At 63.1% G+C, this 56,331-nt stretch carries 51 protein-coding genes, 1 tRNA gene and 1 pseudogene (1 of these 53 only partly in view); 22 read left to right on the top strand and 31 right to left on the bottom strand.

Annotated elements, in window-relative coordinates; all coding sequences use genetic code 11:
• Positions 1-590 carry the 3' portion of a PA0069 family radical SAM protein gene (locus AB5Y89_RS19215; RefSeq protein ID WP_368224294.1) on the top strand. 466 nt of this gene lie to the left of the window's left edge, so only the last 590 of its 1,056 coding nucleotides appear in the window; the start codon falls outside the window, past its left edge; it ends in the stop codon at positions 588-590.
• Positions 591-596: 6 nt separating this feature from the next.
• Here AB5Y89_RS19215 and AB5Y89_RS19210 read toward each other — a convergent pair whose 3' ends face one another.
• Positions 597-770, bottom strand: a complete 174-nt coding sequence (locus AB5Y89_RS19210; RefSeq protein WP_368224293.1) for a hypothetical protein — start codon at positions 768-770, stop codon at positions 597-599.
• Positions 771-1,073: 303 nt separating this feature from the next.
• Positions 1,074-3,821 (bottom strand): DNA topoisomerase (ATP-hydrolyzing) subunit A, encoded by a 2,748-nt coding sequence (gene gyrA / locus AB5Y89_RS19205; RefSeq protein WP_368224292.1) that lies wholly within the window; start codon positions 3,819-3,821, stop codon positions 1,074-1,076.
• A 199-nt stretch (positions 3,822-4,020) separates the two neighbouring features.
• Between gyrA and ubiG the strand changes: the two genes are divergently transcribed.
• The 5 genes from ubiG (at position 4,021) to yfaE (ending at position 9,861) form a co-directional block, all read left to right on the top strand.
• Positions 4,021-4,737, top strand: coding sequence for a bifunctional 2-polyprenyl-6-hydroxyphenol methylase/3-demethylubiquinol 3-O-methyltransferase UbiG (gene ubiG, locus AB5Y89_RS19200; RefSeq protein WP_041211453.1), 717 nt, complete (start codon positions 4,021-4,023; stop codon positions 4,735-4,737).
• Positions 4,737-5,423 carry an HAD family hydrolase gene (locus AB5Y89_RS19195; RefSeq protein WP_029314563.1) on the top strand — a complete coding sequence of 229 codons (687 nt, stop codon included), beginning with the start codon at positions 4,737-4,739 and terminating at the stop codon, positions 5,421-5,423. The genes ubiG and AB5Y89_RS19195 overlap by 1 nt, the downstream gene beginning before the upstream one ends.
• A 588-nt stretch (positions 5,424-6,011) precedes the next feature.
• Complete coding sequence (nrdA, locus tag AB5Y89_RS19190) at positions 6,012-8,279, top strand: class 1a ribonucleoside-diphosphate reductase subunit alpha (protein WP_039040757.1); 2,268 nt, start codon at positions 6,012-6,014, stop codon at positions 8,277-8,279.
• Between the two features lie 79 nt (positions 8,280-8,358).
• Positions 8,359-9,492 (top strand): class Ia ribonucleoside-diphosphate reductase subunit beta, encoded by a 1,134-nt coding sequence (gene nrdB, locus AB5Y89_RS19185; RefSeq protein ID WP_010674816.1) that lies wholly within the window; start codon positions 8,359-8,361, stop codon positions 9,490-9,492.
• A gap of 69 nt (positions 9,493-9,561) precedes the next feature.
• Complete coding sequence (yfaE, locus tag AB5Y89_RS19180) at positions 9,562-9,861, top strand: class I ribonucleotide reductase maintenance protein YfaE (RefSeq protein ID WP_272952346.1); 300 nt, start codon at positions 9,562-9,564, stop codon at positions 9,859-9,861.
• 133 nt (positions 9,862-9,994) lie between these two features.
• Here the strand turns inward: yfaE and mltA are convergent, their stop codons facing one another.
• Entirely contained in the window at positions 9,995-11,146 is a 1,152-nt protein-coding gene (mltA, locus tag AB5Y89_RS19175; protein WP_029314565.1) for a murein transglycosylase A, read from the bottom strand.
• 150 nt (positions 11,147-11,296) lie between these two features.
• On the opposite strand from mltA, the gene AB5Y89_RS19170 reads away from it, so the two are divergent.
• Positions 11,297-11,548 (top strand): DUF1289 domain-containing protein, encoded by a 252-nt coding sequence (locus tag AB5Y89_RS19170; RefSeq protein WP_039040754.1) that lies wholly within the window; start codon positions 11,297-11,299, stop codon positions 11,546-11,548.
• Positions 11,549-11,630: 82 nt separating this feature from the next.
• On the opposite strand, the gene fruA is transcribed toward AB5Y89_RS19170, so the two are convergent.
• Genes fruA through fruB form a run of 3 tightly spaced genes read right to left on the bottom strand, consistent with a single transcriptional unit; the run spans position 11,631 to position 15,441 of the window.
• The gene (gene fruA, locus AB5Y89_RS19165) at positions 11,631-13,355 is read right to left on the bottom strand and encodes a PTS fructose transporter subunit IIBC (RefSeq protein ID WP_368224291.1); all 1,725 of its coding nucleotides are present in this window, start codon (positions 13,353-13,355) and stop codon (positions 11,631-11,633) included.
• A complete protein-coding gene (pfkB, locus tag AB5Y89_RS19160) occupies positions 13,352-14,341 on the bottom strand; it encodes a 1-phosphofructokinase (protein WP_041215117.1) in 990 nt (329 codons plus the stop codon). The genes fruA and pfkB overlap by 4 nt, the downstream gene beginning before the upstream one ends.
• The gene (fruB, locus tag AB5Y89_RS19155; protein ID WP_368224290.1) at positions 14,341-15,441 is read right to left on the bottom strand and encodes a fused PTS fructose transporter subunit IIA/HPr protein; all 1,101 of its coding nucleotides are present in this window, start codon (positions 15,439-15,441) and stop codon (positions 14,341-14,343) included. Before fruB ends, pfkB begins: the two co-directional genes overlap by 1 nt.
• 307 nt (positions 15,442-15,748) lie before the next feature.
• Here fruB and cra point away from each other — a divergent pair, with 307 nt between their 5' ends.
• The 4 genes from cra to AB5Y89_RS19135 all read left to right on the top strand — a co-directional run bounded on the left by cra (position 15,749) and on the right by AB5Y89_RS19135 (position 19,573).
• On the top strand, positions 15,749-16,735 hold the full coding sequence (cra, locus tag AB5Y89_RS19150) for a catabolite repressor/activator (protein WP_368224289.1): 987 nt from the start codon (positions 15,749-15,751) through the stop codon (positions 16,733-16,735).
• 307 nt (positions 16,736-17,042) lie between these two features.
• Positions 17,043-18,236 (top strand): aromatic amino acid transport family protein, encoded by a 1,194-nt coding sequence (locus AB5Y89_RS19145; RefSeq protein ID WP_041211460.1) that lies wholly within the window; start codon positions 17,043-17,045, stop codon positions 18,234-18,236.
• Positions 18,237-18,479: 243 nt separating this feature from the next.
• The gene (locus tag AB5Y89_RS19140) at positions 18,480-18,884 is read left to right on the top strand and encodes an antitoxin Xre-like helix-turn-helix domain-containing protein (protein WP_316287549.1); all 405 of its coding nucleotides are present in this window, start codon (positions 18,480-18,482) and stop codon (positions 18,882-18,884) included.
• Positions 18,884-19,573, top strand: coding sequence for an RES family NAD+ phosphorylase (locus tag AB5Y89_RS19135; protein WP_042017126.1), 690 nt, complete (start codon positions 18,884-18,886; stop codon positions 19,571-19,573). The genes AB5Y89_RS19140 and AB5Y89_RS19135 overlap by 1 nt, the downstream gene beginning before the upstream one ends.
• 85 nt (positions 19,574-19,658) lie before the next feature.
• Here the strand turns inward: AB5Y89_RS19135 and AB5Y89_RS19130 are convergent, their stop codons facing one another.
• Entirely contained in the window at positions 19,659-21,059 is a 1,401-nt protein-coding gene (locus AB5Y89_RS19130) for a DEAD/DEAH box helicase (RefSeq protein ID WP_368224288.1), read from the bottom strand.
• A 338-nt stretch (positions 21,060-21,397) separates the two neighbouring features.
• Here AB5Y89_RS19130 and AB5Y89_RS19125 point away from each other — a divergent pair, with 338 nt between their 5' ends.
• Complete coding sequence (locus AB5Y89_RS19125; protein WP_368224339.1) at positions 21,398-22,183, top strand: substrate-binding periplasmic protein; 786 nt, start codon at positions 21,398-21,400, stop codon at positions 22,181-22,183.
• Positions 22,184-22,270: 87 nt separating this feature from the next.
• Here the strand turns inward: AB5Y89_RS19125 and aroC are convergent, their stop codons facing one another.
• Together aroC and prmB are read right to left on the bottom strand one after the other, a co-directional pair.
• A complete protein-coding gene (aroC, locus tag AB5Y89_RS19120; protein ID WP_128314264.1) occupies positions 22,271-23,359 on the bottom strand; it encodes a chorismate synthase in 1,089 nt (362 codons plus the stop codon).
• Between the two features lie 16 nt (positions 23,360-23,375).
• Positions 23,376-24,311 carry a 50S ribosomal protein L3 N(5)-glutamine methyltransferase gene (gene prmB, locus AB5Y89_RS19115; protein ID WP_041211581.1) on the bottom strand — a complete coding sequence of 312 codons (936 nt, stop codon included), beginning with the start codon at positions 24,309-24,311 and terminating at the stop codon, positions 23,376-23,378.
• A 65-nt stretch (positions 24,312-24,376) separates the two neighbouring features.
• Here prmB and smrB point away from each other — a divergent pair, with 65 nt between their 5' ends.
• The gene (gene smrB / locus AB5Y89_RS19110; protein ID WP_045524915.1) at positions 24,377-24,901 is read left to right on the top strand and encodes an endonuclease SmrB; all 525 of its coding nucleotides are present in this window, start codon (positions 24,377-24,379) and stop codon (positions 24,899-24,901) included.
• A 91-nt stretch (positions 24,902-24,992) separates the two neighbouring features.
• Here the strand turns inward: smrB and AB5Y89_RS19105 are convergent, their stop codons facing one another.
• The 6 genes from AB5Y89_RS19105 to AB5Y89_RS19080 all read right to left on the bottom strand — a co-directional run bounded on the left by AB5Y89_RS19105 (position 24,993) and on the right by AB5Y89_RS19080 (position 29,628).
• The gene (locus AB5Y89_RS19105) at positions 24,993-25,403 is read right to left on the bottom strand and encodes an SRPBCC domain-containing protein (RefSeq protein ID WP_368224287.1); all 411 of its coding nucleotides are present in this window, start codon (positions 25,401-25,403) and stop codon (positions 24,993-24,995) included.
• Positions 25,404-25,449: 46 nt separating this feature from the next.
• Positions 25,450-25,677, bottom strand: a complete 228-nt coding sequence (locus AB5Y89_RS19100) for a DUF4287 domain-containing protein (protein ID WP_042863908.1) — start codon at positions 25,675-25,677, stop codon at positions 25,450-25,452.
• Between the two features lie 29 nt (positions 25,678-25,706).
• Positions 25,707-26,105, bottom strand: coding sequence for a GFA family protein (locus AB5Y89_RS19095; protein WP_330143615.1), 399 nt, complete (start codon positions 26,103-26,105; stop codon positions 25,707-25,709).
• Positions 26,106-26,312: 207 nt separating this feature from the next.
• Entirely contained in the window at positions 26,313-26,678 is a 366-nt protein-coding gene (locus tag AB5Y89_RS19090; protein ID WP_319899883.1) for a VOC family protein, read from the bottom strand.
• A 122-nt stretch (positions 26,679-26,800) separates the two neighbouring features.
• Complete coding sequence (locus AB5Y89_RS19085) at positions 26,801-28,246, bottom strand: chitinase (protein WP_368224286.1); 1,446 nt, start codon at positions 28,244-28,246, stop codon at positions 26,801-26,803.
• Between the two features lie 188 nt (positions 28,247-28,434).
• Positions 28,435-29,628 (bottom strand): methyltransferase, encoded by a 1,194-nt coding sequence (locus tag AB5Y89_RS19080; protein ID WP_368224285.1) that lies wholly within the window; start codon positions 29,626-29,628, stop codon positions 28,435-28,437.
• A 179-nt stretch (positions 29,629-29,807) separates the two neighbouring features.
• On the opposite strand from AB5Y89_RS19080, the gene AB5Y89_RS19075 reads away from it, so the two are divergent.
• The 4 genes from AB5Y89_RS19075 (at position 29,808) to AB5Y89_RS19060 (ending at position 32,580) form a co-directional block, all read left to right on the top strand.
• Positions 29,808-30,386 (top strand): alkylphosphonate utilization protein, encoded by a 579-nt coding sequence (locus tag AB5Y89_RS19075; RefSeq protein ID WP_039040739.1) that lies wholly within the window; start codon positions 29,808-29,810, stop codon positions 30,384-30,386.
• A gap of 519 nt (positions 30,387-30,905) precedes the next feature.
• Positions 30,906-31,541, top strand: a complete 636-nt coding sequence (locus tag AB5Y89_RS19070) for a LysE family translocator (protein WP_323956078.1) — start codon at positions 30,906-30,908, stop codon at positions 31,539-31,541.
• Between the two features lie 123 nt (positions 31,542-31,664).
• Positions 31,665-31,868, top strand: a complete 204-nt coding sequence (locus AB5Y89_RS19065; RefSeq protein ID WP_039040737.1) for a hypothetical protein — start codon at positions 31,665-31,667, stop codon at positions 31,866-31,868.
• 121 nt (positions 31,869-31,989) lie between these two features.
• Positions 31,990-32,580: a hypothetical protein gene (locus AB5Y89_RS19060; protein ID WP_263308929.1), complete on the top strand. Its 591-nt coding sequence runs from the start codon at positions 31,990-31,992 to the stop codon at positions 32,578-32,580.
• Between the two features lie 66 nt (positions 32,581-32,646).
• On the opposite strand, the gene AB5Y89_RS19055 is transcribed toward AB5Y89_RS19060, so the two are convergent.
• From AB5Y89_RS19055 to xapA, 5 genes are all read right to left on the bottom strand, one after another.
• Positions 32,647-33,138, bottom strand: a complete 492-nt coding sequence (locus AB5Y89_RS19055; RefSeq protein WP_263308928.1) for a histidine phosphatase family protein — start codon at positions 33,136-33,138, stop codon at positions 32,647-32,649.
• A 38-nt stretch (positions 33,139-33,176) separates the two neighbouring features.
• Positions 33,177-34,091, bottom strand: a complete 915-nt coding sequence (locus AB5Y89_RS19050) for a DMT family transporter (RefSeq protein WP_368224284.1) — start codon at positions 34,089-34,091, stop codon at positions 33,177-33,179.
• A 47-nt stretch (positions 34,092-34,138) separates the two neighbouring features.
• Entirely contained in the window at positions 34,139-34,945 is an 807-nt protein-coding gene (deoC, locus tag AB5Y89_RS19045) for a deoxyribose-phosphate aldolase (RefSeq protein WP_368224283.1), read from the bottom strand.
• A 62-nt stretch (positions 34,946-35,007) separates the two neighbouring features.
• On the bottom strand, positions 35,008-36,267 hold the full coding sequence (locus AB5Y89_RS19040; RefSeq protein ID WP_368224282.1) for a NupC/NupG family nucleoside CNT transporter: 1,260 nt from the start codon (positions 36,265-36,267) through the stop codon (positions 35,008-35,010).
• 25 nt (positions 36,268-36,292) lie between these two features.
• Positions 36,293-37,120 (bottom strand): xanthosine phosphorylase, encoded by an 828-nt coding sequence (xapA, locus tag AB5Y89_RS19035; protein WP_139737410.1) that lies wholly within the window; start codon positions 37,118-37,120, stop codon positions 36,293-36,295.
• A 308-nt stretch (positions 37,121-37,428) separates the two neighbouring features.
• Between xapA and AB5Y89_RS19030 the strand changes: the two genes are divergently transcribed.
• Entirely contained in the window at positions 37,429-38,367 is a 939-nt protein-coding gene (locus AB5Y89_RS19030; protein ID WP_041215100.1) for a LysR family transcriptional regulator, read from the top strand.
• 45 nt (positions 38,368-38,412) lie between these two features.
• Here the strand turns inward: AB5Y89_RS19030 and AB5Y89_RS19025 are convergent.
• The 8 genes and pseudogenes from AB5Y89_RS19025 to cmoM all read right to left on the bottom strand — a co-directional run bounded on the left by AB5Y89_RS19025 (position 38,413) and on the right by cmoM (position 48,185).
• Positions 38,413-38,717, bottom strand: a pseudogene (locus AB5Y89_RS19025) (putative quinol monooxygenase).
• 265 nt (positions 38,718-38,982) lie between these two features.
• Complete coding sequence (locus AB5Y89_RS19020; protein ID WP_049636016.1) at positions 38,983-39,468, bottom strand: GNAT family N-acetyltransferase; 486 nt, start codon at positions 39,466-39,468, stop codon at positions 38,983-38,985.
• Positions 39,469-39,485: 17 nt separating this feature from the next.
• The gene (locus AB5Y89_RS19015; RefSeq protein WP_039040728.1) at positions 39,486-39,959 is read right to left on the bottom strand and encodes a cupin domain-containing protein; all 474 of its coding nucleotides are present in this window, start codon (positions 39,957-39,959) and stop codon (positions 39,486-39,488) included.
• Between the two features lie 288 nt (positions 39,960-40,247).
• Complete coding sequence (locus AB5Y89_RS19010; protein ID WP_042017161.1) at positions 40,248-40,634, bottom strand: septal ring lytic transglycosylase RlpA family protein; 387 nt, start codon at positions 40,632-40,634, stop codon at positions 40,248-40,250.
• 149 nt (positions 40,635-40,783) lie between these two features.
• Positions 40,784-45,211 (bottom strand): chromosome partition protein MukB, encoded by a 4,428-nt coding sequence (gene mukB, locus AB5Y89_RS19005; RefSeq protein ID WP_368224281.1) that lies wholly within the window; start codon positions 45,209-45,211, stop codon positions 40,784-40,786.
• A gap of 45 nt (positions 45,212-45,256) precedes the next feature.
• On the bottom strand, positions 45,257-45,994 hold the full coding sequence (mukE, locus tag AB5Y89_RS19000) for a chromosome partition protein MukE (protein ID WP_029314572.1): 738 nt from the start codon (positions 45,992-45,994) through the stop codon (positions 45,257-45,259).
• Positions 45,975-47,294, bottom strand: a complete 1,320-nt coding sequence (gene mukF / locus AB5Y89_RS18995; RefSeq protein ID WP_039040724.1) for a chromosome partition protein MukF — start codon at positions 47,292-47,294, stop codon at positions 45,975-45,977. Before mukF ends, mukE begins: the two co-directional genes overlap by 20 nt.
• A 114-nt stretch (positions 47,295-47,408) precedes the next feature.
• Complete coding sequence (gene cmoM, locus AB5Y89_RS18990; protein WP_010674849.1) at positions 47,409-48,185, bottom strand: tRNA uridine 5-oxyacetic acid(34) methyltransferase CmoM; 777 nt, start codon at positions 48,183-48,185, stop codon at positions 47,409-47,411.
• 128 nt (positions 48,186-48,313) lie between these two features.
• On the opposite strand from cmoM, the gene elyC reads away from it, so the two are divergent.
• The 4 genes from elyC to AB5Y89_RS18970 all read left to right on the top strand — a co-directional run bounded on the left by elyC (position 48,314) and on the right by AB5Y89_RS18970 (position 53,670).
• Positions 48,314-49,099 carry an envelope biogenesis factor ElyC gene (elyC, locus tag AB5Y89_RS18985; protein WP_042863923.1) on the top strand — a complete coding sequence of 262 codons (786 nt, stop codon included), beginning with the start codon at positions 48,314-48,316 and terminating at the stop codon, positions 49,097-49,099.
• A gap of 135 nt (positions 49,100-49,234) precedes the next feature.
• Positions 49,235-49,990, top strand: a complete 756-nt coding sequence (gene tpiA / locus AB5Y89_RS18980) for a triose-phosphate isomerase (RefSeq protein WP_029314576.1) — start codon at positions 49,235-49,237, stop codon at positions 49,988-49,990.
• Positions 49,991-50,133: 143 nt separating this feature from the next.
• Entirely contained in the window at positions 50,134-51,105 is a 972-nt protein-coding gene (gene pfkA / locus AB5Y89_RS18975) for a 6-phosphofructokinase (protein WP_010674852.1), read from the top strand.
• Positions 51,106-52,413: 1,308 nt separating this feature from the next.
• Positions 52,414-53,670 carry an amidohydrolase gene (locus AB5Y89_RS18970; protein WP_201985422.1) on the top strand — a complete coding sequence of 419 codons (1,257 nt, stop codon included), beginning with the start codon at positions 52,414-52,416 and terminating at the stop codon, positions 53,668-53,670.
• 71 nt (positions 53,671-53,741) lie between these two features.
• Here the strand turns inward: AB5Y89_RS18970 and yjjG are convergent, their stop codons facing one another.
• The 3 genes from yjjG to AB5Y89_RS18955 form a co-directional block, all read right to left on the bottom strand.
• A complete protein-coding gene (gene yjjG / locus AB5Y89_RS18965; protein ID WP_010674855.1) occupies positions 53,742-54,422 on the bottom strand; it encodes a pyrimidine 5'-nucleotidase in 681 nt (226 codons plus the stop codon).
• 33 nt (positions 54,423-54,455) lie between these two features.
• Positions 54,456-55,940: a leucyl aminopeptidase family protein gene (locus AB5Y89_RS18960; protein ID WP_368224280.1), complete on the bottom strand. Its 1,485-nt coding sequence runs from the start codon at positions 55,938-55,940 to the stop codon at positions 54,456-54,458.
• Between the two features lie 144 nt (positions 55,941-56,084).
• Positions 56,085-56,161, bottom strand: a tRNA-Met gene (locus tag AB5Y89_RS18955).
• Between the last annotated feature and the right edge of the window lie 170 nt (positions 56,162-56,331).

The following is a 56,331-nucleotide window of genomic DNA, read 5'->3' as shown; positions in this document are numbered from 1 at the left end:
ATCCGGTAGGACTCATCACCAAGAGCGCCATGATCCTGCGCGACCTCGATCTGCTGACAGAGCTGGCCCGGGAAGGGCTATGCCAGGTGATGGTGTCGGTCACCACCCTCAATGAGACGCTGAGGCGGCAGCTGGAGCCCAGGGCCAGCACGGGGGTTGGGCGGATCAAGGTGATCGAACGACTGGCCAAGGCCGGTGTGCCGGTCGGCGTGCTCGCCGCCCCCATGATCCCCAGGCTCAACGAGCCTGAACTGGAACAGATCATCAAGGCCGCCGTCGACGCCGGGGCGGGCTGTGCGGATTACATCTTGCTGCGATTGCCCCACGAGCTCACCACCCTCTTTTGCGACTGGCTCTATACGCACTATCCCGGCCAGAAAGAGGCGATCCTCAACCAGCTGCGGGCAAGCCGGGGTGGCGCACTCAACAGCGCCACCTTTGGTAGCCGCATGCGAGGTGAAGGACATTTTGCCGACCTGCTCGCCCAGCGCTTTCGCCTGATCAGCAGGCGGCTGCAACTGGGCAAGCGCCATATTGCACTCAATACAGCCGACTTCATCCGCCCCGGCGAGCAGCTGCGTCTGTTCTGAGCGCCGTCAGCCCCGTGGTCTCGGCGGGCAGCTCCCCGCTGGGTGGTGCTGTGCAATCAGCTCCACAGGCAGGCAGGATGGCTCGTGCGCCACCTCCTCCTCATCCACCCTAAGGCGCGCCTTCTCCTGCCCTCCCCACATCCGGCTCCACCAGATCTCCCACATTACCCAGCTCGTCATAACAGTGCTCCTGGCAAGCGATGCCTGCCTCTGTGGTGGCCTCATTCAACGCAGGCAGCATGGCTGACCGTCATGACAGGGCCATGACAGCCGAGTGAAGGAATCGTGTTGATGCGATGGGGCCAACCCTGCATATCAGGAAGATGACGCCGTGGCAGGCAGGGCTGCATGCACGGCAGACGGAGCCTGGCAGCAGAAAAGAGGGCGCCAGGGCAAGCACAAGGACGGGGAGAGCCTGCGGTGAGGCGGACAAAAAAAGAGCGACCATCAAGGTCGCTCTTTTGCACCGGACAAAGGGGACGATTACTCGTCGCCCGCCTCCCCGGTATCGACGGTGCCAGCGTCCGCTGCGGTATCGGTGCCTTCAGACACCTCCCCTTCAACAGCCAGGGCCTCGGTTTCCTCTTCGTCGCTCTCGGCAACGCGCTGCAGGCCGACCACGGTCTCGTCTTCACCGGTACGGATCAGACGCACACCGCCGGTGTTACGGCCGATGACGCTCACCTCGGACACCCGGGTACGAACCAGGGTACCGCCGTTGGTGATCAGCATGATCTGGTCGGTATCTTCGACCTGGATCGCATCGATCACCTTGCCGTTGCGCTCATCCACCTTGATGGAGATGACGCCCTGGGTACCACGGCTCTTGGTCGGGTACTCGTCCAGCGCGGTGCGCTTGCCGTAACCGTTCTCGGTGGCGGTGAGGATGGCACCATCACCACGGGGCACGATGAGGGAGACCACCTTGTCACCGGCGCCCAGCTTGATGCCGCGCACGCCAGCAGCGGTACGACCCATGGGACGTACGCCCTTGAAGGTGCCCTTGCTTTCGGTGCCTTCGCCGTTGTCGCTGCCGTCATCGTCGTTGCCGGCGTCGTCATCGGTGTCGACCTCGTCAGTGGCATCGGCATCGGCGCGACCGCTGCCTTCCGCGAAGCGAACCACCTTGCCCGCATCGGAGAAGAGCATGATCTCGTTGCTGCCGTCGGTGATGTCCACCCCGATCAGCTCATCACCCTCTTTGAGGTTGATGGCACGGATACCGGAGGAGAGCGGACGGCTGAAGTCAGACAGGCTGGTCTTCTTCACGGTGCCGTTGGCGGTGGCGAAGAAGACATACTTGTCGGCGTCATATTCCTTCACCGGCAGGATGGCGGTGATGCGCTCACCCTCATCCAGCGGCAGCAGGTTGATGATCGGACGACCGCGGGCGCCACGGGACGCTTCCGGCAGCTGATACACCTTGAGCCAGTAGACCTTGCCACGGGTGGAGAAGCACAGAATGGTGTCGTGGGTGTTGGCCACCAGCAGACGCTCCACAAAGTCCTCTTCCTTGATCCGGGTGGCCGACTTGCCACGACCACCGCGGCGCTGGGCCTCGTAGTCGGAGAGCGGCTGATACTTCACATAGCCCTGGTGAGACAAGGTAACAACCACGTCTTCCGGGGTGATCAGATCTTCGATGTTGATCTCGGCGCTGGACATGCTGATCTCGGTGCGACGCTCGTCGCCGTACTGCTCGCGCACGGCCAGCAGCTCGTCACGGATCACTTCCATCAGGCGTTCCGGGCTTGCCAGGATGTGTAGCAGCTCGGCGATGAGATCCAGCAGAGATTGGTACTCTTCCAGGATCTTCTCGTGCTCGAGGCCGGTCAGCTTGTGCAGACGCAAGTCAAGGATGGCCTGGGCCTGGATCTCGGTCAGGAAGTACTGCCCTTCACGGATGCCGAACTCGGGCTCCAGCCACTCGGGCCGCGCCGCGTCGTCGCCGGCTTTCTCCAGCATGGCGGCCACGTTGCCGAGTTCCCAGCCCTTGGCTACCAGGGCGGCTTTCGCATCCGCCGGGGTCGCACTATGGCGAATGAGCTCGATGATGGGGTCGATGTTGGCCAATGCCACCGCCAACCCTTCCAGAATGTGCGCCCGATCCCGCGCCTTGCGCAGCTCGAACACGGTCCGGCGGGTCACCACTTCACGGCGGTGCAGCAGGAACGCATCCAGGATCTCTTTGAGGTTCATCACCTTGGGCTGGTTGTTGTCCAGCGCCACCATGTTGATGCCGAACGTGGTCTGCATCTGGGTGTGCTTGTAGAGATTGTTCAGCACAATCTCGCCGGACTCGCCGCGCTTGATCTCGATGACGATGCGCATGCCGTCCTTGTCGGACTCATCGCGCAGGGCGCTGATGCCCTCGATCTTCTTCTCTTTGACCAGCTCGGCGATCTTCTCGATCAGGCGAGCCTTGTTCACCTGATAGGGGATCTCGTGAACGATGATGGTCTCGCGACTGGTCTTCTCGTCCACCTCCACTTCAGCCTTGGCCCGCACATAGACGGAGCCGCGACCGGTACGGTACGCCTGCACGATGCCGGAACGACCGTTGATAATACCGCCGGTGGGGAAATCCGGGCCGGTGACATGGGCCATCAGCTCGTCAATGGTGAGGTCGCCGTTTTCGATCAGCGCCAGGCAGCCGTTGACAATCTCGGTGAGGTTGTGAGGCGGGATGTTGGTCGCCATGCCCACCGCGATACCGGAGGAGCCGTTGACCAGCAAGGTGGGGACCTTGGTGGGCATGACAGCCGGGATCATCTCGGTACCGTCGTAGTTCGGCACCCAGTCCACGGTCTCTTTGTCCAGATCGGCCAGCAGCTCGTGGGAGATGCGCGCCATCCGCACTTCGGTGTAACGCATGGCCGCGGCGTTGTCGCCGTCCACCGAACCGAAGTTGCCCTGACCGTCGACCAGCATGTAGCGCATGGAGAAATCCTGCGCCATCCGGACGATGGTGTCATACACGGCGCTGTCGCCATGCGGGTGATATTTACCGATTACGTCACCGACCACACGGGCCGATTTTTTATAGGGCTTGTTCCAGTCGTTCCCCAGCTCGTTCATTGCATACAGAACGCGGCGGTGAACCGGTTTCAAGCCATCACGCACATCCGGCAGAGCTCGTCCTACGATCACGCTCATGGCGTAATCCAGATAGGAACTCTTGAGCTCTTCTTCGATGTTGACCGGCGTGATCTCTCTGGCCAGATCGCTCATAGAAAGCCTTAATCCCTAATTAGTTGTTCTTTGGCTTAAACAGCGCGACATGGTAACACACTGAGCCAAATACATTAAGCCACAAATCCGATGAGCACATCGGGCTGGTGCGACGAGGTCGGTCCGTTATAATGCGCGCCAGGACAATAGATTGCGCGCGCCCAGCACGCTGCGCGCCTTGCCACAGGATCATCAAAACATGAATAGTGATGCCAATGTCGATCTGACAGAAATCGCCAAATTTGAAGCCATCGCCTCCCGCTGGTGGGACATGGAGGGCGAATTCAAGCCGCTGCATCAAATCAACCCGGTGCGCCTTGACTGGATCACCGACAAGAGCGGCGGCCTGTTTGGCAAGCGCGTGCTCGACATCGGCTGCGGTGGCGGCATCCTCTCCGAGAGCATGGCCCGCCGGGGTGCCCGCGTCACCGGCATCGACATGGGCAAGGAACCCCTCGGCGTCGCCCGCCTGCACGCGCTGGAACAAGGTGTGGAGCTCGAGTACCGCCAGATCACCGCCGAAGCCCACGCCGATGAAGCGCCTGGCCAGTATGACGTGGTCACCTGCATGGAGATGCTGGAGCACGTGCCGGACCCGGCCTCGGTGCTGCGCGCCATCGCCACCCTGGTACGGCCGGGGGGCAAGGTGTTCGTCTCCACCATCAACCGCAACCCCAAAGCCTATCTGATGATGATCCTCGGGGCCGAGTACCTGATGAAGATGGTCCCCAAGGGCACTCACGATCACAAGAAGTTCATCACCCCCGCCGAACTCTGTCGCATGGGGGAAGCGGCGGGCCTGCTGGTGCGGGACATGAGCGGCGTTCACTACGCCCCGCTCTCCAACAGCTTCAAGCTCGGCAAGAATGTCGACGTCAACTACATGGTGGCGTTCGAGCGCCCGGAGCAAGGCTGATGAGCACACCTCACCCGATGCCCCTTGGCTGCGTGCTGTTTGATCTGGACGGCACCCTGCTCGACACCGCCCCAGACCTTGGCGCCGCCGTCAATCACGTGCTGATAAGCGAAGGCTTTGCCCCGCTCTCTGACGACATCATCCGTCAGACCACCTCCCACGGGGCCCTCGGGCTGCTCAGGGCCGGTCTTGGGGACGAGCTGCTCGAGGAGCTGGGGGCCACCCGCCTTCGCACCGCCCTGCTCGACTACTACGCCGCCAACCTCTGCGTCGGCACCCGCCCCTATGAAGGCATGGTGGATCTCATCGAGTGGCTCGACGAGAAAAAGCTGCCCTGGGGCATTGTCACCAACAAGCCGGGTTTTCTCACCGAACCGCTCCTGGCAGCCCTGCCTGAACTCGCCAGTTGCGGCGTGACCGTGAGCGCCGACACCCTGCCGGTGCGCAAGCCCGACCCCGCCCCCATGTTCTTTGCCTGCGAGCGCCTCGGCATCGCGGCCAGCCAGTGTCTCTATGTGGGGGATCACGTGCGCGACATCGAGGCTGGCCGCAATGCCGGCATGCGTACCGCGGTGGCTGGCTGGGGTTATCTCAATGATGACGAGGATCCGGCCCTCTGGGGCGCCGATCTTCACTTTGATACCGTGCAGGCCCTGCACCACTGGCTGCGCTACGAGCTGAGCTGACACGTTCATTGCCCATGAGCGACAAGGCATCCGGATAGAGGTGGATCTGCGGGGCAACTTTGATGTTGTCCCGATGGCCATGTGGGCATCGGCCCCGGCGCGCAGCTCCCCCCGCAGCACACCAGAGGGATCCCGGACGATCCCTCTTTTTACAGGCTTGGCAACCCCCCGAACGGCGTAACAGGACACCTTTTGACCCTGACTGCACAAGGGATGAGCAGGCCGGATTTGCTAGTAAAAACACCCTGCTTTCGCAAGCAAAAAAAGTTATTTTAATTTTCCATCTTCGATCGCCGGACTTGCATTTGACGGATCGGACGCATGAAAACCCGTTCGCTGTGAGCGTCCACTAACTCCCGTCCCGACACCCACAATTTATCCACAGCTAATGCGTTATCCACAGATTGCATTACCGCATCGACCTCACTATCTTGTAGTTCGCATTAAAAATAACACTACATCTTGTGATTCATCGCACAATCCCTGCCCAGTTTCCCTCGACAGACGGAGCCGGGTTGCGCCATTGTGCGATGGCTTTTCGGGAATCAACCGATACCGGCAGGTATCAATGAAAGGGGTCATCAGCCAATGAACTTGTTTGTGACGAAGCGTAACGGACACAAAGAACCCATCGATCTGGATAAAATTCACCGTGTGCTCGACTGGGCTGCCGAGAAGCTCGACAACGTGTCGGTCTCCCAGGTGGAGCTCAAGTCCCACATCCAGTTCTATGACGGTATCCGTACCGCCGACATCCACGAGACCATCATCAAGGCTGCTGCTGACCTCATCTCCGAGCAAAGCCCGGACTACCAGTACATGGCTGCCCGTCTGGCCATCTTCCACCTGCGCAAGAAGGCCTACGGCCAGTTCGAGCCGCCCCACCTGTATCAGCACGTCGCCAGACTGGTGGACATGGGCAAGTACGACAAGCACCTGCTGGAAGACTACACCCAGGCGGAATTTGAGGAGCTGAACGGCTACCTCGATCACTGGCGCGACATGGACTTCTCCTACGCGGCGGTCAAGCAGCTCGAAGGCAAGTACCTGGTACAGAACCGCGTCACCGGCGAGATCTACGAGAGCCCGCAGTTCCTCTACATCCTGGTAGCGGCCTGCCTCTTCTCCAAGTATCCGAAAGATACCCGTCTGGACTACATCAAGCGCTTCTATGATGCGGTCTCGACCTTCAAGATCTCCCTGCCGACCCCGATCATGAGCGGCGTGCGCACCCCGACCCGCCAGTTCAGCTCCTGCGTGCTGATCGAGTGTGACGACAGCCTGGATTCCATCAATGCCACCGCCAGCGCCATCGTGCGCTACGTGTCCCAGCGCGCCGGCATCGGCATCAACGCCGGCCGCATCCGTGGTCTGGGCAGCCCCATCCGTGGCGGCGAAGCCTTCCACACCGGCTGCATCCCCTTCTACAAATACTTCCAGACGGCGGTGAAGTGCTGCTCCCAGGGCGGCGTGCGCGGCGGTGCGGCCACCCTGTTCTACCCGCTGTGGCACACCGAGGTGGAGAGCCTGCTGGTACTGAAGAACAACCGCGGCGTGGAAGAAAACCGGGTCCGTCACATGGACTACGGCGTGCAGATCAACAAGCTGATGTACCAGCGCCTCATCAAGGGCGGTGACATCACTCTGTTCTCCCCGTCCGATGCACCCGGCCTCTATGACGCCTTCTTCGCGGACCAGGACAAGTTTGAAGAACTCTACGTCAAGTACGAGCAGGATCCGGCCATTCGCAAGAAGACCCTGAAGGCGGTGGATCTCTTCTCCCTGATGATGCAGGAGCGTGCCGGTACCGGTCGCATCTACATCCAGAACGTGGATCACTGCAACACCCACAGCCCGTTCGACCCGAGCGTGGCACCGGTGCGCCAGTCCAACCTCTGCCTCGAGATTGCGCTGCCTACCAAGCCGCTCAACAACGTGGATGACGAGGACGGCGAGATTGCCCTGTGCACTCTCTCCGCCTTTAACCTGGGCGCCATCGAGAAGCTGGAAGATCTGGAAGAGATGGCCGAGCTGGCCGTGCGCGCTCTGGACGCCCTGCTCGACTATCAGGACTACCCGCTCAAGGCCGCCAAGAAGGGCAGCATGAACCGCCGCACCCTGGGGATCGGCGTCATCAACTACGCCTACTACCTGGCGAAAAACGGTGCCCGCTACTCCGACGGTTCCGGTCTGGCCCTGACCCACCGCACCTTCGAGGCGATCCAGTACTACCTGCTGAAGGCCTCCGTGCAACTGGCCCGCGAGTTCGGCCCCTGCCCGGCCTTCAACGAGACCACCTATGCCCAGGGTATCCTGCCCATCGATACCTATAAAAAGGATCTGGACACCCTGTGCAATGAACCCCTGCACCTGGACTGGGAAACCTTGCGCGAAGAGATCAAGACCGTGGGTCTGCGCAACTCCACCCTGACCGCCCTGATGCCGAGCGAGACCTCCAGCCAGATCTCCAACGCCACCAACGGCATCGAGCCGCCCCGCGGCCTGGTGTCGGTGAAAGCCTCCAAGGACGGCATCCTCAAGCAGGTGGTGCCGGAGTACCACCGCCTGAAGGATCAGTACGAACTGCTGTGGAAACAGCCGAGCGTCGACGGTTACCTGCAGCTGGTCGGCATCATGCAGAAGTTCGTGGATCAGGCGATCTCCGCCAACACCAACTACGACCCGGCCCGCTTCGAAGGCAACAAGGTGCCGATGAAGCAGTTGCTCAAAGACTTGCTGACCGCCTACAAATACGGTCTCAAGACCCTCTACTATCACAACACCCGTGATGGTGCCGACGACACCCAGACCGATCTGCAAGATGACGGCTGCGCTGGCGGGGCTTGCAAGATCTAACCGCGAAACGCACTGATAAACCGGGCGGGAGCATCAAGCTCCCGCCCTCCTGTTTTCCCTATTTCACGGCATTCGAACCATGGCTTACTCTACTTTTTGCCAGACCCAAAACGATCAGCTCAAGGAGCCGATGTTCTTCGGCCAGTCGGTCAACGTGGCCCGTTATGATCAGCAAAAGCACGACATCTTCGAGCGGCTGATCGAGAAGCAGCTCTCCTTCTTCTGGCGCCCGGAAGAGGTGGACGTCTCCCACGACCGCATCGACTTCCAGGCTCTGCCGCCCCACGAGCAGCACATCTTCATCTCCAACCTGAAGTACCAGACCCTGCTGGATTCCATTCAGGGCCGCAGCCCCAACGTGGCCCTGCTGCCCCTGGTCTCCATCCCGGAGCTGGAGACCTGGATCGAGACCTGGGCCTTCTCCGAGACCATCCACTCTCGCTCCTACACCCACATCATCCGCAACATCGTCAACAACCCGGGCCAGGTGTTCGACGACATCGTGACCAACGAGCAGATCTTGAAGCGCGCCGGCTCCATCAGCCACTTCTATGACGATCTCATCGAGGCCACCTCCGTCTATCACCTGCACGGTGAGGGGACCCACCGGATCGGGGATCGCGAAGTCACCATCAGCCTGCGGGAGCTCAAGAAGAAGCTCTACCTGTGCCTGATGAGCGTCAACGCCCTCGAAGCAATCCGCTTCTACGTGAGCTTCGCCTGCTCCTTCGCCTTCGCCGAGCGCGAGCTGATGGAGGGCAACGCCAAGATCATCAAGATGATCGCCCGTGACGAAGCGCTGCACCTGACCGGTACCCAGCACATGCTGAACCTGATGCGCAGCGGCAACGACGACCCCGACATGGCGGAGATCGCCGTCGAGTGCGAGCAGGCCTGCTTCGAGCTGTTCAAGGAAGCGGCCCTGCAGGAGAAGGAGTGGGCCGAGTACCTGTTCCAGGACGGCTCCATGATCGGCCTGAACAAGGACATCCTCTGCCAGTACGTGGAATACATCACCAACCTGCGCATGGCGGCCGTCGGCCTGCAACCGGCCTTTGCCGGCACCAAGCAGAACCCCATCCCCTGGATCAACACCTGGCTCTCCTCCGACAACGTGCAGGTGGCGCCCCAGGAAGTGGAAGTAAGCTCCTATCTGGTGGGTCAGATAGACAGTGAAGTGCACGCCGACGATCTGGGTGACTTCGAGCTGTGATGCAAGGCGACCTCTGCTGGCAGACCATGATGCGGGAGAGCGACGTCCGTGAGTGACGCCACCGCCACCCTGAACGCGCCCCTGCATTCCGCCACCACGGCGTCGGAGGGGCAAGCCCCCCAGGTACAGACCCTGGACGGTGTGCTGCACCCCCATCCCGGCGAAAGCGTGCTGGAGACCCTGGAGCGCCACGGCCATCACGTGGAGTTCCAGTGCCGCAGCGGCTATTGCGGCGCCTGCCGCACCCCGCTGCTGGCGGGCAAGGTGCACTACGCCGCCGTCCCGCTCGCCTTTGTCTCCCAGGGGGAGTGTCTCCCCTGCTGCTGCCAGCCGGTGGGCGCCATCAAGCTCGATATCCGAAAGGGCTGACGGCCCTTGTCGCCAGATCTGCCCCGCAAACAAAAAGCCGCCGGATTGCTCCGGCGGCTTTTTTCATGGGAATGTCCCGTCTCTTGAGGGAAATGAGGGGCCATGGCCCCTCTTACATTACAACCCGGGGGCGTTACAACCAGGGGGCGGCGGTCGGCCCGTGGTGCAGACCCAGCTTCCAGACCCGGCCAAAGTGCTTATAGTGACCGGCCGCGACACCGGCCTTCTCACCCATACCGTGGTAGAGATCGAGGTGGCCCTTCTTCACCGCGCCCCCCACATCCAGCGCAATCAGCAGCCGCAGCTGGTGCTTGCCGGTCCAGTTGCCCTCTTTGTCCAGCAGCGGTACTTCCGCGAGGATAGGGGTGCCCATGGGCAGCAGAGTCTTGTCGGCAGCCACCGCCGCCATCGGCAAGAGCGGAATGCCGGCGGCCCCCACCACGTCGTTGGTGGGACGGCGCTCGAAGAAGACATAGGAGGGGTTCTGCTCCACCAGCTCCTTCACGCTCTCTTCCGGCTGACGATTGGCCCACTCCTTGATGGCCTTCATGGACATCTGCTCCTTGGGCACTTCGCCACGGTCGATGAGCACCCGGCCAATGCTGACATAGCCGTGGCCGTTCTTGCCGCTGTAGCCGAGGTACTGCAACCGGTCGTCATCGCCGTAGTGAACGAAGCCGGAACCCTGCACGTCCATCAGGAAGTTGTCGATGAGGGATTTGCTGTAGCCCAGCTCCAGCCCCCGGTTGGCCAGCGCCCCCCGGTGGATCTCGGCCCGGCTCGGGCAGCGACCGCCGCAGTTGGGCATGGCATAGATGGGATACTTGTACTGGGCGTCCGGGCGATGGCGCACCTCCAGCACCGGCGAGTAGTAGCCGGTGAAGAGCACGTTGCCCATGCGGTCGGCACCGCCAAGCTGGGCCAGGCTGATACCGTACTGGGTGATATGGGCGGGATTGCCCCCATTGGCGACCCAGCGTGAGAGTTGACGGTAGAGCTCCCCATAGCGGCTCGCCATACGGCCGGAGCGTTCCATCACCATCCGGCTCTGGGGACCGAACTTGCTGTAATCGGCGCGGGCGCGGCTGTTGACCCGCTCCACCCGCACCAGATCCCCCGGCAGGGCACCATCCAGATACTGCTTGCCCAGATTCACAGGGATCTCGCAGTTCAGAAAACATCCGGATTCCGCCTTCTTCTGGGGCACCTTGACCGGTTCAGGGTTGCCCGCACAACCGGCCAGCCCCACCACGGCGGCGGCCAACCAGTACGCATGTCTATTCATATGTCCTCATATAACACCGAGTGTCTTGCACGGCGGGGAAGATGCCAAAATTGCCCGGGGAAAGCAAACGCCTTCACGCCCCTGACGACGGATTTCTCCTGCCGTGATCTTCTGGGTTATAACAAGGTGACAAGGTGTGAGAGGTCATGGATGGAACAGCTCGAAATCTTCCCACTCCAGAGCCCCTGTGTCGGGGTCTGCGAACTGAACAACAAGGGGTATTGCAAGGGATGCCTGCGAAGCCGCGAGGAGCGTTTCAACTGGCTTGCCATGACCCCTGCCCAGCAGCAGGAGGTGATGCGTCTGTGCCGCAGCCGCAAGGCCAGGGTCGAGGCCGCTCGCCGCAAGGCGCAGGCCGCAGAGGCGGCCGATCCGCCGCCCCCGCCGGGCTGGGATTTTTAAATCCCCCTTTGCCCCTCCCCTCAACAAGAAAGGCGGCCCCAGGGCCGCCTTGTCATGAAGGGTGTGTCACGCCGTGACGTCCTCAGGCAGTCGCCAGCTTGGCCTGCTCCTCGCCACGCTTGAGCATGGCGTAGGCCACCCCGGTCACCAGAGAACCGGCCGCGATCGCCAGGATGTACATCATCACATGGCTGATGGCGTTCGGGATGAAGAGCACGAACAGACCGCCGTGGGGTGCCACCAGCTCGCAGCCGAACAGCATGGAGAGCGCACCGGTCAGGGCGCCGCCCGCCATGCAGGCCGGGATGACGCGCATGGGGTCCTTGGCGGCAAACGGGATGGCCCCCTCGGAGATGAAGCACAGACCCAGCACGAAGGAGGCCTTGCCCGCTTCCTGCTCCGCCTTGATGAACTTTCTGCTGGCCAGGAAGGTCGCGATCCCCATCCCCAGTGCAGGCACCATGCCGGCGGCCATGACCGCTGCCATGGGGGCATAGGTCTTGGAGGCGAGCAGGCCGACACCGAAAGCATAAGCCGCCTTGTTGACCGGGCCACCCATGTCGAAGCACATCATGGCGCCGATGATGACACCCAGCAGCACCGCGTTGGCAGAGCCCATGTTGTTGAGGAACTCGGTCATGGCGTTCATGATGCCCGCCACCGGGCCACCCACCACGTAGATCATCACCAGACCGGTGAACAGGCTGGCAAAGAGCGGAATGATGAGGATGGGCTTGAGGGCTTCCAGGGTGACCGGCAGGCGCACCTTGTCGCTCAGGAACTTGGCGCTGTAACCGGCGAGGAAGCCGCCGACGATGCCGCCAAGGAAACCGGCGCCGAGCGAGCTTGCCAGCATACCGGCGATCATGCCGGGCGCCAGACCCGGACGGTCGGCGATGGAGTAGGCGATGTAGCCTGCCAGCACCGGGATCATCAAGGCGAAGGCGGAGCCGCCACCGATCTTCATCAGGGCCGCGGCCAGCGTCCCCTCTTCCTTGAACGCTTCAATGCCGAAGATGAAGGAGAGCGCGATGATAAGGCCCCCCGCCACCACCATGGGCAACATGAAGGAGACACCGGTCAGCAGGTGCTTGTAGGGGCCCGCCTTTTCCTCTTTCTTGACCGCAGCCGCGCCGCTGTGGCGATAGATCTTCGCCTCGGTCCAGGCCTTGTCGAGCTCGGCCCGGGTTTTCTTCAGGGCAGCCCCCGTGCTGGTGCGATAGACCGGCTTGCCGTCAAAGCGCGCCATGTCCACCTCGATGTCAGTGGCGAGGAACACCAGATCGGCGGCGGCAATCTCGTCCGCCGTCAAGGCATTCTGGGCACCGACCGAGCCCTGGGTTTCGACGCGGATCTGGTGACCCAGCTGCTTGGCCATGGTCTCCAGGGCCTCGGCCGACATGAAGGTGTGGGCCACCCCGGTCGGGCAGGCCGTCACCGCCACGATGCGCTTGGCACCGCTGGCCGGTTTGGCAACCACAGGCGCCGCCTCATGGCGATAGACGCTGGCACCGCTTCGCGCGGCTTCCAGCAGGGCTGCGGGATCCTGGAGCGCCAGATCCATGTCGCCCCGATAGAGCGACTTGCCGTCATAGGCGGCGAGATCCACCGGTGCGCTGGCAACGACCAGCACCAGGTCGGCGGCGGCAATCTGCTCTTTCGAGGGAACCAGACGGGGCTGCACGCTGGAGTCGACGTCGAGGGTGAGCTCCCAGCCAGCCAGTTTGGCCTGCTGTTCTATCCGTTTTGCAGCGAGAAAGCTGGTGGCAATGCCCGCCGGGCAAGCCGTAACCAGAATTGCTTTCATTGGGCATCTCCTGAGTTAGCCATCAAATGGGGTTGGGGTTGAGTCGGTGCCAGATCATCCAGACGCTGTACGCGCACCTGCTCGAGTAACGGTTTGAGCACATTGATATCGTTGAAGCCGACCGCGACCTGGCTCACCGCCAGTGCCGAGACGGCGGTGGCCAGACGCAGGGTCTGCTCCGGCGTCCAGTCTAGGCTCATGCCATGGACCAGGCCCGCCACCAGGGAGTCGCCGGCACCCACGGTGCTGACCACCTCCATGCGCGGCGGAATCGCCTGCCAGGTGGCATCCGGTGCAAACCAGATGAGGCCGTCGGCACCATTGGAGATCACCACGTTGGGGATCCCGCTTGCCTGCAGCGCGCGGGCGCACTCGGCCTGCTCGCTCAGGGTCTTCACGGGGCGACCGGCCCACTGGCTCAGCTCTTCCAGGTTGGGTTTGACCAGCGTCGGCGCCGCCTTGATCCCTTCGCTCAACGCCGCGCCGCTGCAATCGAAGATCACCTGCTTGCCCTTGGCCTTGAGCAGGCGAATGAGGCGCGCGCAGTAATCGGGGGCCACCCCTTTGGGCAGGCTGCCCGCCAGCACGAACCAGTCGGAGTGGGGAGCCAGTCGCTCCAGCGCCGCTTCCAGGGCGCTGACATCGCCCTCCTGCACGGCGAGTCCCGGCAGATTGAGATCGGTCACCCGGCCGGATTGTTCGGAGATCTTGACGTTGATCCGGGTGTCGCCCGCCACGCGCACGAAGTGATCGGCAAGGGCACGCTCCTCGAACAGGGAGACGAAGCTCTGCTGGTTGCCCTCGCCGAGCCAGCCGGTCAGGCCTACGTCACGGCCGAGATCTTTCAAGACCATGGCGACGTTGATCCCCTTGCCCGCGGCGCGCAAGTTGGCCTCGCTCACCAGATTGACCTCGCCAGGGTGCATGGCCTCCAGACGGGTGGTGAGATCGAGCGCGGGATTGAGGGTGATGGTGACGATGTCCATCAGTGCGCCCCCTCGCCCAAGCCGGCGGCAATGGCTTCACCAATGCCCTTGAGGGCTGCTTCGGCATCCGCTCCTTCGGCGCGAAACGCCAGACGATGACCGCACTTGACCCCAAGCCCGATCACCTTCATCAGGCTCTTGGCAGAGACGGCTTCACCGCTGCCATCGAGGTTGGCGACGCGGATGTCGGATTCATACTCTTTGGCCACCTTGACCAGCATGGCGCCCGGACGGGCGTGCAGACCGTGGGGGTTGATGATGGTGAAGGTCTCGGACAGCCCGCTCGCCGGACCCGCCTGCAACATGGCCAGACCGTCGCTGCCAGAAAGGGTGGCCAGCTGGCCGGCGGCGGCCAGCTTGGCCAGATTCTCGAGTTGCGGCAAATGGCCGCTATCAGCGGCACACAGCAGCAGCAGGGCGCTGACCGGCAATTCACCGACGTTCAGCGGGGTGCTCGGGGTGGCCCGCACCCAACCGGTCTGGGCCGCTTGCGCACGGGCCAGCCAGATGCCCTCCCCCAGGTGAACAGGCTGGCTGGCCAGGAGGGCGCTCACCATGGCGGCGTCTCCCCAGCCTGCGGATTTGGCGCGGGCCGCAGCCCCCAGCAGCAACTGGTCCTGGTCGTCGGCCGGGAAGTCCGCCAGGGTCAGGTATTGCACCTCTTTGGCGCCAGTCGCGCCAGTCAGGATATTGATGATGGTCTCTTCGTCGGTCGCCCCCTTGAGCTGGGCTGCGGCCTGCTCGTCACCCAGCACGTGGGTGAGCTGGCGCAAGATCCCCAGGTGCTCATCGGACTTGGCGGCGATGCCGATGGCGACGTAGGCAATCTGCCCCTCGTCCCACTCGATGCCGTGGGGGAACTGGGCCACCATGACGCCGGTGCTCTTCACCAGATGACGGGTGTCCGTGGTGCCGTGGGGAATGGCGATACCGCTGCCAAGATAGGTGGCGTGCTGCGCTTCCCGCGCCAGCATACCGTCCACGTAACCTGCTTCAACCAGACCGGCGTCGGTCAGTTTGCTTGCCAGCAGGGCGATGGCGTCCGCCTTGGTCGTCACCGATTGTCCCAGCAGGATTTGCTGTCGCGCCAACTTCAACATAGAGATTCTCCATCAGGTCCGGCTCCGCCTCGCGGCGTACCGGCTCAACTCAACTCGATTTTTGGGTAACTTGCCTGCTGACAATAGACGGTGATCTCTCGCTTTGGTGAGCCGGAACCCATTTCCAAGTGCAGATAATCATCCGTTACTGACAAGCTGAATCGTTTCACTTACACTCAGACTGAATCGTTTCAGCGCATTGTTCAAGATCCCGCAGAAAGTACGTTTCAATGATATGATCCCGCGCACACTTTTCGGCGCCCCAACCAGGAACCGGCGCGGGCCTTGCAACTCAAACAGAGCCAACATGATGAAACTGGATGAAATCGCCGCGCTGGCCGGTGTCTCTCGCACCACCGCCAGCTATGTGATCAATGGCAAGGCCGATCAATACCGCATCAGCCAGGCCACCCGCGACAAGGTGATGGCCGTGGTCCATGCCCACAACTATCAGCCGGACAGCCGCGCCGCTTCCCTGCGCGGCGGCCAGACCCGCACCCTCGGCTTCATCCTGCCCGACCTCGAAAACGCCAGTTACGCCAAGCTCGCCAAGCGCCTGGAGCAAGGGGCCCGCACCCAGGGATATCAGTTGCTCATCGTCTGCTCGGAGGACGATCCGGACACCGAAAAGGTGCTGGCCCGGATGCTGGTGAGCCGCCATGTGGACGCGCTGCTGGTGGCAAGCTGTCTCCCCCCGGCGGATCCCTTCTACCTGGAGCAGCAGTCTAGGGGCGTGCAGATCCTCGCCATCGACCGTGCCATGGCCACCGAGCATTTCGTCACCGTGGCGAGTGAAAACCAGAAGGCGAGCCTGGACCTCACCGCCTCCCTGCTCACCCCGGCAATCGAGCATATCGCCTTGATCACCGCGCTGCCGGAACTGACGATCAGCCAGGAGCGAAAAGCGGGCTTCGAGCAGGCCATTGCCAGTCACAGTGCAACCCGCCACCTGTGTGAAGGGGCCCACTTCTCGCGTACCGAAGGGTATCGCCTGATCAAGACGCTCCATCAGCAGCTCGGCCAACTGCCCGAGGCGCTGATCACCACCTCCTACATCCTGATGGAGGGGGTGCTCGACTACCTGCTGGAGCAGGAGGCCGACATGAGCCAGCTCGCCATGGCTACCTTCGGGGATGACCGCCTGCTCGATTTCCTCCCCTTTGGTATCAACTCCCTGCCCCAGCAGCACGACGCCCTGGCAAGCCAGGCCCTGACGCTGGCCCTCAAGGCGGTCAATGGTGACTACCAGAGCGGCTTGCACTATGTGAGCCGCACCCTCAAACGCCGCCGCTGACGCGAAACGGACGTGCCGAAGGCGACCACGGTCGCCTTTGCGTGTTTTTACGCCATCCATTCCAGACAACTGTCATCATTTATTTCCACACAAGCGCCTTTCACAGTAGAACCTTCGCTCACTCCCGCTTGTTTTCGATATTTTAATCGGCTAACGTGGCAACCCTGTTTTACAACCTGCGGCTGTTCGTAACGATGTCTCCACTCCGATATTGCTAGCCTCCGGCTTTTCCCCGGAGGCGTCTCCCGACACAGCCAACTGGCTCTCTCTTGTTTGCAACAGCGCCCCTCACTTTCGGATGGATGACATGAATACCAAGACCCTGGGTTGTACCCTGTTGATTGCCGGCACCACCATAGGCGCCGGCATGCTGGCCCTGCCGCTGGCCTCCTCGTCCCTGGGCGGCCCCGCCACCCTGATGCTGATGATCGGCCTCTGGGCCCTGATGGCCTTCACCGCCATGCTGCAGGTGGAAGCCAGCCTCAGCACCGGCAAGTGGTACCTGCACCAGCTGGCGGATCACCTGCTCGGCCCCTGGGGCAAGGGCATCGCCTCCTTCTGCATCCTGATGCTGTTCTACGCCCTGGCCTCCGCCTACATCAGCGGCGGCAGCAGCCTGCTGGCCCAGGCACTGGCCGATGCCGGCCTGCCCCTCGGCCAGGAGCAGGCGGCCTGGGTCTTTACCCTGCTGTTTGGCGGCATGGTGTGCGTCGGCACCAGGCAGGTGGATTACCTCAACCGCCTGATGTTCACCGTGAAGCTGGTGATCATGGTGGCGGTGCTGGCGCTGCTGCTGCCCCGCGCCCAGGGGCAGCACCTGCTCTCCATGCCCCTCGGGGAAGGCTTGCTGCTGGCGGGCCTGCCGGTCATCTTCACCTCCTTCGGCTTCCACGGCTCCATCCCGAGTGTCATGCTCTACCTCGGGGACAACCCCAGGCAGTTGCGCCGGGTCTTCGTGTGGGGCTCCGCCTTGCCGCTCGTGCTCTACGTACTATGGCAGGTCGCCATACTGGGGCTGCTGGGCCAGCAATCCCTGATCCAGACCGGCGGCGCCCTGGATAGCCTGCTGGCCAACGTCGGCGGCCTGGTGAGCTGGCCCGCCTTCAACCAGGCGATGCATCTGTTCGCGGATCTCGCGCTCGCCACCTCCTTCCTCGGGGTGACCCTGGGACTGTTCGACTTCATGGCCAAGGTGACCCGTCGCAAGGACAACTGGCAGGGCCGCACCCAGACCGGCCTCATCACCTTCGTGCCGCCCCTGCTGTTCGCCCTCTACTTCCCGCAAGGCTTCATCATGGCGCTCGGTTACGCTGCCATTGCGCTGGCGGTGCTGGCGGTGCTGCTGCCGGTGGCCCTGGTGTGGCAGAGCCGAAAGCAGGCCGAAGCAGACCACTACCGCGTCCCGGGTGGCGTGCTGGCCCTGGGTCTGGCCGGTGCCATGGGGGTACTCATCGTCGGGGTACAGGTCAGCGTCAGCATGGGGCTGCTGCCCGCCCTCTGATCTCCCCGTCCCGACAAACAGAAACGCCGCAAAGAGACACGCCCCGCCAACCCAGTTGGCGGGGCGTGTCATTGGCACGGGCTCACTTGGCCGACCCGCGCCCCTCCTCGAGAAGCCCATCCAACAATGAACATTTGAGTGCAACCATGTATAGATATGTACATGACTGCGCCCCTGCCCTACACTGCTTAGCAGACAACCCATGATCCCGTGCCCGTCTGGCACGCCAACCCGGGAGGCAACATGGCCGCCACCGCATCTCTCCCCCGGCAACAGCCCGCCGTCGATCCCAGCAAGGCCCTGCCCGTGGTGTTTCGCATCATGGACAAATGGCAGTGCAGCACGGATGAACAGCTCAGGCTGCTTGGCATTACCTCCCGCTCCACCCTGAACAAGTACAAGGAGGCCAGCGGCGGCATTCGGCTCAGCGCCGATCTCCAGGAGCGGATGAGCTATCTACTCAACATCCACAAGAGCCTGCGGCTGCTGTTCAGCCTGGATGAGAGCATCTATGGCTGGGTGCGCAAACCCAACAGCCACCCCTTCTTCGCCGGGCGCAGCGCCATGGAGGTCATGCAGGGTGGGCGGGTGGCCGATCTCTACGAAGTGGCCACCCGGCTGCACGCCTGGCGCGGGGAGATGGCCTGATGTCCTCCCCGCCCTTGCGCACCTTCCACAATGCCTGCGCCTATCGCATCATTCCGAGCCGCTTTCCCCCCATCTGCCTCTATGAAGACGTCGCTACCGCCGACGAGCTTGAGGCGGTCTGGGCCGTCGAGGCCCTGACCAACGACAGGCTGAGGGAAGAGGCGGGCGAGCTGATGCGGGTGCCCAGGGAAGACTGGCTGGTGGGGCTGCCCGGCGGCAGCTATGTGATGGCCGCCTTCACCCACCTCAATCCCGAGGGTGCCCGTTTCACCACGGGGGACTTTGGCGGCTACTATTGTGCCCCCTCCCTCGACACCGGCATCAAGGAGACGGTCTACCACAGGGAGCGGATCTTCGGGTACACCCGGGAGCCGGCCCAGAAGGTGCAGATGCGGGTGATCCAGGCGCAGTTCAGCGCCAGCCTCATCGACATCACGGGCCCGGCGTTTCTGCCAGGCCCCCTCTATCACGCCACCGATTACGGCCCCGCCCAGGCCTTCGCCCGGGAGCAGAAGGTCGCCGGGGCGGACGGCATCCACTACCGCTCGGTGCGCCACCCCGGTCACGACTGTCACGTGCTCTATCGCCCCCGTCTGGTCAGCCGGGTGGACCACGCCCGTCATCTGGAGTACCACTGGAGCGGCGAGGCCATCACTCATGTGCTGGAGATCCGCCTCTACGGTGAATAGCGTCTACCAGGACAAAAAAAGCCCCGCCAGATTGGCGGGGCTTTTTGTATCAACCGAACAGTGGGGAGCCTGGCTCCCTGGCCGCTTACTGGTTGTGGCTGGCGCGACGGGGACGACGGGCCTGGGCCGGTTTGGCGGCGCCGCCTTCCGGACGATGACCGCCCTGGGGCTTGGGCTTGCCACCGTTGCCGGAGCGGTTACCGCCGCCATTGCCACCGTTGGCAGAGCGACCGGCACCCTGACGCTGGCCCTGACCTTGCGGACGCGGCGCACGGCGCTGCTCGCTCGGATCGCGCGGCTCTTTGCGAAGCGGCGCGCCGATGCCACGGGCGATGTTGTCGAGGGTCTCGCGGGAGGCTTCAAAACCGGCCACCTGCTCGCACGGAATGTTCTGCTTGGTCAGACGCTCGATGGCCTTGATGAGCTTGCCTTCATCGGCCGCGACCAGGGAGATGGCGTGACCGGCGGCGCCGGCACGACCGGTACGGCCGATACGGTGCACGTAATCTTCCGCCACGTTCGGCAGCTCGAAGTTGACCACCTGTGGCAGTTTGTCGATGTCCAGACCACGGGCGGCGATGTCGGTCGCCACCAGCACCTTGACGCTGCCATCCTTGAAACCGGCCAGGGCACGGGTACGGGCACCCTGGCTCTTGTTGCCGTGGATGGCGGCGGCGCTGACGCCGTTCTTGTCGAGGGTCTCGGCAACGCGGTTGGCCATGTGCTTGGTACGAGTGAACACCAGCACCTGCTGCCAGTCGTTGCTGGTGACCAGATGGCTCAGCAGGGCAATCTTGTTGGCCTTGTCACAGGGGTGTACCAGCTGCTCGATGCGCTCGGCGGTGCTGTTGCGCGGGGTCACTTCGATCACCGCCGGGTTGTCCAGCAGACCGGTGGCCAGCTCGCGAATTTCGTCGGCGAAGGTGGCGGAGAACAGCAGGTTCTGGCGCTTCTTCGGCAGCAGGGCCAGAATACGGCGGATGTCGCGGATAAAGCCCATGTCGAGCATGCGATCCGCTTCGTCCAGTACCAGGATCTCCACTTCATCGAACTTGACGGCGTTCTGGTTGTAGAGATCCATCAGGCGGCCCGGGCAGGCCACCAGCACGTCCAGACCACGGCGGGTCGCCATCATCTGCGGGTTGATGCTCACGCCGCCAAATACCACGTGGCTGCGGATCGGCAGGTGTTTGCCGTAGTTGCGCACGCTCTCGCCCACCTGGGCGGCCAGCTCGCGGGTCGGGGTCAGCACCAGGGCACGGATGCGATTCGGGGAGACCTTGCGCTTGCTTTCAGTCAGACGCTGCAGCATCGGCAGGGTAAAACCTGCGGTCTTGCCGGTCCCGGTCTGGGCGGCGGCCATCAGATCACGGCCAGCCAGTACCGCCGGGATCGCTTGTTGCTGAATGGGAGACGGGGTGTCGTAGCCTTGCTCGGCAACGGCACGCAACAAGGGTTCGGCCAGACCGAGGGAAGTAAAACTCATAGTTACCTGCTAGGGATAGGGGCGCCAAAGATCGTGGTGGGGCTCCTCTGCTGAGCCGATGCCATCTCACAGGATCCGGGCCTATAGAGAAAACAACGATTTCCCCGGGGAGCAGAGCAAAGGGGAAAGAATAGAGGCGCAGTCTAACGGAGTTGGCGCACTTAGACGAGGAAAATGTGATGCACCTCCCAGCGCGGCTGGAAATAGCGACAAAGGCAGGACAAAATGGCCCGAATCGCCGTATGTATCAAAGCCCCTGCACAGCCTGCCGGGGACGGCGCGATACACGGAACAGGAGGTTTTGATTGAAACGGAAGTTCACCCCCACCGCCCGGCGCATGCTGGGCCTCGTCTTGCCCCTGCTCTTCGCCCCGCCCCTCGTCGCCAGGGAGACCCTGTCGGTGGCCTGGAGCCACTGGCCCCCCTTCAGCCAGATCGCTGCCGACGGCACCCTCGGCGGACTGGACGTGACCCTGACCCGCCAGATCCTGGGCAAGGCAGGCGTTGAGCCCGCCTTTCGCAACCTCCCCTGGGCCCGGGCCCTCTACCTCATGGAGCGCCAGCAGCTGGACGTGGCCATGGGCGCCCTGAAAACCCCCGAGCGGGAGCGGTTCGCCCGCTTCTCCGCCCCCTATCGGCGCGCCAGCTTCGTGCTGCTGAGCCAGCGCCCGCAGGCCGGGGAGCCCGACAGCTGGCAAGGGTTCACCGAGCTGGCAACCCTGTGCCAGGCCAAGGGGCTGCGACTTGGCAAGCTGCGGGGTACCCGCCCCCTGCCGATGAACGAGGAGTGCCCTGCCCTCGGGCAGGCGAGTGAATACAACAGCGATGACAGGCTGCTCACCCTCTTGCTGGCGCGCCGCCTCGACGGGGTCATCATGGAGTGGCAGTACGCCCGCTACCGGCTCGGCCAGCTCGGGGCGAGCGACGCCATCCAGTGTCAGGTGCTCTTGCACCAGCAGCCGGTGCGCCTGATGTTTGCCAAAAAGGCCGTGAACGATGAGGCGCTCGCCCGCATCGATGCCGCCATCGCCACCCTGCCCTCACCGGACCCCGCCTTTGCGCCGCCCCGCTGCCTCCAGGACGCAACCCGGCACCCATCGCTCTCGACGCCATCGGCCCCCTGACGCCGACGCCGGCAAAAAACCACGAAAAAGGCGACCCTGGGGTCGCCTTGTCGTTCCTGGTGATCACTCACCCTGCCTGCAGCATGATCAGCGCAGCTGCGGGGTCTGGGTGTGCACGCCCTGGTTCTGGGCGCGGTGGCGCAGCAGGTGATCCATCAGCACCAGGGCCAGCATGGCCTCGGCGATGGGCACGGCACGGATGCCGACGCAGGGGTCGTGACGTCCCTTGGTGATCATCTCGGTGGCCTCACCACTGGTGGTGATGGTCTTGCCCGGCACCGTGATGCTGGAGGTGGGCTTGAGGGCCATGCTCACCACGATCTCCTGACCCGACGAAATGCCCCCCAGGATGCCCCCCGCATGATTGCTGGCAAAGCCGGTCGGAGTCATCTCGTCCCGGTGCTCCGAGCCTTTTTGCTCCACCACCGCGAAGCCGTCACCGATCTCCACCCCTTTCACCGCGTTGATGCCCATCATGGCGTGGGCGATGTCGGCGTCGAGGCGGTCGAACACCGGCTCCCCCAGGCCCACCGGCACGTTGCGCGCCACGACGCACACCTTGGCCCCCACGCTGTTGCCCTCTTTCTTGAGGGCACGCATGTATTCATCGAGCACCTCCAGCTTGCCCGCATCGGGGAAGAAGAAGGGGTTCTGCTCGATCTGGCTCTCGTCGAACCCTTCCGCCTTGATGGGGCCGAGCTGGGAGAGAAAACCCACAATCTCGATGCCGTGCACCTGTTTCAGGTACTTCTTGGCGATGGCCCCCGCCGCGACCCGCATGGCGGTCTCGCGGGCAGAGGAGCGGCCGCCGCCACGGTAGTCACGCTGGCCGTACTTCTGGTGATAGGTGTAGTCGGCGTGGCCGGGTCGGAACAGATCCTTGATCTCGGAGTAGTCCTTGGAGCGCTGATCGGTGTTCTCGATGAGCAGCCCGATGGAGGTGCCGGTGGTCTTGCCCTCGAACACCCCGGAGAGGATCTTCACCTCGTCCGCCTCGCGGCGCTGGGTGGTGTAGCGGGAGGTGCCGGGCTTGCGCCTGTCCAGATCCCCCTGCAAATCGTCTTCGCTTATCTCCAGCCCCGGCGGGCAGCCGTCGACCACGGCGCCCAGCGCCAGACCGTGGCTCTCGCCGAAGGTGGTGACCCGAAAGAGTTGGCCGAAACTGTTCCCTGCCATGGATGCTCCTTGCTGCTTAGTTCTTGTAAATGGCGAAATGGGCCTGGTACTGCTCGAGCTCTGCGCGGGTCATCACAAAGACGCCGTGGCCGCCGTTCTCGAACTCGACCCAGGTGAAGGGCACCTCGGGGAACTGGGCTTCCAGGTGGATCATGCTGTTGCCCACCTCGACCACCAGCACGCCATCCTCTTTCAGGAAGTCGGCGGCATTGGCCAGCAGGCGCTTGGTGAGCTTGAGGCCGTCGGAGCCCGACGCCAGGGCCAGCTCCGGCTCGTGGCGAAACTCCTCCGGCAGATCTGACATGTCCTCGGAATCCACATAGGGCGGGTTGGAGACGATGAGATCGTACTTGTCACCGGCCGGCAGATCCCGGAACAGATCGGAGCGAATGGGGATGACCTGCTGCTCGAGGCCGTGATCGTTGATGTTGCGCTCCGCCACGTTGAGGGCATCGACGCTGATGTCGATGGCATCCACTTCCGCATGGGGGAATTCGTGGGCCATGATGATGGCGATGCAGCCGGAGCCGGTGCACAAGTCCATGATCCGGGTCGGTTCGTCTTTCAGGAAGGGGGCGAAGCGGTTGGCCACCATCTCGGCGATGGGGGAGCGCGGAATGAGCACCCGTTCGTCCACGTAGAATTCCCAGCCCGCATACCAGGCCTTGTTGGTCAGGTAGGGCGCCGGAATGCGCTCCTGCACGCGGCGGATGATGAGCTCGGCGATGCGGTGGCGCTCGCTGGTGGTCAGGCGGGAGTGGCGCATGCCCGGATCCACGTCCGGCGGCAGATGTAACGCGGGCAGCACCAGTTGCACGGCCTCATCCCAGGCGTTGTCGGTACCATGTCCGTAGAAGATCCCGGCGTCGTTGAAACGACTCATGGCCCAGCGCAACATGTCCTGGATGGTGTGCATTTCGGCAACCACCTCATCGATAAATATCTTGTCCAAATCCACCTCCAAGTCGAGTAATATCCGGCCCGAGAATTTTATACAGCGAGCAAGACGAGTACCTGATGAAAAAAACGCCCTCACTCACAGACGAGGAAAGCCTGCTGTTTCGTGATGCTGTCAAAGGTACCCGGAAAATTAAGCAAGATACCATAAGGGCCTCCTCAAGCCCGGTCAAGCAGAAACGCGAAGTGCGCGAGAGCCGCGAAAAGCTTGGGGTTGACCACTTTTTCAGCGACGAGTACCAGCCCCATCTCGAGGCGGACGGGCCGACCCGTTACGTGCGCGACGACGTGTCAAAATTCGAGCTGAAAAAGCTCAAGCGCGGCAGCTACCCGCCGGAGATCTATCTGGATCTGCACGGCATGAGCCAGCACCAGGCCAAGCAGGAGCTGGCGGCCCTGCTCACCCTGTGCCGAAAAGAGAACATCCACGTCGCCTCGGTGATGCACGGCATCGGCAAGCACATCCTCAAGCAGCGCATCCCGAGCTGGCTGGCTCAGCACCCCGCTGTGCGCGCCTTTCACCAGGCGCCGCGGGAGTGGGGTGGCGAGAGCGCCATCCTGGTGCTGCTGGACATCGAGGAGTGACCCCCTTCCCCGCCCCGCCTTGCCCCGGGCGAACGCCATAAAAAAACCACCGCCAGCTTGCGGTGGTTTTTTTTATGACGCCCCGCAGGGGTCAGCCGGCGGCTTCCATATGGCGCTTGAAGTTATCCAGGATGCTCTGCCACCCCGCCCGCTGCTGTTCGCCGCTGTGCAGGGACTCGGCATCGAACAGCTCCTCCACCCGGGTGCCCCCCTGCTCTGCCACGAACCGAACGCTCACCTCGCGGCCATCGTCCATGACGTAGCCGAGCACCGTCGGCGCAGTGACCTCGGTGAAGGTCCCCTCGAAATCAAACCCCGTGCTGCCATCCCGCGCCGCCATGTGGTGGCAAAAACGCCCGCCCACCCGCAGGTCCACCCGGCTTTGGGGGCAGTGCCACTGCGGGGAGGCGGCGTTCCACGCCATGATGCTGGCGGGGGTGTTCCAGCCCAGCCACACATCGGCAATCGGCCTGGCAACCCAGACGCTGACGCTTATCTTCATCTCTCTGCTCCTCTGGCTTTCCTGCACTTTTTGCACTGTGGCACTGTCATGCCACGCCGGGCGCATCGGGCTGCGCCAAAAAGTGGGCCACCAGGGCATTGGCATGACCGTGACCCATGGCGTGTTCGTCCTTGAGCCAGGCCACCAGGGCCATGTGTTTGCGCTCCTCCCGCCCTGCCAGCAGGGTCAGCCAGTGGACGATGGGCTGGCCGTATTTCTGCTCGATGGCGGGAAAATAGGAGGCAGGCCCCTTCACCTTCGGTTGTTCATCCATGATGGCTTCTCCTCGGGGTGAGTACAGGCTCAGGGTTTGGGGGCGAACTGCTCGAACACCTGCTGTCCGGTCAGGGTCGGGGTGTCGTTCTTGAGGGCATAGAAGTCGGGCTTCTCGTCGATGAAGATCTGCCCGGTGAGCTCGAACCCCTGCTCCTGAAACAGGCCGGCGGAGAGGATGTACTCGTCCGTCGGCAACAGATGGTAGAAAAGATGGGTGCCGCAGGTGGGGCAGAATCCGCGCTCCGCCCACTCCGACGAGCGGTAGGCCACCGGGGTCATCCCGGTGAACCGCACGCCCTTGCCCCCGTGCACCGCGAACATGGGCCCCCCTGACCAGCGCCGGCACATGGCGCAGTGACACAGGTTGACCTCCTTGTGATCGCCGCTCGACACGGTGATCCCGCCACACAGACAATGACCTTCCATGATGCCTCCTGAGAGTTGGGGCGACAGACCGGGCGAACGGGTGCTCGCCTCCTTGCCGCACCAGATGAAGTAGCACGGGATCCGGGGGGCGGCAACTGACCATTCCGGGGCCTCACCGCGGGGCTGAGGCTCCCGGAGCGGGAAAATCCCCCTCTTTATTCATCGTGTGAATGACCTAATACACCCCATGCACCGAATAAATAATGGTCAGGTTCCCTCCTGCAAGGCGATGCGATTCCCCTCGCAATCCCGACACTCCGCCACCCGGAGGCCCTCCCCGACCCGGGTGACGGGATAGAGACAGGCCCCGCCCGATGCCAGCGCCCGGGCCATGGCCCCCTCGATGTCAGGCACCCGCAGATAGATCCGGGTGCCATCCAGGCTCGGTACATAGCTCTCCCCCTTCGCCAGGGCGCCGGAGCAGCCCGCCGTGCCACCTTCCAGGGGAAAGAGCGCCATCTCGTTGCCATCGATCTGCACCCGCTCCAGCACCGTCTCGAAGACCCCCTCATAGAAGCGAATGGCTCTCTCCAGATCCTGTACCGGAATTTCAAAATGAATGGCGATGTTCATGGTCATCCTCCCTCGGTGTGAATCCGCACTCTATCAGTGCCAAAAGAGGCGCAACAAGCCAGCGCGGCGATCAACAAGGGAGGCGCGCGGCCTCCCCGGGGTGCTTGCGCTTGTACTGACTCTCAGGTCACCGGTGCCCAGGGATCCCCCTTGCCCGGCTCGTTGCCCTGGGTCCACCACTTGGCCTGATACACCACGCCCTTGTGGCTCACCTTGTTGCCGGCGGTGTAGACCTTGCCCGCGTCCCAGGCCGGTACCCCGTCCACCGGCGGCGTGCCGGGGTCGACCGGGGCCGGATCCAGCGTGGCCACCACCCGCACCTTGGGCCAGCTGGCGTGGGAGCCGTAGAAGTTGGTCACGCACTTCTCGTAATCCCCCGGCACCAGGGCCGAATAGGCGGTCTGGTACCCCACCAGATCGCACTCGAAGGAGTAGCCGCCGGGTCTGTCCGGGTAGTATTTCCAGTTGCCGTCCCAGTTGGTGTAGAGCACGTCGGTGGCGCCGTTGAGGTTGAGGCTGCCATAGGGGGTCTGCTGCCAGCAGGTGTTCTTCTCGTCCGCCAGCAGCGGGATCCCGTAGTGGGCCGCAAGCCCCTCCCAGTAGCGGATGCGGTTGACCGGCTGGCCCTTGTTCTTGTTCTGCTCGCCGCACTCGATGCCACCGTTGATGATGTTGATGGTGGTGCCAAAGCCGTAGCCGATGCCCGCCGCCAGCTCACGCTGGGAGGGCACCCAGGTCCGGTCGATGACATGCAGCATGGCGGGTTTGGGAGCCTGGGGCGTCAGGAAGAACCAGATGGCGGAGGCGAGGTTGAGCCAGGAGTCCGCCACCAGCCCGGGGTTGTTGAGGAGCACGGTGGCGTCGCCGTCGAACATGGCCTCGGAGAAGGCGCCGTAGTTGAAGTGATAGGAGAGCTGCTTGGCGCCGCGACCGAAATAGCCCTGACCGGTGCTGCAGGGCCAGCGCCGGTTCTGCCAGTCACTCTGGCCACACCCCGTGGTGTAGCCGGTCTGCCCCTCAGACCAACCCATCTCCCGCACGTGCACCAGGGCCTGTTGCCACTCCTCCAGCCCAAGGGGGTTGTCGGAGACATTCTCCTTGGCGATGTGGCCGCCGGTCTCCTGGGCAAAGTGGGCGAAGGCGGTGATGATGGACTTCTTGCAGATGGCGTCCGCATTGCGCCCGTCCGTGTAGTCGCCGCAGAAGGCGGGGAACTTGCCCACCGCCCGCAGGAAGCGCTCGTAGGTGTACTCCGGGGCGGCCATCTGGGTCAGGAACTCCCAGTCCGATTCGGTGAAGACCCGCTCGACCCGCTTGACGTTGTCCGGGTTGCCGGGGGCGCGTGCCACGATGGCCTCCACCACCGAATTGGGCCGGGTGGCCAGGGCGTGGGACCAGATCCCGTACATGGGGTTGGCGGTCTTGGCCTGGGCCGCACTGGCAAGATCCGCCGCCGCCATCACATAGCCGCCGCTGTTCTGGGGATCGGGCTGGATTGTCATGGCGCTCTGGCCGGGCAGTGCCCAGACGAGGGCAACCAGGCAGGCGGTACGCGTGAGCATGAACATGGGTAACCATCCTTGTCTTGAAAATGTCAGGGCGAGCATAGGCATCCTGACAACTAAATTCACGACAAGAATTAAGAATTTGGCGAAATTGTGAGCCATGCCTCCCTGCACTCAGATGGCGCTCGTTTGCAGGGGGATCCAGCCCCAGGTCTTGCGGCCGCAGCCATCCGACCTGTCCAGACGCTTGCTCAGATCCCCCCTGCGCGCACCGCCCGGATCAGCAGATTGCGCGGGGTCATGGGTTTGGGACAGAAGGTGCCCACCTCGACCCGGTAGCCCTGCTCCTCGAGGAAGAGGGCGCGATCGAGCAGCAGCCAGATTTCCAGGGGGCGGCGAAACAGGTGGCGCACCAGCTCCATGCGGGCGACATCGCCAAAACGGCGCTCCCCCTGTGCCAGCAAGGCGGCGTAGTCAAGCCCCGCGGGCAAGCCCATCCCCTTGCGTTCGGCGGCCCAGTGGCAGAAATCCTCGAAGCCCCCGGTCAGCAGGCTCTTTTGCAGGTTGGGCACCGGCAGGTACTCATCCACCCCGCGCACCTGGCGCTGCAGGCAGTCAAAGGCGAGGCGCCACACCACCTCCCGCTCCCGCAACCGGGCGATGCGGGCGCCGCCGGTCACCGTCTCCTGCAGCGGCAGCTTCAGGTCGCTCTTGCCAAGGCGCAGGGCACTGGCCCTGGCGGCCCGGGAGAGGGGCGCATAGCGCTCTCCCCTGATGAGGTGGTAGCAACACGGGGAGAGGGTCACCCCCTGGGCGCCCCCCTCGGCCACCCGCGTCAGCAGATGGGTGTGCAGATCGCCGCAGGCATGGAGCGCCATGGCGTGATGGTCCGGGGCGATGAGGGCCCCGGACTCGGCGGCAAAGGCATCCGCCTCCACGAACCGCATGTTGGCGCCGTCGCGCGCGGCGAGCCGCCGCCCCTCCTCGCAGAGCGCCCCCTGCCACTCCAGGCTCAGGATCTCGGCGCCACGGTGCAACGACACCAGGCGTCCCAGATGCCCCTTGCCGGCGCACCACTCCAGATAGGGACCTTGGTGGGGGGGCAGACAGCCGGTGAAGGCCTCTATCTGCCCCTGCTTGCGTCCCGGCATGTACATCGCCATGGCCCTGGCGCACTGGACGGGCTCGGGGGCGAAAGTGGCAAGCTCGCCGAGGGCCTGCAACTCGGCCCCCGCCGGGATCCAGGGGGCGAGCAGGGTGCAGAGCGCATCCATGTCCCCGTCGAGGTGCGCGATCTCGTCAAGGGTCAGGGCTGCCAGGCACTTCGCAAGGGCTGGCTCCTCGCGGGCAAAGGCGATCCCCAGGTGGTGATAGGGCTGGTATTGCCACCAGCGTCGCTCGGCGGTGAGCAAGCAGTCCAGTTGTCGAAAACGGTGGGCCAGCACGGTGAACCTGTCCTTTGGCGCAAAAAGGGAGGCTCATTCTAGCGATCTGCCGTCAAAAAGCACTCGCCTGTGCGCCTCTGGTAGCCTGACAAAAAGCAGGGATTTGTGCTATACTCCGCCCCCTCATTCGCGCAGCCCGCCACGGCGAGCCGCTTTACCCCTATAAACGGAACCCAATCATGACCATCAATGCCATCCTGCAAGCCCGTGCAAATGCCAAATGCGAGCTGTGTGGCGCAGAACATGCGCTGACTGCCTTCCCGGTGCCGCACTCCCCCGCCAGCGACGACGACCACAGCGTGGCCCTCTGCGCCACCTGCCGCGGCCAGCTGGAGCAGCCGGACACCACGGAGGTGAACCACTGGCGCTGCCTGGGTGACAGCATGTGGAGCCAGGTGCCGGCGGTGCAGGTGATGGCCTGGCGCCAGTTGAAGGCCCTCGTCGCCCGGGGCGAGCTCTGGGCCCAGGACATGCTGGACATGATGTACATGGAAGACGAGGTCAAGGCCTGGGCAGACGCCGGCGTGACCAGCGACGATGACGACAGCGTGCCGACCGTCGACTCCAATGGCGCCGTGCTGGTGGAAGGGGACTCCGTCACCCTGATCAAGGATCTGGACGTCAAGGGCGCGGGCTTCACCGCCAAGCGCGGCACCCTGGTCAAGGGCATTCGCCTGACCAACAACCCGCTGCACATCGAGGGCAAGGTCAACGGCATGCAGATCGTGCTGGTGGCCGCCTACCTGAAGAAGGCCTGATACCGACCCTTCAAGCCAGAAGCGCCCCCAGGGGCGCTTTTTTGTTGCCTCTGTTTCCTGCCGTTCGGGTGGCACTCGCGGGAAACTGGACTATCCTGCAAACCAGTTCCGCGGTATGCCCCTCCCCTGACTGTCAGTGCGCCAATGGAGAGGGCCTTCCCGGCACGCATGGAAAGACCCCGGGCACCCTGATCCCCATGGCGCCCACGAGACCAAGGAGCCGCCCCATGGCCAGCAAGAAAGAGATCAAGAAGAAGATCGCCGCCCGCCAGGCGAAAATCGCCAAGCACGAAGGCAAGATCAAGAAGCTGAAAAAAGCCCTGAAATAGGGGCTGACAACCATAAAACCGCCTGATGGCGGTTTTTCTATACATATCCTTGCCTATTGCATTTCCAGCCGCAGACCATGCTGCACCTGATTGCTCTCGCCTGGATCCTCTTCGGGGCCGGGAGAGACGCCGCTGGACGGCTCGTCAAAGAGGCTGGCATCATGCCAGCTTTGACGCCAAGGATCTGCTCATGAACCCGAATACCTGGATGCTGTTTGCGCTGGCCTATCTGCTGGCAACCCTGACTCCTGGCCCCAATGTGCTGCTGGTGGTCAAGAACGGTCTGCAACACGGCTGGCGCGCCGCCCTTGTCAGTATCCTCGGCAACCTGGGGTGCCAGGCCATCCTCATCGGTCTGGTCGCCATGGGGGTGGGGGCCCTGCTGCAAACCCTGCCTCCCCTCTTTGTCGCACTCAAGCTGGCGGGGGGTGGCTACCTGGTGTATCTGGGCTACAAGGCGCTGCGCGCGGCCAATACCGGTGGCCAAAGGCTCTCTCCCTCCACCGCGCGGGGACGCACCAGAACCACCCTCTCCTTGTTGCGAGAAGCCTTTCTGGTCTCCGCCAGCAACCCCAAGACCATCGTCTTCCTCTGCGCCCTGCTGCCCCAGTTCCTCGATCACCAGAGTCCGCTGACGCTGCAGTTCATCACCATGTACCTGACCATCTGCGCCATCGTCAGCCTGGTGCATCTGTGCTATGTCGCCCTGGCCAGGCGCGCCGGTCGCTACTTCAAGCCAGGTCGCGGCGAGCGCCTCGTTGGCCGCATCACCGGCGGGCTCTTCATCACCCTGGGCGGCGCCATCCTGCTCAGTGGTCGTCCCTGATCCCTGTGCCTCACCGCGGCTGACATTATCTGCACCATCGGCGCCGCTTGGGCGCCGCGGATCCCGGCTACCGGGGCTAGAGTTGTAGGCGTGTCTGTATATGAGCCTGCGGTGGAGAGCCATATGTATTCCTACACCCTCACCTTCCGGGAGGAGGCCGACAAGCTGACGGCCCCCGAACACGAGATCCGCTTGCAAAGCCCGGCACAGGCCGGTGATTTCATCATTCTCTCCGATGGCAGTCGCCATCAGGTGATGTTCGTCACCCACCGCGCCCACTACAGCAGCCTCTACCTCGACAAGGGGGTCCGCATCCCCCAGAGCTGACGCAGACATCGTCTTTCGCTCCCTCCTGCTATGGTGAGAGAGGGCTGCAGCTCGCCAACGCAAACCCCTTGCCGCCCAGGGAGCAGCAAGCCCGAATGACCCATTGCCAGAGGTATTGATCATGTTCAGACAGACCGCGCTCATCCTGACCCTCACCCTGTTGGGCAGCGCCCAGGTTCACGCCATCAACCACAAATACGCCGAGCAGCTGGAACGCTCCGGCTGCACCCAGGTGACCGAAGCCCAGGGCTGCGATATTCACAAGAGCAAGGCGGAAAACGCCAAGGCAGGATTTGGCACCGCCGCCCCGGCCGACGAAGGCGGATTGAACATGAGCTATGAGCAGAAGCTGGAGCGCTCAGGCTGTACCCAGGTGAGCGAGCTTAGCGGCTGTGACATCAACAAGAGCAAGGCCGAGAACGCCGCCGCCGGATTTGGCGCCGCCCCCGCAGCGGCCAGCGCCAGCCCCTACACCGGCAACTGGGTCGCCACCTTCCCCGAGACGGGCGCCACTGTCGCGAACATCCGCATCGATGACAAGGATCAGGTGTGGGTCAACGACAAGCAGGTCAGTGCCAGGAAATCCGACGGCGCCCTGGTGTTCAAGGAGGGGATGGTCATCTACACCATCCAGGGGGATCGCCGCCTCAAGGGAGAAGATGGCTGGGTCGACAACGACGCGGGCACCAAGGGGCCCATCGCGGCCAAATGACCCCGTCACCATCCCGACAAGGGGAGCCGCGGCTCCCCTTGTCATTTCTGCCTGCTTGCCCCCCCTCTACCCTTTCTTCGGAAAGTCCAGCACGGCCACCACCGGCGAGCAGGACGGGAGCGCCGACCAGGAGGGGGCGTCGAAGATGAAGCGGGCGACGGCGCAGGTCGGCATGCGAGTGATACCGGAGGAAAAGCCATGAGCCAGGTCGGTGAAGGCAGGGTCATGGCCCACCAGCAGCACGCAGGCGAGAGCATCTGAAAGCGCCCCCACCACCCCGAGAAGGGTCCCGGCATCGCTCTCGTAGAGGCCCTCGTCGATGGCGATGCGGTTCGGGGAATAACCCAACTCTGCGGCAAGCAGCCGGGCGGTTGTCATAGCCCGGCAGGCGGGGCTCGAGAGGATGAGATCGGGCTTCACCCCCAGGCGCGCCAGACGAGCCCCCATCAGGGGCGCATCGCGCAGCCCGCGCGCCGCCAGCGGACGAGCGCGGTCAGACAAAGACGCGTCCTCCCAGCTCGACTTGCCATGGCGTACCAGGATCAGGGTTCTTCTCATGACGCACTCCCTGGTTGATCAGGGCCACAGGCAGCCCCTCAGACCGCCCCACGTTTGCCAGCATGAAGGGGCAGCAGCACCATGACCATCATGGTCAGCAGCACACCCCCTACCCCCCAGCCTACCTGTTCCCAGTGTACTGTCTCCCCGGTCAGCATGCCGGTGAGCAGCACCATTACCGGGATGAGGTAGGTATAGGCTGACACCTGTTCCGGTTGCAGCGCCACGCTTCCCTGCTGGAACAACAAGAAGCTCAGCGCCGTGGCAAAGAGAGCCAGATAGCCAAGTCCCAGCCCCACCGGCAGGGAGACCCGGCTCCAGTCGGTTTCAAGCAATCCGGGCAGCGCCATCGGGGTGAGCAGCACAGTGGCGCAGATGAGGGTCCAGCCGGTCAGGTGGAGGAAGGACTCCCCCCGATAGCAGCGCTTGATCAGGATGGGGTTGAGGGCCATGGCCACGCAGCCGAACAGGTAGATGCGATTGCCGGGAGTGAGGCTGAGGTTCGCCACCAATCCCAGATCGCCGCGAAAGATGATGAGGGCCGCAGCCACCATGCCCCCCAGCAGGGCCAGCCCCATTCCCCAGCCGATGGCGCGGCGCAAGATCACCATGCCGGCCAGGGCGCTGATCAGCGGCACCGTGGTGTAGAGTGCGCTGGCATCGAGGGCGCTGGTCTCCTGCAATGCCACGAACATGGCGACGAAGTAGCAGAGGGCCGGCAGCGAGATAAGAGTGTAGCGCCCCAGATCCCGCAGGGAAGGCTGCACCAGCACCCCCTGATACCCCAGCACCCCGACGAAAATGAGGGAGGCCAGCAGGTAGCGCACCCAGGTGACCACCAGCGGGTCCAGCACCGCGGTGAGGGCGCTGCCGATGGGAAACGAGAGGCTGATGAGCAGGGTGAACAGCAACACCTTGCCGTGGGCCTTTGCAACATGGGGAAGTAAAGACATGGGATACACCTGTCAGCAAGGGCGCCCGCAGGCGCCGACGGAAGAGATCAATAACTGTGGTCGGTCGCAGGGGACAGCTTGCCCTCGCCCAGGGTTGCCAGCAACTGGCCAAGCAGGCTGGAAGCACCGAAACGAAACCGCTCGGCCACCAGCCACTCCTCGCCAAAGAGTGCGGCCGCCATGGCGAGATACTCCGCCGCCTCCCGTGCGCTTTTCACCCCGCCCGCCGCCTTGAACCCCACCCGATCCTGCACACCGCACTCGGCGATGGCCGCCAGCATGGTGCGGCACGCCGCCGGGGTGGCATTGACCGCCACCTTGCCGGTGGAAGTCTTGATGAAGTCGGCCCCCTCCTCGATGGCAAGCAGGGAGGCCACGCGGATAAGCGCAGGATCCTGCAGCTCGCCGGATTCGATGATCACCTTGAGCACCCGGGCGCCGCACAACGCCTTGCAGCCGCGCACCAGCGCCCGGGCGGGTGCCTCGTCCCCGGCCATCAAGGCACGCCAGGGGATCACCAGGTCGATCTCGTCGGCGCCATCCGCGAGGGCGGCGCGGGTCTCGGCCAACACGGTTGCCAGATCATCGTCGCCGTGGGGGAAGTTGACCACGGTGGCAACCTTGACCTCGGGGGTGCCCTGAGCCGCCAGGGTGAGCCTGGCCAGCCCCACGAAGCGCGGGTAGATGCACACCGCAGCGGTGGTGCCGACAGGGGTCCGGGCCTGATGGCAGAGGGCGATGATGCGCGCGTCGTGGTCATCGTCGTTGAGGCTGGTGAGATCCATCAAGTGGATGGCCCGGATGGCCGCCTCTGTGGTGGCGCAGGCAGGTTCAAAAGCAGTCACGTCGTTCATAAATAGCTCCTGTCGGGATAAGAGAGGGGCGCCGCAGCGCCCCGAAACAAAGGGTGAGAGACTCAGGCGAGGGAGAAGAAGACACCGGCGATGGCGGCGCTCATCAGGTTGGAGCAGGTGGCCGCCAGCACGGTACGCAGACCGTAGCGGGCGATGAAGTCGGTGCGCGACGGGCAGAGGGTGCCGAGGCCACCGATCAGGATCCCCATGGAGGCCAGGTTGGCGAAGCCACACAGGGCGAAGCTGATGATCACCTTGGACTTCTCCTCCAGCACCTGCAGACCGGCGGCGGTGACCGTGCTGGCGTCTTTCAGGTAGGGCGCCAGATCGCTGTAGGCCACGAACTCGTTCACCACCAGCTTCTTGCCGATCATGGCGCCGGCGATGCCGATGTCCGCCAGCGGTACCCCGAGCAGGAAGGCGAGCGGCGAGAAGATCCAGCCCAGGATGAGCTCGAGGGAGAGCGGCATGCCCACCATCTCCCCCACCCCGCCCAGCAGGGTGTTGACCAGGGTCACCAGACCAATCATGGCGATCAGCATGGCGCCGATGGCCGCCGCCAGCTTGAGGCCGCTGCTGGCACCCTCGCCTGCCGCTGCCAGCACGTTCTCCGGCTTCTTGCCATCAAACTGGATGCTGTTGTCAAAGACGTAATCCGGCTGGCTGGTTTCGGGGATGATCAGCTTGGCAAACAGGATCCCGCCAGGCGCCGCCATGAAGGAGGCCGCCAGCAGGTACTGCATGTCCACTCCCATCATGGCGTAGCCCGCCAGCACGGTGCCGGAGACCGAGGCCATGCCGCCGCACATGACGGCGAAGAACTCCGAATCGCTCATCCTGGGCATGTAGGGTTTGACCACCAGCGGGGCCTCGCTCTGGCCGACGAAGACGTTGGCCACCGCCGACATGGATTCGGTCTGGGAGGTGCCAAGCAGCCGCGCCATGGCGCCGCCGATGATGCGGATCACCACCTGCATGATGCCGAGGTAGTAGAGCACGGCGATGAGCGCCGAGAAGAAGACCACCAGGGGCAGCACGTTGAGAGCAAACACGAAGCCGATGCCCTCTACCGAGAAGTTGACCAGGTTGCCAAACAGGAAGTGGATCCCCGCCTTGCCGCTTGCCAGCACCGCCTCGACCCCGTGGGCCATCCCCTCCAGCTCCCGGCGTCCCAGCGGCACATAGAGCACCAGAGCGCCGATGGCGACTTGCAAGGCCAGCGCCAGCCCCACGGTGCGCAGGCGAATGGCCCTGCGGTTGGTCGATGCGAACACGGCGATGAGGAGCAGCGCCGCCATACCGAGAAATCCTGCTGCAAACATAACTGACCTCCTGGTCGTTTCCTGCTTACTGGAAGTGGTGCTGGATGAAGGCGTTGATGAGGCGGATGAAGTCCGTTTCCGCCAGCTTGGCGCACTTGAGGGTCTGCTCGTGGGAGAGCTGCACGTCGCCAAGCCCCTCCGCCATGTTGGTGATGGCGCAGATGGCCAGCACCGGCAGCGAGCAGTGGGCGGCGCTGACCACCTCGGGCACCACCGACATCCCCACCACGTCGCCACCGATGATCTGCATCATGCGGATCTCGGCCGCGGTCTCGAAACAGGGGCCGCTGTAGGAGACGAACACCCCCTGATTGACGGCGATCCCCTCCTGCTCGGCCAGCGCCAGCGCCTCGCTGCGCAATGCCTTGTCATAGGCATTGGCCAGGCTGAAGAAGCGCGGGCCGTAGGCCTCGTCATTGGCGCCCGTCATGGGGGTGCCCGGCATGGTGTTGATGTGATCGTTGAAGATGACCAGGGAGCCGACCCCGATCCGCTCCGGGCGCAGCGAGCCGGCCGCATTGGTTACCAGCAGCAGCTCGCAGCCCAGGCGCTTGAAGGTGCGCACTGGGGTGGTCATCACCTTCATGGTCTCGTGTTCGTAGTAGTGGCCGCGCCCCTTCATGCAGACCACATCCACCCCGTGCAGCTTGCCGAGCACCAGCTCGCCGCTGTGACCGGCCACCGTGCTGACCGGGAAGCCCTCCAGCTCCTCGTAGGGAATGGTGACCTTCTCTTCCAGCGCATCGGCCAGCACCCCGAGGCCGGAGCCCAGGATCATGGCGGCGCGGGGGGCAAACCCCGGCTTGCGGGCAAGAATGGTGGCGACGGCGTTGAGTACGGGATCGTGTTGCATGAGTTGTACCTCTTGAGGCTGTGAATGAGACATGACGCTCACTCTAGGGAAGGCATTGGACGACAAAAATCGCTAAAATCGGCCTGATTATCCCGATATACAACACAATGACCGACATAATGGGGTAATGACGCACCCGAAATGGCCCAAAAACCGCTGCTTCATGCCATTTCTCCGTCAAACGGGTCGCCGGAGGGGGAAAACCGATGTGATGCGGATCGCGCTGTCAGGAGGGACCCGCCTCCCTGCCCCGCCATTCCCGTGCCCGAACTTTGACGGCGATCTCACCCTTAAAGCCTGGAGAGACCATGTTCCCGGACAACCAATGGCGCGATCGCGTCACCCTCAAGATGTTGCGTTACTTCCATGAAGTGGCCAGCCAGGGCCACTTCAGCCGGGCAGCCCTGCGGCTCAATGTCTCCAAATCGCCGCTCAGCGCCCAGATAAAGGAACTCGAATCCCTGCTGGGGGTGACCCTGTTTGAGCGCCACACCCGCCAGGTGAACCTGACCCCCACAGGGCGCTTGTTGCAGGCCGAATGCGATCGCCTGTTCGACGTGCTGGAGAGCGGCCTCAACCGGGTGGTGCAGGCGGGGCGCATGGAGCGCAACCAGATCCGCATCGGGCTGGTCAGCTCCATCTTCTGGGCCGGCTTTGGCGAGGTGATCCGCCAGTGTCACCAGCGCCACCCCGAGTGCGAGATCTCCTTCACCGAGCTCTCCCCCGAGCGCCAGAAGCAGGCGCTGGCCAGCAAGGAGATAGACATCGGCCTCGCCCGCTTCGCCGACACCCTCAACATCCACCCGCTGCAGGCCGAGACTGTCTATCGGGAGTCCATGGTACTGGTGGTATCGGACGAGCATCCCCTGCGGGATCGCAAGCGGGTCTCCCTCCCTGAACTCGCCGCAGAGCCCTTCGTGCTGATGAGCCGTGCCAACTCCGCCTCCACGGATCTCATCATCAACGCCTGCCTAGTGGAGGGCTTTTACCCCCGCCTGCGTCAGGAGGTGGTGGAGCCCAATACCCTGATGGCAGTGGTGGCCACCAGCCAGCAGGTGGCCCTTGTGCCCGCGAGCTACGCCCGCCAGAAGTGGCCCCACGTGCGCTTCATCCGCCTCGAGCAGGGGATCCCCGCCGATCTCTGCGTGCTCCATGCTCCGCCCCTGGCCGGGCAGCCGACGACCACCGCCATCCGCCACTTCATCGACACCATGAGCGAGCAGATGAACCTGCCGGAGCGAGGCTGAAGGCAAAAAGCCCGATGAGGGGATCATCGGGCTCTGCGGCAAGGATCAGGGGCTCACTTCTTCCATGAAGACAAGCCGAAGGGGTTCGGCCAGCAGTTCGTCCGCCTGGCGAGCGAAAGCCTGGAAATACGCGGTCTCACAGTGGGCATCCAGGGCGGCCTGACTCACGAAGGCTTCCCGCATGTAGAAGGTACCGGGTTCATCCTTCAACTCGAACAGCACGTAATCGAGGTTGCCTGGCTCTTGGCGAGTGGGGCCAATCAAGGTAGGGCATCGCGAAGGCGCTCTCGCATGCCGTCACGGGCCTTGAGCACCGCGATCGATACCAGTTTGTCTGTCTCTTTTTTCATCCAGTTTTCTCCGTTGTACATCGTCAACACGCCAGAGAGTGCAACCTGGACAGCGATTTATACTGCCGGATGCGCCCCCATCAGACGTTGCCCAGTGTAGGCAGGACGGTGGGGGCCATATAGGGGGGCAGAATGAACACTGTGTTCAACGGGGTGGATAACCACGCCGTGCACGGAGGAACAAACGAGCGGGAGGGATCATGGCGCAAAGGGTGGCAACGGGACCCGCCAGGAGGCGGCACGGCTTGTGGCCCCCTGGTCCAGGCTAAGGGCCTGCAGACCAACGTTCAACGTCAAGGCAATAGGTGGTGAAAGGGTGTTCGCCCAGGCGCGTTTTCCTCACCCAGATGGCCCGTCTGGCGAGGGACAGATAAGGCGGGCGGGTATCCAGCAAGTGAAAGAGTATCGTCCGATGGCCAAGCTCCCTCGCCCACCCCATCATCTCGTTGAAAATCGCCACGCCGCTTCCCCAGCCGGCCTTGGCGAGCACGATGGCAAGCTCCACCCCCTCGTCATCGGGCTGGATACCGCACCACCCCGCCAGGGTGCCGTCGAGGAAGATGGCGCGCACGCGACAACCTGGCCGGGCGTCGACTCCCAGCTTGTACGCCATCCAGTCGCGCACCCCGGCCACATCGAAAAGCGGGTGAGGGATCAGGTGCTTTCGCAGCGTCTCGTCGTTGAGCAGCGGCAGAAAATCCTCTGCCCTGACAGCAGAAAAGGGGCTGAACACCATGGAGGTCTCTCTCATTGCGCGAAGAGGCGCCCCTAGTAGGGGCTGCCATCCTTGTGTCTGGCTGACCAGGCGCCATCGGCCCCCTGTACCAGGGCCAGATCGTCATCGGGATAGTCGACGGTGTCCCCTGGCAGCCTGTCCCCCACCTCGAGATAGACGGCGTCCACCTCACCGTGGTTGAGCAACTGGTGGGCCAGGCCGCTGCCCCCCTTGAAGCCGATGCACTCCCCCGGCGACATCCGGTACTCCTCCTCCCCGTGGCGCAGGGTGGGATTGCCCGAGAGCACATAGACGAACTCGTCCTGCAGGCCGTGATGATGCTTGAGAGCCGAGATGGCCCCCGGTGCCAGGGTCGTCAGATTGACCCCGAAATTGGCGAGGCCGAAATGATCCCCCAGCCTGCGCCGGGTGCGGTGCTTGACCAGGGAGGCAAAGGGCTCCGGATAGAGGGACTTTGCCTTGTGCTCGGGGATGGCCGTTGCCTGAATGGCGCGTTTATCAGTCATGTTCTGATCCTCCCTGTGAATGACGTCTCACTTTATAGCCTGCTCCTTAGCGGCAAAACATGGGCAGGGGGTTGAAGGGGGGTCTCACACACCATGTCATGCCCGGTTGCCGCCAGATGGCAAAGACGCCCTGTTTTTCGTTTGGCTATCTTAATGGCACACCGGAAAATGGGAAGCCGCGTCGGCGACATCACCAATGGAATGAAGAAGATGGCCCGTGATCACTGGGAAGCATCCTCTTCCAGCGGCCCGGGTATGGAGGGGCACCAGTACATGCAGACCCGGTGACTAGAGCACCTCAATCCTGACCTTGATAAGCCCGGATCGGGGATTGCCGATGGCGCTGAACGCCGCCCTGGAAAGATCGATGATGCGCCCGCGGGGGAAATTGCCCCTGTCGTTGACCCGCACCACCACGCTCTTGTCGTTGGCCAGGTTGGTGACCCTCACCAGGGCGCCAAAGGGCAGTGTCATGTGGGCGGCGGTGTTGGCGTGGCGCTGGTAAGGCTCCCCGCTGGCGGTGCGCTTGTTGTGGTAGCGATCGGCGTAATAGGAGGCGAGCCCCGTCTGGGTATAGCCTCGCCAGTTGCCCGCACTGCCTGCATCAGGCTGGCTGCTGCAGGCGGCCAGCAGCAGGCACAGGGAGGCCAGCAGCCCTTTTTGTCGCGTCGTCATGCGTTGCTTCCTCGATGGGACAGAGCGACCGGCATCGCCAGTCGGGCTTCCGTTAACAGGGGCCTACTCTCTCATATTTCCCATGGAAAACGGGAGGCCCAAGCCTCCCGTTTGTGTGTTCACCCGTCAGCCCCTGTCAGGGGAAGATGTCAGGCGATGAGCTTGTCGTCGGCAAAGCCAAAGCCGCGCAGCCCCACCACATGCACATGTTCGTGCTTGCCCTGCACCTTGCGGATGAGCTTGTAGGTGGTGCCCTTCTCGGGGCTGATGTTCTCCGGCGCGGCGATAAGCAGCTGCATGTCCTGGCGTTCGCACAGCTCGAACAGGGTGGCGATGGATTTGCCATCAAGCCGCGCCGCTTCGTCCAGGAACAACAAGCGGCAGGGAGCGATGTCCTTGCCGCGCAAACGGCGGGACTCCTCCTCCCAGCTGATCAGCACCATCAAGAGGATGGCCTGACCGGTGCCGATCGCCTCGCCGGTGGAGAGGGCGCCGCTCTCGGCCCGCAGCCAGCCGTCGGCCCCGCGCTGCACCTCGATCTCCAGCTCCAGGTAGTTGCGATAATCCAGCAGCACGTCCCCCATCACCTGATAGTTGCGCTCCCCCTGCTCCACCTGCGGGTTGAGACGCTGGAAGAGCTTGGCCATGGCCTCGGAGAAGCTGAGCTCCTTGTCGGCGAAGAGATCGTTGTGCATGGCGCTCTGATCGGCGAGCGCGGTCAGGAGGCGAGTGTGGGCCTCGCGGATATTGACGTTGAGACGCACCCCGCGCACCAGACCGAAGGCGATGTTCTGCAGGCCCTGGTTCAATACCCGGATGCGGTTCTGCTCCCGGCGGATGATGTTGGTGATCTTGGCCGCCACCTCGTGGGAGGAGAGGGACAGATGGGTTTCCCGCTGCTTGAGCTCGTCGGCGAGGCGCGCCAGCTCGATCTCCATCTCCTCGATGGCTTCCACCGGATCGTCCGAGCGGATGATGTCGTTGCGGATGCGATCCTTGAGGTAACGGTAGACCTGCACGTAGAAGGCGACCTTCTGCTCGGTGCTGCGGTTGCCTTCCGACAGACGCAGCGCATCGCGCAGGGCCTCGTCGTGGGCCACCGCCACCCGCAGGGCGCCGAGGGCCTTGTCCGACATGGAGCGCAGCTCGTCGCTGTCAAGATAAGCCAGCTCGCGCTTGTTCAGACGCTTCTCGACGTCGGTCTCCCGTGCCAGACGCACCACCCGCGACCAGCTCGCCTTGTGACCCACCAGGGATTTGCGGGCGCTGTAGTAATCCTTGCCTTCGAGCTTGAGACGACCGCCAAGGGATTCGATTTCGCGCTTGCACACCTGCAACTGGGCCTCGGCGCTGGTGCGGCGGGTCCGGGTGCGGATAAGCAGCTCTTCAATCTCTTTCTTGTGGGCACGGGCCTTCTCTTCCATGTCATCCGACAGGGTCAGCCCCATGGCCGCCAGCTCCTGCTCGAACTCCGCCAGGGTCTGCCCCTTGGCCGAGGCGCTGGAATCGAGCGCCGTGCGCAGTTGCAGCGCCTCGGTGTGGCGCTGGGTGATCTGCTTGTGCTGCTCACCGGCGGTGCGGGCGGCAAGCTCTGCCGCCTTGAGCTTCTCTTTGAGTCGCTCGCTCATCTCGGACGCCTTGCCCAGCAGATCTTGTGCATCCTGATAGGCAAAGTGCGGCAGACGGGCCACCAGCTGATCGAGGGCGTAGCAACGGCGCTTCTGCTCGGCCAGCAGGTCGCTCACCTCGTCAAAGGCCGCCTGCAGGGCAGCCAAATCCTGGGGATCCTGGCGCAGCACCTGCACCATGGTTTCCAGTTTTTCCAACGCCTTGCCGTGCTTGGCGATAAAGGCTTCGGCTGTTTTAAGCGCCTCCACGTCGGCGTGAGCCGCCTCGAGGCGGGCCGCCAGGTCTGCCTCGGCAAACAGGTGGGCAAAGGGCAGCATCCCCTGCACCAGCTGGATATGGCGGGTCAGCTGGGCGGCGGCGGCTTTGGCATCACTCAGCTGCTTGTCGCACTCGGCGATGGTTTCTTGCAGCTTGCGCTGCTCGTGCTGCTTGGCCTGCACCTCGGCTTCGGGGTCCGGGCGGAAGGCGATATCCAGATGCTGGCCGATAAAGTCGCGAAAATGCCCGTAGAGACGGTGGTACTTCTGCTGCTCGAAGGCGGCCTTGGCGTAGCCCTCGATGAGGTTTTCCCGCTCAAGATCGAGCTGCTCGATCCGTTTTTCCCGGGCGGCGCGGCCAAAGAGCGGCAGCTCGGGGTAGCGGGAGAAGCGCACCTGACGCTTGCTGGTGCGCACCAGCACGGCGTCCCCCAGCTCATCCGCTTCCACCAGATCCTCGTCAAAGGAGTCGGGGTTGCCCTGGATGAGGTAGATATCTTCCGGGCAATCTTCCAGCTTTTTCAGCCGCTCGATGGCGCCTTCGAGGTCGAGCACCACCAGGGCGCTGCGAGCCGGGCCGTAGAGCGCGGAGTAGTAAGGGGCATCGTCGATGGAGATGTCGTCATAGACATCGGAGAGCAGCACGCCCCCCACCTGCTCGGCGATGCGGGCAAGACGGGGATCCGCCTCGCCGGCACCCAGCTGCAGGTTGCGAATTTGCATCTCCAGCGCCTGTTTCTGGCCCTGAATGCGGTTGCTCTCCTGCTCGAACTCCCGCTCCTTGTCGAGCACGCTCTGCATGCCGGAAGAGAGTTCTTCGGCGGTGGCCAAGGCCAAGCCACTCTGCTCGCGCAGTTGCTCGAGTTTTTCAAAGGATTTGAGCCAGCGCGGGGCCAGCTTGGTCAATTCCGCGATATCGCGGCCCAGCTGAGTGCCCTGATGCTCGAGGCTGGCGCGGCGCTGATTGGCCTCTGCCTGCTGCTCGGAGAGCTCCTCCTGGCGGGTGCGCTGGGCTTCGAGGAAGATCTCCAGCTCGTCCTGGCTGGCAATGTGCTGACCAGACGCCTGGGCCAGCTCGTCTCGCAGCCGCAAGAGGGTCTTCTGGCTTTCGCTCTCTTTCTCGAGGCGAGCCAGGGCGACGCGCAGACCCTGCCCCTGGGCAATGCGGGCCTTGTCTTCGATGTGGCGCTTGAGCAGCCCCTGCGCGGTAGGCCAGGCAGCCTCGCGCACTGTCTCGGGGGCGATGCTGAGCAGCAGCGCCAGCGCCGCTTCGTGTTCGGCCACCGCCGCCTTGGCCAGCGCCAACTGCTGCTCGGCCCCCAGCACCCGGCTGGTGAGGCTCTGCTCGGCTGCGCGGAACTGATGCAGGGTGTCGCTCGCCTGCTCAGGCTCGAGCCCCGGCAACTCGCACTGCTCGCGGGCCGTCTCCAGCGCCTGCACCGCCTGACGGTACTGGATGGCGCGGGTCTGCTGGATATCGAGCGCCTGCTGGTAGTCGGCCAGCTGGGTCTTGAGGCTGTCTACCTCTGCCTGGGCCAGCTCCTTGCGCTCTTCCACTTCCAGCAACTGGCCGTGGATCTCTTCCACCACCGCCTGCTGCTGCTCCAGCTTGTCGTTGAGCTCCGCCAGATCGGCGCGATAGAGGGCAATCTTCTTTTGCAGCGCCACGGCGGCCATCACCTTGGCCAGGTGCTCGGCGGCGGACTCCAGCTCGTCGGTCAGGAGCTTCTCGCGGTTGGTGAGCTGATCCACCTCGTCCGCCAGATAGATGGCGCGCTGCTTCTCCTCGGCCAGCAGGCGGCGTTTGCCAGCGAGCTCAGAGCGTGCCTTGAGGGCCAGCTCGGAGAGGCGGCTCTTCTCGGCAGCGCCCCGCACATACTCCGCGGCCACATAGTGGGTGGTCTCGGTGATCAGGTTCTTGAAGAGATCCCGCTGACCCTGGGTCTCCTTGATGGCTTCCAGGGTGCGGCGGTTCTCGTAGATGGCCGCCTCCATGTCCTGGAACGCCTTGCGTACCCCGGAGTTCTCCGGCAGCAGGTATTCACGCAAGGAGCGGCTGATGGAAGACGAGATACCGCCGTAGAGGGAGGCTTCGATCAGGCGATAGAACTTGCCGCGATCCTTTTGATCCCGCAGTTTCTTCGGGGTGATGCCGAACTCGAACATGAAGTTGTGATAATCGGTCACCGTATTGAACTTGGCGACCTTGATGGCGCCAAGCTCCGCTGCCGCCCCCTTCAGATCGGCGAAGGCACGTACCCGGCCCTTGCCGTCGTCGAGCTTCTCCAGCAGCAGATCCGTGGGCGCCAGGTGCTCGGGCACATCCACCAGGGCGAACGGGGTGATGTTGACCTTGTTGTCACGGTTGGCCACCTGTTCGAGGTGGACGCCGACCCAGATCCGCTGCTCGCGGCTGTTCATCACTTCCAGCAGCGAATAACAGTGGCCTCGCTGCAGCTTGCCGTAGAGCCCCTTGTCGCGGGACGCGCTGGAGGAGCCCGCCTCCGTGGTGTTACGGAAATGGAGCAGGGACTGGTCGGGAATGAGGGCCGCGATAAAGGCCGCCATGGTGGTAGACTTGCCCGCGCCGTTGCCGCCGGACAGGGTCGTGACCAGCTGGTCGAGATCGAAGGTGCGGGCGAAGAAGCCGTTCCAGTTGACCATGGTCAGGGATTTGAATTTGCCTCTCACGCCACACTCTCCATCAAACCGGCAGACACCATCAGTGCCGGCACATTAACGTTGCAGATCATCTTCCACCTCCAGCTCCAGCTGCTCTTCGTCCAGATCCTCTTCGATATCCTCGAACAGGGAATCGCTGCTCGGCATCTCGTCGTCGTGGAAAATGGCCTCCCCTTCCTGGATCATCCGCAGTTGCACCGCGCGGGGATCCTCGTCGGAGCGCACATCGGCGGCGAAGCGGAACACGGATTCGTTGACCCGGAATTTGTCGCTGTTGCCAAGGGGGGTGATCATCCCGAGGCGCTTGAGGCGACGCATGGAGGTGCGGATCTTCTCGAGGAGTTTCTTCTTGTCCAGATCCGTGCCGCCGGAGCGGCTGTTGACCATGCGCAGCAGTTGTTTCTCGTCCGCCAGACTCAGCACCTCTTCTTGCAGCTCGCCCATGGCGAACACCCCTTCAGAGGCGAGCCTGTCCGGGCTCAGGAACAGGTAGCAGAGCACCTTGCCCACCAGCATATCGAGCTCAGATAACACTGTTGTACCGATGTCGGCGCTCGGGCGCGGACGCAGGTAGAAGAAGCCTTCCGGCGCCTTGATGAGTTCCACCTGATAGCGGCCGTAGAAGATCTCCAGCTCCTGGTGGTACTCCACCAGGGCAGAGTGTTGCTCGAATTCGTCGGCACTGATGTGGCGACCGGAGCGCAGGGCGGTATCGATGCGCGGAAACAAGGGATTGGCGATAGCCTCTGCGAGCCGCAGGGGCAAGGGGAATTCAGTATTGATCGATGACATAGGCCTGAACCTTGGATCCAGCTTGGTTGATGGGTTTCCATGCGGGTTGGCGGTGGTGCTCGCGCTCACCGCTGGCATGACCGAGACGCACGGCCTGATCGATCAGGAGGCGCGCCACGTCGAAGTGGGCATGGGCCGGGTAGTCCAGCAGGTATTCCCGCAGCACGTCGGCAAGATCCAGCCGATCTCCCTGCTCCGGGTAGCGGGCCAGGTAGCGCTCGATGCGCTCCGCCAGCTCCTGGTTGATGTCCACCATCTCCACGTACTCCATCTCGAGGGGCACCTCGCCGGTCACCTCCTCGTCGTGGATGGCGATGGTTTCATCCCGCAGCTCCAGCAAACGGGGCTCTTCGGCCACCCGCAACAACCAGCTGTGCTGCTCGAAGTTGCGGATGGATTCCCGCAGCCGCTGGCTGAAGGCGCGGTTCTTGTCCATGTCGATGGCGTTGCGGATGAACTTGTGGACGTGCCTGTCATAACGGGACCAGAGCTCGATGCACTGCTGGCCCCAGGCGGTGATGACGTCCAGACGCCCCTGCAGGGCGTGGGTCAGCTCCTCGACGTGGAACAGATCATCACGCCCCTGGGCCGCTTCCTGAATGTTGAGCAGCCCCGCCTGCAGGCGGTGGCCGGCGGCGTCCAGGGTGTCCTGCAACTCGCGCAGGGTCTGGCCGGTCTCGTGCAGGAGCTTCTCGCAGCTGTGGATGGCATCGACCCAGTTCTGGGTCAGCAGGGCCGCGATCTCGCTCTTGACCTGGTTTTGCTGCTCGTCCATGGCGCGCTGGGTGAGATCGATTCGCCCGAGCGTCTCTTCCAGGGAGAAGGAGAGGCGCGGCAGCACCTCGGCGTCCCACTGCTCCCGGGTGTTGGTCTCGAGCGCCGCCTTGCGGGCGGTGTCGAGCTCGGCCGCCAGGTGCTCGAGCAGGATGGAGAGCTTGATGGAGTCTACCTGGCGCTGATCCATGAAGAAATCGACGATGCTCATGCCAAGGCGTGACAGGCGGTAGAGGCTCTCCCCCGCCACCATGTCGGTGGTGAAACGCGACAGCAGTTGCTGGCGAATGAGATCGTTGATGGCGTTGTTGGCGCGACCGGTGAGGGTCTCGTCCATCTGGCCGAAGGCACTGCTGACATAGCCAAAGGCATCGTGCAGCGCGGCCTCCGAGAGATCAGACTCGTCCTCGGAGAGCGTCTTGATCGCTATCAGAAAGGCCAGCCTGTCGGTGGGGAGGTTCAGCGCCAACCCCTCCTGTCTGACCCATCCCACCGTCTCTGGCAGGGTACGGGATGTACTCATCATGACGTTATCATCTCGTTGTTATAGTCGGCAGGTCTTTGCCCGCCGTGGTGATATAGGCCGGGGTCGGTGGCGCCCCGGCGGCTGGATCCCGCATCGTATTCACGCCGGTGTGTCTCAACCGGCCGGTTTCTGGGCCATCACATGGATGTAGCGCCCCAGGGAAACAAAGGGCTCCTGGCGGCAATATTGCTGCTCCATGGCCAGCAGGTCCTCGAACTTCTCGACCTGATCCTGCTTGTGGCGCATGTAGTCGTGGATGACGCGTACCCCGGTCTTGCCGATGATCCGCAATCCCCCCCGGCCTATCCAGTCATAGACCTGCTCTGGCAACTGGGGATTGGTGGGAGTCAGGGCTGTCTGGCGTTTCTTGCGAAGGCCCAGGCGCACATAGTCGAAATTGCCCACCACCAGGCTCTGGAACAGGAGACCGTGACGATTGTAAAAAAGCAGCGACAGTATGCCCCCTGCCTTGACGAAAGGGAACAGACCCAGCAAGGTCTGGCGCGGCTCGGCGAGCCACTCCAGTACCGCGTGACAGAGCACCAGATCGAAGGTGCCGGTCACGTGTTGCTTGAGCTCCTGAATGGGGCAATGGATGAGACGAATTCTGTCTTCCAAGCCCTTCTGGGCGATCTGCTCCCGGGCCAGATCCAGCATTTCTGCCGACAAATCGCACAGCTCCACCTGATGGCCCATGGCCGCCAGTTTCTGGGCGAAGTAGCCAAAGCCGCCGCCGGCATCCAGGATGCGCAGCGGCCGGTTGCCCAGGCGCGCCAGGCAGGCTTCGATGTCACTCCAGACAATGGTGGTGCGAATGCGCCCCTTGGTGGAGTCGTAAATGTTGCGAGCGAACTTGTCCGCGCGCCCGTCAAAACTCTGATCTTGCTTCAAGACACACTCATCTTCGACCGCCCCGCCATGAGGGCCGCAGGAGGAACCACACAGGATTGGGCCACAGGAAAAAAGAGGGGTATTCTGTCACATCCCGAATTTGCTGAAAACTCAAGGACGTGTCTGTCGTGTTCGAGCTCAACTTCTTTGTCATCAAGAAATGGCTGGGCCATCTGTTGATGCCGCTCCCCTTCTCTCTCTCCTTGTTGGTGCTGGCGCTCGTGCTGCTCTGGTTCACCCGCTTTCAAAAAAGCGGCAGGCTGCTGGCAACCCTCTCCTTGGTGATCATCGCCCTGATGGGGACGCGGCCGGTGAGCTACGAGCTGGCCCGCAGCCTGGAGCAGACCTATCCCCCCTTCGAGGTGAGCCAGCATCCTGACATCCAGGCCATCGTCGTGCTGGGCAACGGTCATGTGAGCGATCCGGCCATCCCAGAGCGCGCCTGGCAAAACAACATCTCCCTGGCGCGCACCCTGGAAGGGGTTCGCCTGGCCCTGGCCTATCCAGAGGCCGAGCTGGTATTCTCCGGCGCCGTGGCCGGGGATCCCCTGTCGAACGCCGAGGTCAACGCCCGCATGGCGGCAAGCCTTGGCATCCCGCGTGCGCGCATGACGTTGTTTGAAAACAACAAAGACACCCATGACGAGGCGGTCAGCATCGCCGCCCACCTCAACGGCAAGCGGGTGGCGCTGGTGAGTTCGGCCACCCACCTGCCCCGGGCCATGGCCCTCTATCGCAGTCAGGGACTCGATGCGGTGCCGGCTCCCACCGATTACACCGCCAAGCAGAGTCAGGAGCCGCAACCCCTCTACAGCTACCTCCCCAAGGGGCGTTATCTGATGTATTCCGAGGCTGCCATTCACGAGTGGATTGGGGTATGGTGGGCCCGTTTGCGTGGGCAGGTCACCGAGTGAGCAATCGCGCCTTGCATTCCTGATTTGGATCAGGAAAGCGAAAAAAAATTACGTCATTTGCCGCCGGGTCAGCTATCTTGGGCTCGGTTCAATTCATATAATGTTGCGCAATCAAATGCCTAGGAGATATAGAAGATGAGACAGCACCTGGTAATGGGTAACTGGAAACTGAACGGCACCAAGGCTTCTGTAGAAGCCCTGATCAAAGGACTGACCCCGGCCGCTGCCGCTCATCCTTCCGTGCAAGTGGCCGTCTGCCCGCCGGTTATCTTTTTGGGTCTGGTTGAACAGCTGACCGCCGGCAGCAAGATCGCCTACGGTGCCCAGAACGCCGACGTTCACGAGTCCGGCGCCTTCACCGGCGAAAACGCCCCCTCCATGCTCAAAGCCTTCGGCTGCACCTACTCCCTGGTCGGTCACAGCGAGCGTCGTACCCTTCACGCAGAGACCGACGACGTGGTGGCTGCCAAGTACGAAGCCATCCAGAAGGGCGGCCTGATCCCCGTGCTGTGCATCGGTGAAACCCTGGCCCAGTTCGAAGCCGGTACCACCAACCAGGTGGTCGAGACCCAGCTCAAGGCCGTGATCGATCGCTGCGGCATCGCCTCCTTCGAGAACGCCGTCATCGCTTACGAGCCGGTATGGGCCATCGGCACCGGCAAGACCGCCACCCCGGAGATCGCACAATCCGTTCATGCTCACATCCGTCAATACCTGGCCGGTTTTGATGCAGCCGTGGCTGCCAAGGTACAGATCCTGTACGGCGGCTCCGTGACTGGCGCCACCGCTGCCGACCTGTTCGGCCAGCCGGACATCGACGGTGGCCTGGTGGGTGGCGCGTCCCTGAAAGTGGACGACTTCTCCCAGATCATCGCTGGCGCCGCCAAGTAAGCGCCAAGCAAAGAGGGGCCCCGCCCCTCTTTGCATATCGCTTTCCTATGGACCCTCTCGCCATAGGAAAGCCGATATAGTAAAAACGGCCAGCCGTATTTTTCAGAATCTTGATTTTCGACAACTCAGATCCAGAGGCACTCATGACCAAACAAATCAAACGTATTGGTGTTTTGACCAGTGGTGGTGACGCACCGGGTATGAACGCAGCCATCCGCGCCGTGGTGCGCGCCGGTCTGCATCATGGCCTGGAAGTTTACGGCATCTATGATGGCTACCTCGGTCTGCACCAGGACCGTATCGTCAAGCTCGAGCGTCACAGCGTCTCCGACGTCGTGAACCGTGGCGGTACTTTCCTCGGCTCCGCCCGTTTCCCCGCCTTCAAGGATCCGAAAGTCCGTGCCGAAGCGGTCGAAAACCTGAAGAAACACGGCATCGATGCCCTGGTGGTCATCGGCGGTGACGGCTCCTACATGGGTGCCAAGAAGCTGACCGAAGAGGGCTTCCCCTGCATCGGCCTGCCGGGCACCATCGACAACGACATCGCCGGTACCGACTTCACCATCGGCTTTGACACCGCCCTGAACGTGGTCGTGGACGCCATCGACCGCCTGCGCGACACCTGCAGCTCCCACCACCGCATCTCCGTGGTCGAGATCATGGGCCGCCACTGCGGCGATCTGGCCATGTCTGCCGCTGTTGCCGGTGGTGCCGAGTACGTGATCGTGCCGGAAGTGGCCTTCGACAAGGAGAAGCTGCTGCAACAGATCAAGGAAGGGGAAGCCAAGGGCAAGAAGCACGCCATCATCACCATCTGCGAGCACGTCACCGACGTCAACGCCCTGGCAAAAGACATCGAGGCCATGACCGGCCGCGAAACCCGCGCCACCATCCTGGGTCACATCCAGCGTGGCGGTTCTCCCACTGCCCGTGACCGTATCATGTCCAGCCGCATGGGTGCCTTCGCCGTCGAGCAACTGCTGGCGGGCCAGGGTGGCCGCTGCGTCGGCATTCAGGGCAACGAGATGGTGCACCACGACATCATCGACTGCATCGAGAACCTGAAGCGCCCGTTCAACCAGGAGCTGTACGATCTCTCCACCACCCTGTTCTAAAGGCTGTGGTCTGACAAAAAACCCTCCTCTGGAGGGTTTTTTTATGCGGGCTCCTCACTCCCTTCTCCCTCTGCGGGGGCCCGACTTTCCACTGGCCACTGTCGCCATCTCTTACCCCTTGCCCGGCGGCCCTGAGCCTCTGATCCCATGACCTTCTCCTTTACTTCTTTCCCCCGCGTTTCTGCTTGCTCACCTTGTTCGCGACGGGTATGGATAAAGGCCTTGGTGCCGCAGTGCCACGGCCCTGCGCCATGCCTCCCCTGCCCTTCACCCCATCACACTGGCGCCATATAGCCACCCGGGTGGGCCGACGATATCTCCCGCTTCCCCTGCGCGCGGGCCCGGTGGCTCGCCCCCCCAAGAAAACAGCGAAAAACGGGGCTTCCGGCCACCCAAGGCCCCATGAAGATCGACCCCCCATTTTCCCGCCTTCCCCCTTCCCTTCCATGCTCCTTTGGCGGCCCTTTTGTCGTTTTTCCGTACTTTTTTTGCTCCCAGCCTGTTTGGGATGAGCAGAAAATTGAGCCTTCATTGGATAACCCTGGCTGGCAACAGCCTTGCAGACTGGGGTTAGGACACAAGTCGTGAGAAAACATGACATGGAATGACAAAACCTGGCTGACAGCCACCAACCTCCCTATGGCGACACCAATCGGCGCATCCCGCAGGCCATTTTGCTGACTAAAAATGGAGATCACCACAAAGACGCCAATCGGAACCACCAAGGGGAGGGTCACAAAAACAACATAACTCAATGTATTTAAAGGCTTTATATACAACCCCTTTCACTGGTATCACCATGAGACCCTTTCCAGGACAAAAAATACCCTTAAACTTGGAAAAATACAGCCATATTTCACCGCCAAACCATTTTCGCCTCATAATTACATTTTTCGTTGTTTTATCGTTCTATTGTGGTATCTTGGTTCCATCATGAGCCAACCAAGGGAGATAAAATCATGAAAGAGTTCGTAGTTACCGCCGTTTTCACCGTGTTTTTCACTCTGGTTGCCGTCTCCATGCCGTCGCTGGCACAGCTCTAAGTCGGTCAATCAGCCATCTGCCACCTCTACCACCAGAGGGGTGGTTCAAAAAACAGACTGCAACATGGGTTTTTGACGCGCTCTGGCAAAGGATGATGCCAAGCCATCATTGAGCGCGATCTGCGCGCACAAAACGACCTCGTCGACATCCATGCCATCTTTCAAGGGGAGCCCGGGCTCCCCTTGTCGCATCTCCCCCTGCGGGATTTACTCTTGCCCCCCTGCCCGTCACAATGGCCGCTGGATTTGCCACGCAGGAACCACCATGACTCAGGATGCCTTGCGCCACTGGCGCCGCGACCTTCATCGTCACCCCGAAGCCGCCTGGTGTGAATTTCGCACCACCACCCTCATCGCCCAACACCTCAGTGAACTCGGTTTCTCCATCATGCTGGGGGATCAACTGCTCGCCAGCACCCTCATCATGGGACGGGAAATAGACGTCGAGGCCCAGAAGGCCCGTGCCCTGTACCAGGGGGCGCATCCGGAGTGGCTGACGCGGATCGACGCACTCACCGGCGTGATGGGACTCTGGGAGAGCGGGCGCCCCGGCCCCACCCTGGCGTTTCGCTTCGATATCGATGCGGTGGAGGTCGAAGAGAGCCAGGAGGCGTCACACCTGCCCGGCCAGGGAGGCTGGCACTCCGCCAACCCGGGCTGGATGCACGCCTGTGCCCACGATGGTCACACCGCCATCGGGCTGGTGCTGGCCGAGCGGATCGCGGCCCTCGCCGATCGCCTCACTGGCCGCATCAAGCTCTTCTTCCAGCCGGCTGAAGAGGGCTGCCGAGGCGGCAAGGCGCTCGCGGCAGGGGGGCAGCTCGACGATGTGGACGCCCTGCTGGCACTGCACATCGGCATTCACGCGAGCAGCGGTGAGCTGGTGGTCAACCCCACCGAGTTTCTCTGTTCAACCAAATTCGACGTGGAGTTCATGGGGCAAGCCGCCCATGCGGGGCTCGAGCCCAACGCGGGCCACAATGCCCTGGCGGCGGCCTGCATGGCCACCACCGCCATGCTCGGCATTCCCCGCCATCGGGACGGCATGACCCGCATCAACGTGGGGCAGCTCAACGGCGGCAGTGGACGCAACGTCATCCCGGGCCATGCCCGCCTGATGGGGGAGACCCGTGGCGCGACGCCGGCCCTCAACGACTACATGTTCAATCAGGTGCAGCAGATTGTGGAGGGGGCGGCCCTGATGCAGGGTGCGACATACCACATCCGCAAACAGGGGGAAGCGATCGGCATCGAGAACAGCCCAGCCCTCATCGAGGAAATCGTGCCTCTCGCACAGGGGATCTCCCTTGATACCATCCACACCCGCCGCTTCGGGGCCAGCGAGGATGCCGGTTTCCTCATCGAGCGGGTACAGCAGCACGGCGGCGAAGCCGCCTATCTCATCCTGGGAGCCAACCTCGCGGCCCCCCACCATCATCCGGAGTTCGACTTCGACGAAGCCGTGCTGGCCCCCGGAGTGGCCTTGCTGGAGGCCTGGCTGCTCGCCCGCCTCGGCCGCTAGCAGACGCCGGATGCAAACAAGGCAGCCCATGGGCTGCCTTGTTTTTTTACACCCTTGCGGGCATAGAGGACCTACTCTCCCAGCACGATCGCACAGAGATGGGCGAAGTGGTGGATCTCGTGGGTCGCCTCGCACGGGCCTGTCTCCCGCCCCGGGTTGTACCAGCAGGTGGCAAGCCCCTGGGCGGCGGCACCGGCGATGTCGGTCTTGGGATTGTCCCCCACCATCAACACCCGCGCCGGGCTCGGCTGACCCATCTGCGCCAGGGCATGCTGGAAGATGGCCGCCGCCGGCTTGGTCACCTGCACCTCGTCAGAGATAACGAGAGGCTCAAACCAGCTGTTCCAGCCCAGTTTGTCGAGGCGCCCGCGCTGGGGCAGGCTGAAGCCGTTGGTGATGATCCCCATTCTGACCTTGCTCTTCAGGGCCTGCAGGGTCTCCTCCACCCCCTCCAGCGGCACGCTCAGGGCGATGATCTGCTGCAGGAAGGTCTCGTTCATCGCCATGGGCGCCACGTTGACCTGCTCGGCAAAGAGCGAAAAACGGGTCTGCTGCAGGTGGGTGGCGTCAATCTCCCCTGAGTTGTACTGCTGCCAGAGCCGCTGGTTGAGGGCATGGTACTCCGCCATCTTGGGGGGAGTCGGCGCCACGCCGTAGATCTGCAGGGTCCGCTCCAGCGCCCTGGCGACCGGAAAATCGAGCAGGGTTTCGTCCAGATCGAACAGCACCCAGTCATAGCTTGCTTGTTTCACGTTTGTCCTTATTGATTGTGCTTGGCCACGTTGTCATGCGTCGGGCGCACCCATCCCCAGAGGGCTGTCGAGCAGGGTCAGGGTCAACCTGACACCAAAGCCGGTTACCTCGCTGCCCACCACGCCATTGCCCCCCTTGTTGCGAAAACCACTCAGGTCGAGGTGCAACCAGGGAAGCTCGGCGGGCACGAAGCGCGTGAGAAAACGGGCGGCATCGATGTGATCCGGGGAGGCGCCCGGCGCGCACTGTAACAGATCGGCCCACTCGCTATCGAGGTTGTCATCGTAATCCTCGTCCAGGGGGAAGGGCCAGACTCGCTCCCCGCTCTGCTGGCCCAGCGCTATCAGAGTGGTTAGCCACTCGGGGCGGTTGGTGAAGGCGCCGCTGTAACGGCTGCCGAGCGCCCGTTTGCAGGCGCCGGTCAGGGTGGCGTAGTCGATCAGCAAGTCGGGCTTGTCCCCAGCCGCCAGGGTCAGGGCATCCGCCAGCACCATGCGCCCCTCGGCGTCGGTGTCCACCACTTCGATGGTGGTGCCGTTGAGGGCAGTCACCACCTCACCGGGCCGGAAGGCCTGCGGGCCGATGTGGTTCTCGGCGATGGCGAGCCAGCAGTGCACCTCAAAGGGGAGTTTCGCCCGGCTGATGGCCAGCAGCGTGCCAAGGGCCACCGCGCTGCCCCCCATGTCCAGGTGCATGCCATACATGCTGCCACCGACTTTCAGGTTGTAGCCACCGGAGTCGTGGCAGATCCCCTTGCCCACCAGCGCGACGCGGCGCACCGGGTTGGCCGGACAGTAACTGAGCCTGACGATGGCGGCCTGACCGTCCGCCGAACCACGGGCCACCGCCAGGAAGGCGCCAGCCCCCATCTGTGCCAGGATCGTCTCATCAAACTCCTGCCACTGCCACCCCTCCTGCTGCGCCAGCTCCCGGGCATAGGCCCGGTAATGACGGGCATTGAGCTCGGACGCTGGCAGCACTGCCAGGTGGCGAGCCAGACCGTTGCCTTTGGCTTCTGCGCTCAGGCGGGTCATGTCCAGCTCGCAAGGGGGGGAAAGTTGCAACTGCTGATAACCCGGTCTTGTCGCCTCACTCCGTTTCTGGGTCGGCAGGGTCACATCGGCGGCGAGCAGGCAGGCGAGCACCACCCTTGCCAGTTGGGCGCGATGCTCATCGTCAAAGCCCTCCAGATGGAGCGCCAGGTGCGTCGCCTTGAGGCCCGCCAGCGAGCCCACCCAGCTGCGCACCTGCTTGTAGAGCCGATGATCCAGGACCGGGCGGGCATCCATGAAGATCACCCGTTGCAGCCCCTGACTGTCGTCGAGGGAATAGGGGGCCTTCTGACCCAGGGCTATCTGGGTTGCCACGGCGGCAAAGGGAGGCGTCGCCAGCAGAGTATCGCGCGCTGAGTCGGCAATGAGCAGGAGTTTGACGGCAGTCGGCCCTGCCATTACCTCGGCGAGGGAGGTGTTCTGCATCGTGATTTGGGGAGAAGAATAGCTAAAAGGGGTCATCACAGGGTGCGGCCTCATCCATGAACAGAAAGCAGGATGATACCGAACAAATGGCGAGAGGGATCGGAAAAACACACATTATTGTGTGCAAGCAACAGGTGCTGGAGGGAATCAGACAGGTAATGCAGAAGAAAAGCAGTCAGAAGTTGGTTGCGGGGGCCGGATTTGAACCGACGACCTTCGGGTTATGAGCCCGACGAGCTACCGAGCTGCTCCACCCCGCGTCCGAATTGTATTGCCACCACAAAAAGCAGAGCAGTTGCTTCTTGCTGTCTTCGTCCCCACCGCAGCGCTATGCGCTTGCCATGGATACAAATGGTTGGTTGCGGGGGCCGGATTTGAACCGACGACCTTCGGGTTATGAGCCCGACGAGCTACCGAGCTGCTCCACCCC

This window comes from Aeromonas sp. s4, from assembly GCF_040907855.1.
Taxonomy (GTDB): Bacteria; Pseudomonadota; Gammaproteobacteria; order Enterobacterales; family Aeromonadaceae; genus Aeromonas; species Aeromonas caviae.
Note: the sequence above shows the minus strand (reverse complement) of the source record. Positions and strands in the feature narration are given on the sequence as shown.

What these genes read in the sequence shown, in the direction of transcription:
- xapA (WP_139737410.1), bottom strand. Translation starts at nt 37,120, where the DNA reads ATGCAACACGATCCCGTACTCAACGCCGTCGCCACCATTCTTGCCCGC.
- AB5Y89_RS19010 (WP_042017161.1), bottom strand. Translation starts at nt 40,634, where the DNA reads ATGACGACGCGACAAAAAGGGCTGCTGGCCTCCCTGTGCCTGCTGCTG.
- AB5Y89_RS19075 (WP_039040739.1), top strand. Translation starts at nt 29,808, where the DNA reads ATGACCATCAATGCCATCCTGCAAGCCCGTGCAAATGCCAAATGCGAG.
- AB5Y89_RS19055 (WP_263308928.1), bottom strand. Translation starts at nt 33,138, where the DNA reads ATGAGAAGAACCCTGATCCTGGTACGCCATGGCAAGTCGAGCTGGGAG.
- smrB (WP_045524915.1), top strand. Translation starts at nt 24,377, where the DNA reads ATGAAAAAAACGCCCTCACTCACAGACGAGGAAAGCCTGCTGTTTCGT.
- mukF (WP_039040724.1), bottom strand. Translation starts at nt 47,294, where the DNA reads ATGATGAGTACATCCCGTACCCTGCCAGAGACGGTGGGATGGGTCAGA.
- nrdB (WP_010674816.1), top strand. Translation starts at nt 8,359, where the DNA reads ATGGCTTACTCTACTTTTTGCCAGACCCAAAACGATCAGCTCAAGGAG.
- AB5Y89_RS19040 (WP_368224282.1), bottom strand. Translation starts at nt 36,267, where the DNA reads ATGTTTGCAGCAGGATTTCTCGGTATGGCGGCGCTGCTCCTCATCGCC.
- AB5Y89_RS19170 (WP_039040754.1), top strand. Translation starts at nt 11,297, where the DNA reads ATGGAACAGCTCGAAATCTTCCCACTCCAGAGCCCCTGTGTCGGGGTC.
- AB5Y89_RS19050 (WP_368224284.1), bottom strand. Translation starts at nt 34,091, where the DNA reads ATGTCTTTACTTCCCCATGTTGCAAAGGCCCACGGCAAGGTGTTGCTG.
- tpiA (WP_029314576.1), top strand. Translation starts at nt 49,235, where the DNA reads ATGAGACAGCACCTGGTAATGGGTAACTGGAAACTGAACGGCACCAAG.
- AB5Y89_RS19090 (WP_319899883.1), bottom strand. Translation starts at nt 26,678, where the DNA reads ATGAACATCGCCATTCATTTTGAAATTCCGGTACAGGATCTGGAGAGA.
- cra (WP_368224289.1), top strand. Translation starts at nt 15,749, where the DNA reads ATGATGAAACTGGATGAAATCGCCGCGCTGGCCGGTGTCTCTCGCACC.
- deoC (WP_368224283.1), bottom strand. Translation starts at nt 34,945, where the DNA reads ATGAACGACGTGACTGCTTTTGAACCTGCCTGCGCCACCACAGAGGCG.
- AB5Y89_RS19145 (WP_041211460.1), top strand. Translation starts at nt 17,043, where the DNA reads ATGAATACCAAGACCCTGGGTTGTACCCTGTTGATTGCCGGCACCACC.
- AB5Y89_RS19135 (WP_042017126.1), top strand. Translation starts at nt 18,884, where the DNA reads ATGTCCTCCCCGCCCTTGCGCACCTTCCACAATGCCTGCGCCTATCGC.
- AB5Y89_RS19060 (WP_263308929.1), top strand. Translation starts at nt 31,990, where the DNA reads ATGTTCAGACAGACCGCGCTCATCCTGACCCTCACCCTGTTGGGCAGC.
- AB5Y89_RS19030 (WP_041215100.1), top strand. Translation starts at nt 37,429, where the DNA reads ATGTTCCCGGACAACCAATGGCGCGATCGCGTCACCCTCAAGATGTTG.
- AB5Y89_RS19065 (WP_039040737.1), top strand. Translation starts at nt 31,665, where the DNA reads ATGTATTCCTACACCCTCACCTTCCGGGAGGAGGCCGACAAGCTGACG.
- nrdA (WP_039040757.1), top strand. Translation starts at nt 6,012, where the DNA reads ATGAACTTGTTTGTGACGAAGCGTAACGGACACAAAGAACCCATCGAT.
- AB5Y89_RS19100 (WP_042863908.1), bottom strand. Translation starts at nt 25,677, where the DNA reads ATGGATGAACAACCGAAGGTGAAGGGGCCTGCCTCCTATTTTCCCGCC.
- AB5Y89_RS19105 (WP_368224287.1), bottom strand. Translation starts at nt 25,403, where the DNA reads ATGAAGATAAGCGTCAGCGTCTGGGTTGCCAGGCCGATTGCCGATGTG.
- AB5Y89_RS19085 (WP_368224286.1), bottom strand. Translation starts at nt 28,246, where the DNA reads ATGTTCATGCTCACGCGTACCGCCTGCCTGGTTGCCCTCGTCTGGGCA.
- AB5Y89_RS19195 (WP_029314563.1), top strand. Translation starts at nt 4,737, where the DNA reads ATGAGCACACCTCACCCGATGCCCCTTGGCTGCGTGCTGTTTGATCTG.
- AB5Y89_RS19015 (WP_039040728.1), bottom strand. Translation starts at nt 39,959, where the DNA reads ATGACTGATAAACGCGCCATTCAGGCAACGGCCATCCCCGAGCACAAG.
- AB5Y89_RS19130 (WP_368224288.1), bottom strand. Translation starts at nt 21,059, where the DNA reads ATGAGTTTTACTTCCCTCGGTCTGGCCGAACCCTTGTTGCGTGCCGTT.
- AB5Y89_RS19140 (WP_316287549.1), top strand. Translation starts at nt 18,480, where the DNA reads ATGGCCGCCACCGCATCTCTCCCCCGGCAACAGCCCGCCGTCGATCCC.
- fruA (WP_368224291.1), bottom strand. Translation starts at nt 13,355, where the DNA reads ATGAAAGCAATTCTGGTTACGGCTTGCCCGGCGGGCATTGCCACCAGC.
- AB5Y89_RS19210 (WP_368224293.1), bottom strand. Translation starts at nt 770, where the DNA reads ATGACGAGCTGGGTAATGTGGGAGATCTGGTGGAGCCGGATGTGGGGA.
- AB5Y89_RS19125 (WP_368224339.1), top strand. Translation starts at nt 21,398, where the DNA reads ATGCTGGGCCTCGTCTTGCCCCTGCTCTTCGCCCCGCCCCTCGTCGCC.
- AB5Y89_RS18970 (WP_201985422.1), top strand. Translation starts at nt 52,414, where the DNA reads ATGACTCAGGATGCCTTGCGCCACTGGCGCCGCGACCTTCATCGTCAC.
- AB5Y89_RS19020 (WP_049636016.1), bottom strand. Translation starts at nt 39,468, where the DNA reads ATGAGAGAGACCTCCATGGTGTTCAGCCCCTTTTCTGCTGTCAGGGCA.
- ubiG (WP_041211453.1), top strand. Translation starts at nt 4,021, where the DNA reads ATGAATAGTGATGCCAATGTCGATCTGACAGAAATCGCCAAATTTGAA.
- pfkA (WP_010674852.1), top strand. Translation starts at nt 50,134, where the DNA reads ATGACCAAACAAATCAAACGTATTGGTGTTTTGACCAGTGGTGGTGAC.
- gyrA (WP_368224292.1), bottom strand. Translation starts at nt 3,821, where the DNA reads ATGAGCGATCTGGCCAGAGAGATCACGCCGGTCAACATCGAAGAAGAG.
- pfkB (WP_041215117.1), bottom strand. Translation starts at nt 14,341, where the DNA reads ATGGACATCGTCACCATCACCCTCAATCCCGCGCTCGATCTCACCACC.
- AB5Y89_RS19070 (WP_323956078.1), top strand. Translation starts at nt 30,906, where the DNA reads ATGAACCCGAATACCTGGATGCTGTTTGCGCTGGCCTATCTGCTGGCA.
- aroC (WP_128314264.1), bottom strand. Translation starts at nt 23,359, where the DNA reads ATGGCAGGGAACAGTTTCGGCCAACTCTTTCGGGTCACCACCTTCGGC.
- mltA (WP_029314565.1), bottom strand. Translation starts at nt 11,146, where the DNA reads ATGAATAGACATGCGTACTGGTTGGCCGCCGCCGTGGTGGGGCTGGCC.
- AB5Y89_RS19095 (WP_330143615.1), bottom strand. Translation starts at nt 26,105, where the DNA reads ATGGAAGGTCATTGTCTGTGTGGCGGGATCACCGTGTCGAGCGGCGAT.
- fruB (WP_368224290.1), bottom strand. Translation starts at nt 15,441, where the DNA reads ATGTTGAAGTTGGCGCGACAGCAAATCCTGCTGGGACAATCGGTGACG.
- mukE (WP_029314572.1), bottom strand. Translation starts at nt 45,994, where the DNA reads ATGTCATCGATCAATACTGAATTCCCCTTGCCCCTGCGGCTCGCAGAG.